Origin of the sequence: Citrobacter sp. RHB35-C17, from assembly GCF_013816795.1 — a bacterium.
Classification (GTDB): Bacteria; Pseudomonadota; Gammaproteobacteria; order Enterobacterales; family Enterobacteriaceae; genus Citrobacter_A; species Citrobacter_A amalonaticus.
This window is the reverse complement of sequence record NZ_CP057150.1, coordinates 4,145,455-4,203,125: the sequence shown is the minus strand read 5'-3', so window position 1 is coordinate 4,203,125 and position 57,671 is coordinate 4,145,455. Positions and strand designations below refer to the sequence as shown.

Genomic DNA, 57,671 nt, shown 5'->3' with positions numbered 1-57,671 from the left:
TGGCGATATCGCGAAAGTTATGCAAAGAGATGGAGTCGTTATGGATGCGGGGGATGTCCTGGATATAATCGTCGAACTCTGTGGATTTAATTTTTAACCAGAAGTGTTCGCAATTTGCTACTTTTCTGAAAGCATTGATAAATTCGGGGTTATATAAAATATGTTCGCCGCCAACAATGATATTAATAATTTCCTCTTTTGCCGATAATATATCGCTAGCACGGTAAAGGGCGATTAAAACATCCAGACGATCCGCCAGATAAACGACATGGCTCTCTCTGGGCACTTTTTCACCGTTAACGTAGTCGCCTTTTCCATTGTCCCAGTGGGTGTGGTGATAGCGAACAATCGAACTTAACGGATTCAGTAAAGGAACGCTCGCCAGTAATTCAGCACCAACGGCCGCATGGTTATTGAGTTCATTATCGTAATAGCTGAGGGGTTGAAGGCGCGATTCCTCGTTCAGTCCTCCAATATCATGAAGCAGGGCCGCCAGCAGCGTTTTCCTGCACTGTGCAGGTGTGAACCGCGATTCCCTGGCCAGGTGCCAGGCGATGAATGCCGTTCTGACATGATGCAGGTTAAGCCTGGGGTTAATCATGTCTATTATTTTTGAGATGCAAGCCAGTGATTCTATTAATTTTATATTCATATAATGAGACATTTAACTTTCGCTGTGCTTCGTTAAAGAAAACCACGCTAATTAATCTCGTTTGCAACCATATTGCGGGAATACGTGGTTACCAAATAGTATGACATTATTATTGACTTTTTTTAGGAAAATTATTTTGTCGTCAGGGCCTTTGCCAAACAACAAACTATTAGCAATCTCATCATCAACATTATCAGTATTATCATGTATGGTTTTGACACTCATTATCTTATACAGATGCGCATTGGCATTGTATGTTTCATATTTCATTTTGAGCGTGCGCGAGATTAAATACTTTTTTTCATTATGTGTGAGCAGTCCGTCAATATTGATAAGAAGTTGATCATCCGTCATGTGGACAAAAATTAGCCCTTCGGCGCGAATGTTGTCGCTGTTGATACTCTGGATAACAGAAAACTGTGACTCGCATGAGAAAACCGGGGGCCGGGTAAAACAGTAAACCGCGCCGATCAATAACAGGCCGACACTGATCAAAAGAAAGATGGCTTGTTTAGGCATTATTTTTTTCTCTGTAATAAAAACTCATGCAGCTGTCTTTATCACATTTAATGAGTAACAATTGCACAATATCACCCAGGTCTCCTTGTACCTGTTGCTTGTAAACGTACAACTCCTTTTGCTCTGAGCAATCGAATGGTTGTGGGACAAAATCAAAGCTCTTTGTCACCTCTCGTAATGAGAGTGAGGAGGGCATAAAAATGACGCACTGACCCTCAACCAGTTTTTGTATATCGGTGTCGGCTCTGAATGAACCTGGATTTATTATGAGCAGAAGGAAGGCAATTGCCAGAGCGATAATGCGGGTAAAGCGCTTAAGACAGCGTTTCTGTGGTTCAACTGGCGGAGCCTCCGGCTCCTTTTCTTCAAGGAATGGCGTTCGATACTCACGATCGTTATTGATAATGGCATCTTCCGCTATTTTGAAACCAATACGAGGAACCGTGACAATGATTTCTTTTGCGATACCCAGATCGCTCAGGTTTCTGCGCAATGTGGAGATATATTGATTTAGATTACTATTTGACGCTCTGGCGCCATATTTATCAAAAACAGTCTGAAAGATTTCATTTCTCGAAAGGATATCGCCTTGATGATTGAGCAATTCAGCCAACAAGCGTGTAGAGGTTTGGGATAATTCAACGCAATCCCCAGTCAACAGGTTAACGAGCGACGCATCCTCTGTGTCAAAAGTGATAAATCCCTCAATGTCGAACCTCATGTTCATCTCCACCCTAGACCCTGCTTTCCTCTAACATACAGTCTTCTCTCAATAAAACGACATGAATATTAGATAAAAATCCTGTATTTGCGTTCATTTCAAGCTAATGTTGCTGGCTGAATCAGGTGAACGCATACTGCTAACACCTTCAAAATCCAGGAGTCTGCAATGAAACTCTCGCTGCGTTCATATAACCCGGGTACAGCACATCCAGGCTACAACGTACCTCATGACAATCTGCAGATGTTAGCGGCGGAAATGGGAATAAGTGACCTGCCGATGATCAGGGGGCCGGAACAATTTTTTATTCTCAATCTATTAAAAGATCACAGTACTCAGGGCCTGTCGACCAGAGAACTTGCCGATCTGTGTGGCATTTCAATTTATAAAGTCAGACACTTACTTCTTCCGCTGGAGAAATATGGCCAGGTTATAAGAAATAAAATGCAAAAGCACCATCAGTGGTTTTTGTCAAAGGACTCTACAGATATTGATTGGCATTCTAACAAGGGGTATTTTCATTTGCAACAATGAGTGAAAAGTCAATTAGATAGCCCTGATAATATGAAAAATACTGGTTATAATCTCGCGAACCATTAGGAAAAATCCCAATAAAATATTAATGTTCGCATGCTGTCACTATTGCCTTTTGTCCATTTTGTTTATACTTGTGCAGAGTGGACGCTTGATCCGTATTTACCAGTAAGTACAAGCGTAGCACTAAGCACTTTTTAAGCCGCATTACATTTTTGAATGGTTTGCTTATCAGTTGCCCTTGAAATCTGGTTTCAATGGGCAACTATTTCTCGTTAATGATCTTTATATCCTGCCAGAGATTATTGCATCTGACTCTACTGGTATCCGGCCTGTGTCCTGATGAGTTTGTACACACTAGCGATCATGGTTAGCATGTTTTTTCACGAGGAACCGCGCATACCGTTGTAGATATATTCTCTTTTGTTTTTTTTGTTCTGGCCTGAAATAAAACAGAAGGTGACAATCACCTCTGTATTAACCATGAGATTGGTTGCTTAGGTGAGACCGTTCGGTAGCTGGCACGAAATTAAACGGTATCATCGCATCTCTATCTTAATGAGATCAGCATTACGCGTGCTTAATACTTTATGCCCATCGCTACAGAGGAGGACAACACCCTGTCGGGCGCGGACGGTCTGTCGGGGATACACGAAATCCTTAATCTGCGCATTAAAACTCGCTGAGCAGGTGTGCGGCAAAAACCAGACTGATTTTATCCCGGAAGCAATCCGCACTGCTGTCGGAGAAGCGCTGATCGAGAAGCGTATCATTACGGCTGATCCGCAGACCGATCAGGCATTTCGCACTCGCCTGGATCAGGCACCTGATCCGCCTCACGTCGGTAATATTTGTACTCCGTTCTGCTGCGGTGTGGATTTTATAGATAACCGGTTGAAATTGCTGTGAATGAAAAAATCAGGTTACCGGTGTCTCCCGTACTTTGATTTGTTGCGTCGGCGATTCGAAGGTAATGGTTTACCACTCGCTGGCCTCAAGCGTGGTGATGACGAACATCCATCTGGCCGCTTTCGCCGTAATGCGATCGATACGATCCCTGTTGTGGTATTGGCAAGGGTTAGGGGAGATCAATCTCTGCGTTCTCTGGGAATCGGGCCAACGTTGGTGGGTAATGCCGGATTGTAGGTGATTCATGTAGAAGAAACTATAAGGATCTGCGGGATACAAGTTTATGACGTATACTGGGAGAGTCCATTACACCCCATTGAAGTTATGACCCAGAAATTCAGTGAAAAGTTTATCGTTTTTCAAAAGTGTGACATCGTGCGCAGTGCGTTTATTAGAAGGTTTATTTGTAATGGTCAGATATTTGAATAGGTTATCGAAATAGTCATTGCACATGAGCATCCCGTTTAATACGAAAAATATCTAGAATTTCTTCGGTAGAGAGTTAACTTCGAGTAACACTCCCTTTATTATTTTTATATATCCACCGGCTTTCAACTGCTTGAGGATATACATTACTCGACTGCGAGACAGCCCAGTGCGGTCGATGATAAATGTCGACGTTACAATTCCAACCCGCTGTTCTAACGTGTACTTGATTAATTCCTGTAGTTGTTTGCTGATGAGTTCATAAGCATCTTTTCCTAGTATGGATTTGTCCCTATAAGAGTAATAGCCAATACGTCTTGAAAGCAGTTCAGCAACAGACTCCCACAAATTAAGCTCACTAATTAGTGCTCGAACTTTGTCATTAGGTAGCACATAGGCTACTGTTTTCCCACTCCCTTTAATAACGATATCAATGGGGTTAAACATCAGAGCAAAACCAAACATGAAAGGGGCATTTATCACTCCGACAACAATGTTATCTCCTTTTCGAAACACATTGATGGTTCCTTCGGTGACGTAATAGATATTCTTATCATTCGTTGCATCAACAACAAACTGTGCCCGATTATACAACCGCTTTTCACCATGACGTATCATCAACTCAAAAAGTGGGTTTGAATAGTTATTATTAGCGGGCGAAGTATTCATGTTTACTCCAGTCAAAAACATAGCCTCATAAACATGGTTCCCATGTTTTCATATCAAGTTTAGTGTAATAAAAAAAAAGATTCCATCGTTATCGCTTGGCTGATATGACAAGAGGCGTTCGGGTTTGCATATTTTAATCAAGGATATAAAATGGTAAACTCAACGACTGCTGACAGAGTGCCTGATTTGAGCGTCCCGTCTAAAGGTACAATCTTTGCTTTCATCGGAAACGATGCTCTGCCTGTATCGGGATCAACGACCTGGCTTAAAACACGCCCGTTACTGATCAAAGTATCATCAGTTTTGCTTCTTATTTCTACCGCGACATTTGCAGCTGTCCCATTGTTTTTTATATATTGGTTATTCGTGCCTGCGGCTTCGCCAGCGAATTGTAGGGAAACACTCGGCATCCCTACATTACAATTCAGATCGATACTAAATTCCTGGGCAGGTGTTGAGTTTACCTGCTTCACATCGACTTCGCTAAAGTCAACATAGATATCTTTATCACCAATAACAGTGCAACCGTTCTGATATAACCTGACATGGAAATTAAGGTTGAATGAGCCTACTGCATATACGTATGCAGAACACAGCAGCAGCAAAGCAACCAAATATTTATAAATAAACATATAGCTCCCGCTAGTTATAAAAAACTGATACCGTCACCGTTGGGCTATATTCCCCTGGCGTAAGTACACTGCCATCAAAATAAAGCTCTACTGAAAAGGGTAACGTAACACTGAGCACATTAGTCAGATTTGCAAAGTCAACCAATTGAAACATATCAGAGAAATTGACATAACCGTTGCGAGTTTTATCAAAAATTTTCAGATACATCCCATTAAATCTCACTTTGTCACCATCAGTTTCCGCAGTGGTGGTATAAAGGGCCGTCAGATTGAATGGGTCGTTACAACTACGCGAAACGGTGATTGAAAAATCTTTTTTATCTTTAAATTGATCCGGCGAGGTCGTATCGGGCAAAAGGATATTACCGAAATCGATAATTGTTGGCGTGACATTTATATTTGCACTGCAGCCTATAAAGCGAATTTTTTTCAATCCTGTGATTTGAAAACGATAGTTACCACTGACGTTCAAGCCACCGACGCCATCAAGCTGAAAAACATTGAATGTATCACTCCCCTGATAGGTTCCTGATGCAGATCCCTTTTTCCTGACCTTGACATAATAATCGATTGTATAAAAGCTACTGTGGTTGGCTTTACATTCAGATGACGTGCCACCGCCCGGGCAGCTCACCATCCAGCCCGGTATATGCCACTTGCTTCCCTGGCTTATATCGTCAAAATCCTGGCCATTTACCACGACCCCCAGCTGTATACCTGTGCCGACAGCCGATTTTAGTGGGTTAGTGTATAAATAGACATCTTCATTTTTATCGCCGTTATCTGACCAGCATTGAATTTGTAAATGAAAGAGTGGTGAACGCCATGCCATACTACCATCAGGGTCAGTTTTAGGTATCGCCACAGACCCTACCGCCTGGGTTGCAGTCTGACTCTGTGTTTCCGCATCGACACATTTAATGGCCAAAGCCTCTCTGGACATTATCAGCAATAAGAACGAGAAAACGATAAGTAGTAGTCGATAATATTTGAAATTATTCATGTAGTTATTACTCACACGTTGCAGTTGTCTTGTACATATTTCCGGCGGAAGGTTGACCGACCAGATTGTAATGAGACTTGCAGTTATTGTTTGCATCATTGCCCCATCTCACTAACAAACTTCCTTTTTCGCTTTTCAAACCACTGATATAAACCTGCCCAAGATCCCCAACAATAAAACTCTGTTCATCGGAATTATCGCCCCCGACTAAATTTACCATTGCGCCAAATGGCACATACCCTGAGCCATTTTTCAAAGTTACTAATGCCTTATAGCCATAATGAGAATTAAACCTGGCTTTGACAACAGCACCTTTGGTTGGCGTGACGGTAACACCATTATCTTCAACTTCAACATTATCCGAAAAAGTGCCTGGATCGAGAGAAATATCATTTTTACGATATGGACTAAGGCTATTCATTACCGCATAACCAAACCGATCAATTCCAGAACCGGCCTGATTATAAATACCAGCACCCTTAGCTCCTTTCGCTTCAACAATAGCAATGGTTTCACCCAGCGGTTGAGATAAAGTCACACCACCACTGTGAATTACCACACCACCCGATATACCGTAATTTATTTGCTGTGAGTCCGGGCTATAGTTATAACCCAGATTTGTTTCCGCCAACGCGCCTCTGTAATCGGCCATGAAGCTTCCAGAATAACTTTCCCGGTCTTTTGTTTGTTGCATATTCCAGGTAAGGTTATTTTCTTCCAGTGCAGAACCGCTAAGACCTATAGTCTGTGTCGCGCCACCATGCTCGCTGTTATTTAAGTTATAACTTGCCCATGTATCAGGCAAAAATCTTGACAACGGGATATTAACATTGAGCATCAATGAGTTTTCGTTATATGTCGTTCCGTCGCCGTTATTGGCTGTAGTATTTTTGTTTAAACTATAGACTATAGAATAAGTAACGCCTGAGAATGAATTATTATAACTGAATGAATATGATTTAAGTTTTTCATCATTATTCCAGTATTTTTCTTGTACCGCGTTGCCTGTTATACTGCCGAGATTCTCTCCCAAGGATTGTGTTAAGCTGATTTCAGCTCGGTCACGGCGGCGATTCGGCATTGCATCTTCATTGCCATATGATTCAAGCACTTCTTGCAAATTATAAAAACCTTCCGTCGAGTATCGGTAACCGGCAATGGCAAAGTTGGTGCCTGTATCGACAAAATCCTTACTGTAACGCACACGGAATGACCGTCCGGATTCACTACGTGAGTCATTTAGTTCTGATTTTGCAGCAATAACATCTACTGAAATAGCACCAATGATTCCTAAATTACGCCCAAGGCCGATTGCAAGAGAATTATAATATTTCGCATTCTGCACACCACCGTATATAGTTATTCCCCACGGCAAACCATAAATTGCAGTCCCTTGCACGAACGGTGTTTTTTCTACATCAGAATTAGATGGACGGTATTGTCCAGCGGTAACACTGTATTTCAAGCTTTTTTCACGTTGCAACAGGGGCAAAGATGCATAAGGAACAACAAATTCCTGTGTGCTCCCGTCCTGCTCTTTCACTGTCACAGTCAGATCGCCCCCCTGTCCTGTCGGATAGAGATCGTTAATTTCAAATGATCCCGCAGGAACATAACTTTGATAAATAATGTATCCATTTTGCTTGATCATAACCTGAGCATTACTTTTGGCGATGCCACGCACAACGGGGGCATATCCACGCAAGGAATCAGGTTTCATATCTTCATCTGTTGCCAATTGCGTCCCGCGAAATGCGACACTATCAAATATATCGGATGGGGTGTTGCTATCACCCATCGTCAATTGGCTACTAAGAAACTTTATATCACGCTGAACATAGGTATAAACGCTATCAACCTGAGTCCCATTGACATCATCATGATTTATAGAACTGTAATTTCTGAAACGCCATGGGCCGATATTTATTCCAGGCAGAATGCGTGCATACTGACTGTTCGTTGTGCCACCGGCATCATTTTTCGTCTCATCGCCAGAAATACTGTAATTCAATAAAAAGGCAGGAATACCTTCATCCCATAATGAGGGGTCTACAAATCCGCGAACCTTTTGAGACAATGCAGCCTGAGGAATACTCAACTGTAATTCCTGGCTTGATAAATCATAGTTAGCTGAAGCTTGAGATATGACCTTAAAATTTACACAACCATCAGTTTCTTTTAGTTCTGGAAAATTTGCGACAAGGACACCTAAATTTTTTAGAAAGTCCATGCTCAGGCAAGGTGTTAGCTCCCCGTCTTCGCCATTGGAAAAATTAATATCTTTTGAGGCAAAGAAATCATTATTCAAAATGATATCAACGCGATACTTCCCTGCGCGTTGCATTCCATTTTCAAATGATGACAAATCAACCCCTTTGATCTCTGGTCTATTATTTTCTAATAGCGCAGAATTGAAGTGGTCGCGAGGCAAAACATTAAATGGATAACCTAATGATACTAAGGCAACCAACAATGCCAACCTCTTCATTCGAGGGCTAGATCCTTGCAAGCAGTTCATTAGATAGTCCATTATTATATTTTGGAATTAAATTCTTTACTCAGGCCGCCATAATCATTTATTAATTTAAACGATATAGCGCCATTTTTCATCGGACCAGGAAGCGTAAAGTTTGCGCTAGAGTTTGGTGCAACGTATGATGCTGATTTGATCGCGCTACCATTGAGCTTAATCTCTCCAAAGTTCATATAAAATGGAGATGGATTTTTTACATTTAATTGATTCCCACTGATATTCCATTGCAGATTTTCAGCAAAACTTTCAGGCTCTATACCTTTTAATTTTTTGGGTCGGTAAATCAATTTCATTTTACTTTTAACAACAACCTGTAACACATTACTGGACGTTTCCGATGATGAAGGTATTGCTTTTACATTGAAATAAAACATTGATTCCTGATTTTCAGGCAAGGAACTTTCTGTATAGACAATCCGCATCATGCTTTTCTTGCCAGCATTCAGTCGATACAGGGGCGGTGTGACAATAAAAGGTACTTCCTTTGTGACATTCTCTACATTATCCACCCAGGTCTGAATCAAATAAGGATGATTGTCAGGATTGGATACAGTAATGGACGCATCTTTTTTTGTCGCATCATAAATGATACGAGTACCGCCTATAACAACCCCAGCATGAGCAGAGGAAGCCAGGAAATAGCCACCTAAAATAGCTATGATAGAGATAATTGAACGATTCATAATGATATCTTATATAATATTATAAATAGCACGTGAAAATTACTCCACGTGCTAATTAGTCAATACTCCACCAATTAGTTGTAGTTAAGAGTAAATTGAACACTGGAGTTTGCCGGACCGGCAGTAACAGCTGCGGCCACCTGCTTATAACGAGCATACATCGGCATGGTAAGCTCAGTTTTACCCGCCTCTAAAGCGTATGAATCGCTATCGGTAAACAGTGGAACGGCTTTTTTACTCTTATCTAACAGCTCAATCGCAATGCCTGTTGCAACGCCGTCTTCCTCGGTAAGAGCAAGAACACTATTATCGCCAGCGTACGCAGTACCATCAAACTTAACGGTAATGCCATTTATACCAGTTGCAGGACAGTCCTTCACTTTTAAGTCAAACTCAGTCGCTGAAGCGTATGTACCCGTTCCGGTAAAAACAGTTTTACTCACTTTACCGAGATCAACATTCATTGTGTTATTTGCGCCGATATCAACCGTACAGGCTGTACCTATAATTTCGCCGGTAAAATTAACAGTACCATCGTTGTTAGCCTGAGCTGTAGACATCCCCATAACAACGGACATACTCATAACCGCAACAGCAAAAAATTTATTACTCATTTTTAAATCCTTCTATCCTTAGACGCATGTCTTTTATTAACCTTTAAAACCACCTTACTGAGCCCAGAAGGTTAGCTGGAGTAATATTAATTCGATGTGGCTATAATCCGAACAGTAAATGTGTCCTAATTAGTCTCTTTACTCCTATATAGGACTTTATTTATTGGTTTTTCGTATACTAAAAAGGACTAATCGCAATAAAATCATATCATTGAACAATGCATCAATGGTCATTGCACCGAACTGCAATCCGCACCAACAGGGGCAATCCCCCCTCGTTAGCGAGGTTTTTTGTCTCTAAGCAACCAATACTTAAGTCATACTAACGCATAAATGTGATGTATTAATTTATATTTGCGAAGTCTTTGGTTACTTACAGAAAACTGTACGTTCGTCACTGCAAATCGGTTATTTAGTAAACTTTTGTTTTATTGTGTGCTACAATGGCTGCTGCAAGTCGCTATAGACAGTAGACTGAAACTGTCCGAAAAATGGTGTGGAAAAAATGAAGCGCCCAGTTATTACTGTCAGGTCTGCTTTTTCTCATTTCAGAGAAACTATCTCTACAATACATATATACTGGGCGTTATAGGACATATTGTCGCCAGCGAACACACTTTCAGGAAATTAGTCTGACTTTTATTATCAATGAGTTGGAGAGTTGGAACATGAAGTTCAGCCAGAAAAGCATCTTATTGGTATGATATTCAAACAGAATCTTGAATGTCATAATCTGAATTTACGTATAGTTATTACATTAATCCTGTTTGATTTTGAGTTAGTGCAGAACAAAATATAACTTTATATGCGTCCAGATAATCTGGATGGGTCATTATTCTTTTTATTGCGTTTTCCCCATGATTGATCTTTTGATTACGATTTTCACCCGACATTACTCTATAGCTCAAGATGGTATAAAAAAGCCACAAAGAAAAGTAATATTAATATCGTCATCACTCAGCGATTTATTATAACCCCCGACCTGCAAAACCAGTCGTTATTGCGCTGTCAGCGTATAGCGCTCGCGCAGGATTTGGCCGGGAATTCAAAAAATGCATGGAACTAAAGCGGGTTTGTTTACAGGCTTATCAGAGAGTATGGATGTCTTTGACAGCAAAGAACATTTGCAGAAATGGCGTGAAATCCAGCAAACAAATAACGTGTTGCAACGACCAGAAATCTACCGTAGCCAGAAAAGAAAAAAGCCCCGCTTTTCAGCGAGGCCTTATGAATAGTGGTGCCCGGACTCGGAATCGAACCAAGGACACGGGGATTTTCAATCCCCTGCTCTACCGACTGAGCTATCCGGGCAACGGGGCGCATTAAACCGTAATCATGCACGACAGTCAACCTAATTTAGGGAAAAGCTGTTCAACTGCTTAAGTTTGCGGCAATCTGTGCGTTTCTGCGTTCAGTTTGCACAAATCTTCCAGACAGATGCGTTCTGAACAGGCAATGCTGGCAGCGAGAGGAGGGCAGTATGGCAAACGACTGGCTTGAGCTGCGACAACATGCCGATACCGGTATTGAGACAATCAAAGCCCATTTTGAAGGGCATGCATTTGACCCGCACTGGCACGATAGCTTTCTGGTCGGTATTACCCTTTCCGGTACGCAGCAATTTCACTGTCGGCGTGAGTGTCACCACAGCCAACCGGGTGATGCTTTTTTGCTGGAGCCGGGTGAGATTCATGATGGCGATGCGCCGGTGGCCGGTGGCCGGTGGGTTTACCTATCTCACCTTTTATCTGGATGAGCAGTGGCTGACAAAAACGTTGCAGGGCCTTTATGACACCACGCCGGACAGCTATTCCCTGCATTTCAGCCGGACGCTGTCGCGTGAGCCGCAGCTGGTGCGCGCCATTGGCGAAACGTTTAACGCCTTGCATACCGAAGAGATGCGTATTGTGCAACAAAGTACGATGGATCATCTTCTTTCACAGCTCACCACCCATTGCCACTGGCGAAAGCGCCTCCCTTCGCAGATACAGAGCGCGGCGATCGCCCATCGCGCCCGGGATTATCTGCATGCGCATATGGGTGACAACATTGGCCTTTCCGATCTGGCGCGTGAGACCGGAACGGATCGTTTTACGCTGACGCGCAGCTTTAAACGCGAGTTTCACCTCGCTCCACACGCATGGTTGATTCAGCTACGGCTGGCAAAGGCACGTCAGATGCTGGCGAAGGGCGCGCTGCCGGTTAATGTCGCAGCAGCGTTGGGATTTGCCGATCAAAGCCATCTGGGGCGCTGGTTCCAGCGTGCGTATCGTATTTCGCCTGCGCATTACCGTCGCTTGTGCACAAACCTTCCAGACGTTTACAGGAAATAGCGTCACAGTCAGAAGCTCAACTAAAAAGGAGTCTGCCTGTGAGTATCGCGCCGTTTTTGCTGTTTGCGTTTGTCGCCTCTATCACCCCCGGTCCCACCAATATCCTCATCCTGGCGAACAGTCAGCATCATGGCGTGAAAGCGACACTACCTGCGTTGGTCAGCGGTTGTGTGGCGGCGAGCATAATTGTGTTGATTTCTGGGGCCGGGGCTGGGGAGATATTGCATCAACATCCGCTGGTGCGGCAGGTGATGAGCTGGGCAGGCGTAGCGTGGCTAAGCTGGATGAGCTGGCAGTTATTCAGCGCTCCGGCTACGAATCTGTCCGGAAAACCATCTCATCGCTTTACCGCGCGCGCCGCGGCGCTGCTGCAGATAGTAAACCCGAAAACGTGGATGATGGCGTTGGCGGTGGTGAGTCTGTTTGCGCCGACCGGGAGTCACGCACTGCGCGATATTGCATTGATGGCGCTGTGGTTTTTGCTCATCTCTATCGGATGTTTGCTGTGTTGGGCGTGGCTGGGAAAGGCGGTAAACCGAGTGTTTCGCACCACCGTGGCGATGGTGCGTTTTCAGCGTGTGATGGCGTTGTGTTTGTTGATCTCTGCGTGGGCGGGAGTGTTTGCTTAGGTCAGCGCCCCGCCCTGGCGGCACTGGGCAAAGCGCAGAATGTCTTCTGCCAGACGATGCGCCGTCTCCACATCCGCATGGCTGCGATTGACCAGCATGCGGCTCAGACAGCCTTCCAGCACCAGTTCCATCTGTTTAGCCACCATTGCCGGATCGTCAATCTCCAGCGTGGTCAGCAGTTCGTGAGTGAAATCGTGCGCCGCGCTTTTTTGCTGATCTGCCAGTTGATGAATGGGGTGCGACGGATCGGGATAAAACGTACAGGCGGCGATAAACAGGCAGCCCGGGTAACGATTGTTACTCACGCACTCTGCCAGCGCCGTGTAGCGGGCCAGCAGCTTTTGCTCGGCACTCAGGGTGTCATCCAGCAATAGCTGGCGACGCCAGATATCCACCTGTTGGCTGAGATAGCGCAGCGCGTCATACAGAATGGCCTCTTTGTCCGGCCAGAAACGCTGCATTTCATCGAGCGGATAATCTACGCGCTCGGCCACCATCTCCAGTGTGGTGTTCGCAATCCCATGGATCTCGAGTAATTTTAGGGCTTCTCCCAGGACATCTTCACGTTGCACGGTCATTCCTCCGTCTTTACCTCTGAAAGTGTCGCTCACGGTTGGCGATCGCGCAAATGCGCACTAAATGTCGCCGCATCCATAAAGCCCGTCACCCGTGCCTGCGGGTGTTCCTGACCTTGCGTATCAAAGAACAGGATGGTTGGCAGTCCTAATACCTGCAAATGCTTCAACAGCGCCACATCCTGTGCGTTATTGGCGGTGACGTTAGCCTGTAACAGTACCGTATCGCCCAGCGCCTGTTTTACCTGTGGATGGCTGAAGGTGTACTTTTCAAACTCTTTACAGGCGACGCACCAGTCGGCGTACAGGTCCAGCATCACCGGTTTGCCTTTCGCCTCGGCCAACGCCTGATTAAGCTCCTCAACGCTTGCCACCGGTTTGAAGTCCAGATGCGCCTGTGTCTGGGTCACCGTCGTGCCAAACGCCCAGTCCTGGAGCGGACGCACGCTGACCAGCGCCGCCGCCAGCAGGATTATCTGCACGATGCGCATCCAGCTACGCGTTGCTTGCAGGCTGGTAATAAACGCCCAGCCAAAGAAGGCCACGCCCAGCAGCGACCACAGGCGTAAGCCCCACGTATCGCCGATGATGCGCTCCAGCAAAAAGACCGGCAGCGCGAGAATAACAAAGCCAAACGCCGTTTTGACCTGCGCCATCCACGGCCCGCTTTTCGGCAGCAGACGGTTACCAAAGACGGTGACCAGCATCAGCGGCAGCCCCATCCCTAGTGCATAGAGATACAGCGTACCGCCGCCGAGCCACAGATTCCCGCTCTGAGCGATATACAACAAAATGGCGCTCAGCGGTGCGGTGGTACACGGCGAACAAATCAGCCCGGCAATCGCGCCCATCACAAACACGCCACCCGCAGAACCGCCTTGCTGACGGTTACTCATCAGTGTGAGGCGCGTTTGCAGCGACGATGGCAGTTGCAGGGTGAACAGGCCGAACATCGACAGGGCGAGCAGGGTAAAGACCACTGCCAGGCCGATTAAGACATACGGATGCTGAAGAGCCGCCTGGAACTGCAATCCGGCGGCGGCCACCACCAGCCCCAGCGCGGTATAGGTCAGCGCCATCCCCTGTACGTAGATGAATGTCAGCAGCAGTGCGCGTCCGGTGGAAAGACGCTGTTTACCGCCCAGTACGATGCCGGAAATCAGTGGATACATCGGCAGTACGCAGGGGGTAAAAGCGATGCCAATACCGATCAGCAGCGCCCACAGGGCGGAGAAGGGGAGCTGGGCTGGCGCTTGCTCCGGCTGCGGCGGTTGCTGTATTGCTGCTGGTGCCACTGGTTTCGGCTTCGCGCTGGCGGTCACTTCACTTAGCGGCACGGTTTTGCTTTCCGGCGGATAACAGAAACCCGCATCGGCACAGCCCTGATACGTGACCGTTAGCGTGGCGCCAGACTGCGCCTGGTTGACGGTAACCGGAATGGTGAGCGTATTGCGATAGATTTCGCTTTTCCCGTAGAACTCATCTTCATGCCAGACGCCCGCTGGCAGCGTCACTTCCGCGATTTCCGCCCGTGCAGGGGTAATACTGATCTGCTTGCGATACAGGTAATACCCGTCTTTCACCTGCCAGGTGAGATTAAGATCGTGTTGGTTTTGCTGAAAGTCAAAGGCAAAGGCCTGGTCAGCAGGGACAAAATTCGAGCGACCCGGCGCGTCGAAAAGTCCGGCAAAAGTCGATGTGCTGCAAAAAAGCAGGATCAGCGTAAGGATGCGTTGAGCCATGAGAGGTAATCACTGTCTCCGTGGGTAACGGGTAAAACCAGAAGCTCGGGCGTTTGATACGGGTGATGAGACTTCAGGCAATCGAGTAAGGCGTCCTGGTGTGCCACCGAGGTTTTTAAGATCATCTGGACTTCGTATTCCTGCTCCAGTTTTCCTTCCCAGTAATACAGCGAGGTGGCACCGGGAATAATCGTGGCGCAGGCCGCCAGTTTTTCTGCCAGCACTTTGGCCGCCAGATCCTGGGCGGTGGCTTCATCCGGCGCGGTACAGAGTACAACAACGGCATCGGAGAGGGCGATATCCTGACGACTCACATCATGCATAAACACCTCGAATGAACAGAATGACCGGCAAAAGAGTGGTCACTATACAACGGACGAGGGAAGGATGTTAGACAAAGGGGAGGGAAATGCGGGGCGTGAACACGCCCCGCAGGTAACACTTACAGCATGAAACTGCCCAGCAGGAAGCCGAAGCAAACCGCCAGTAACACACCCAGCGTACCAGGGATGAAGAACGGGTGGTTAAAGACAAATTTACCGATACGCGTTGTCCCGGTGTCATCCATCTGTACCGCCGCAACCAGCGTTGGGTAAGTAGGCAGAATGAACAGACCAGAAACCGCAGCGAAAGACGCAACGGCAGTCAGCGGAGAAACGTTCAGCGCCAGCGCCATCGGCATCAGTGCTTTAGCGGTTGCTGCCTGAGAGTACAGCAGTGCAGAAGCAAAGAAGAAGATGACAGCCAACAGCCACGGATGGCCCTGAATCACTTCACCTGCAGTGTCTTTGATCCAGTCAATATTGTGAGACACGAACGTGTCACCCAGCCATGCAACGCCCAGAATACAAATACAGGCGCTCATACCGGCTTTGAAGGTGCTGGAGTTGAGGATGGCGTCGGTTTCCACTTTGCACATGATCGTGGTCAGCGTCGCGACGCTCAGCATGATGATCAGGATAGCGTTGGTGGTGTTCATCAGCGGTTTCTCAACCAGACCGAGGCTCGGGCTGTTGATGATCGCATAAACCACTACGCACACTACGCCCAGCAGGAACAGCCAGACGGAGTTCTTCGCCATAGGTTTGATTTCGATCTGCTTCTCACCGCGCAGCTCAATCAAACCCTCTTCCAGACGTTTACGGTATACCGGATCGTCAGAGAGCCTGGAGTTGAACAGCATGGTCACGAGGAAGGACATTACCAGCACCGCCAGCAGCGTGGACGGAATGACCACAGACAGCAGGTGGATGTAGCTAATGCCATGGCCTTCCATGACCGAAGACATGTAGACGACCGCAGCAGAGATAGGCGATGCAGTGATCGCTATCTGAGCGGAAACCACCGCGGTGGAGAGCGGACGGCAAGGCTTGATGCCCTGTTCCTTCGCCACTTCAGCGATAACCGGCAGCGTTGCCAGGGAGATATTCCCGGTGCCTGCAAAAATAGTCAGGAAATAGGTCACGATCGGTGCAAGGATCGTGATGTATTTCGGATTCCGACGCAGCAGTTTTTCTGTCTGGTTAACCAGATAGTCCAGACCGCCCGCAACCTGCATCGCGGAGATAGCAGCGATAACCGCCATGATGATGGAAATCACATCGAACGGAATGTTACCCGGTTTCACGCCGATAGCGGCAAGAACCAGAACACCCAGTCCACCTGCAAATCCAATCCCGATGCCCCCAAGTCTGGCGCCCAAAAAGATTGCCAGCAAAACAATGATAAGTTCGACAACTATCATATTAGCCTTCCTTGTTGTTTAACAAGTTGATATTAAATTGTTGTTATTTAGTAACTTCTTATAAGAAAAAAGGCACGTCATCTGACGTGCCCTCCATGGTACTACCCTGTACGATTACTGTTCGTTTTCATCAGTATAGCGTTTTGCTTTATAAGCCGGGTGCATCAGGTTCTGTGCGGAGAAAATATCGTCCAGCTCAGCTTCAGTCAACAGACCGCGCTCCAGCACCACTTCACGTACGCTCTTACCGGTTTCGGCACAAATCTTACCGACGATGTCGCCGTTGTGGTGGCCGATGAACGGGTTGAGGTAGGTGACGATGCCGATAGAGTTGTAGACATACCCTTCGCACACTTCTTTGTTAGCGGTAATACCGTTAACACATTTCTCCAGCAGGTTGTAGCAGGCGTTGCTCAGGATGTGAATCGATTCAAACATCGCCTGACCAATCACTGGCTCCATCACGTTCAGCTGCAGCTGACCGGCTTCAGACGCCATGGTGACGGTGATGTCGTTACCGATGACCTTGAAGCACACCTGGTTGACGACTTCCGGTACAACCGGGTTCACTTTCGCTGGCATGATAGAAGAGCCCGCCTGCAGTTCCGGCAGGTTGATCTCATTCAGGCCGGCACGTGGGCCAGAGGAGAGCAAGCGCAGGTCGTTACAGATTTTGGACATCTTCACCGCCAGGCGTTTCAGCGCGCCGTGTACCATCACGTAAGCGCCGCAGTCAGAGGTCGCTTCGATCAGGTCTTCAGCAGGAACGCAGGCAAAGCCAGTGACTTCCGCCAGTTTCTGTACTGCCAGCGGAGAGTACTCTTTCGGGGTATTCAGACCGGTACCGATAGCCGTTGCGCCGAGGTTAACCTCCAGCAGCAGTTCAGCGGTACGCTCGATGTTTTTCACTTCTTCTTTCAGCAGTACGCTGAAAGCACGGAATTCCTGACCCAGGGTCATCGGAACTGCATCCTGCAACTGGGTACGACCCATTTTCAGGATGTCCTGGAATTCGACAGCTTTACGCTCAAAGCCTTCACGCAGTTGGTTGATAGCATCGACCAGTTTTACGATAGAAGCGTAAACGGCGATGCGGAAACCGGTTGGGTAGGCGTCGTTAGTAGACTGACATTTGTTCACGTGGTCGTTCGGGTTCAGGTACTGATATTCACCTTTCTGGTGACCCATCAGCTCCAGCCCGATATTGGCCAGCACTTCGTTGGTATTCATGTTGACGGAGGTGCCTGCACCGCCCTGGTAAACGTCTACCGGGAACTGGTCCATGCATTTGCCGTTATTCAGGACTTCATCACATGCAGCAATGATGGCGTTCGCTACACTCTTAGGGATGGTCTGCAACTCTTTGTTTGCCAGAGCAGCGGCCTTCTTAACCATTACCATGCCGCGCACAAATTCAGGGATATCACTGATTTTGTTGTTGCTGATGTAGAAGTTTTCAATCGCTCTCAGAGTGTGAACACCATAGTAGGCTTCGGCTGGAACTTCCCTGGTACCCAACAGATCTTCTTCGATACGAATGTTGTTTAACATGTGAACCTTCTTTATTTAAAGCTGCCAATGAATGCACTAAACACACAGAATATATGTGGTTTCGATTGTTTCTTGACCGACGATTATCCCCTACATCGGTCTGGTCAACGAGATCATATTCTGCTTCAGAAATTGTGCCGTAATCTGGATCACTTTAAGTGTGGTAAATTACTCCTTAATTATTATTTTGTGAAATAGGTCACCGCTTTAGGATTATCTCTAAAAATAAGTGTACAAATAGCTTGAAATTTTGCGAACTACCCCTACATCCGACTAATGCGAATCGCAACTATTTTCGGGCCGACGTGGGCATCACGGCGGTCGTTTGAGGAGAATCCTTTTGCGCTGGATACCGTTACTTGCAGTCTTTCTCTATGTTTATATTGAGATTTCTATCTTTATTCAGGTTGCCCATGTGATGGGTGTACTGATGACGCTCATACTGGTGATTTTCACCTCGGTCATCGGGATGTCGCTGGTACGCAACCAGGGGTTTAAGAACTTTTTGCTGATGCAGCAGAAAATGGCGGCAGGAGAGAGCCCGGCTGAAGAGATGATCAAGAGTGTTTCGCTGATCATCGCGGGTCTGTTGCTGTTGTTGCCAGGCTTTTTCACCGACTTCCTCGGTCTTCTTCTTTTATTACCACCGGTGCAGAAGCATCTGACGATGAAGCTGCTGCCGCATTTGCGTTTTTCCCGGATGCCGGGTGGCGGCTTTAGCGCCGGAACCGGCGGTGGCGACACCTTTGACGGTGAGTTCCAGCGCAAAGATGAAGAACGTGACCGTATCGAACACAAAGACGATCGTCGCGACTGATTCCCGTAGGCCCGGTAAGCGTAAGCGCCACCGGGCATTTTCGTGGAACCGGCCTATAAGTGATGTTCAACCTTTTTTCGTTGTGGCAAAAACAGCCACAGTATCGCCAACATAATCAGCGCATACAGACTCTTCCAGCCGACCATTGCCAGTAACAGAAGGCATAGTAATCCGCCCACCATTGCCAGCGCGCGATACCGCCCTTTCAACAGGCGACACCCTGCCAGCATGCACAACAGATAGATCATGATAAAGATGCCGTTGGCATAGACGATGAGCGCATCGAGATTGATCTCTAACGCATAAATGCACAGCGTACTGACTACGCAGCAGCCCAGCACGGCATTGAGCGCGTTGCGTGGAATATGACGGGAGGAGAGGCGGGCCAGATAATGGTCCGGTTTATATTGCGCCTGTGACCACACCAGACGGGCAAAACTCTGAATATAAATATTGAGGCTGGCAAAGCAGGCCAGATAACCGATCACACAGGCTACCCACAGCGCCTGAACGCCAAACAATTGCACGACAATTTCCGGTAATGAGGCCGCCGCTGCCATCGTTTCGCCATAGGCATCAAAGTGCAGAACCACAACGGTGCAGGCCCAATAGACCGAACCGGCCAGCAGCAGACCCATCATCAGTGCGCGAGGGAAATCCCGTTCGGGGTCTTTGAATTCTGAGGCCAGATGGGCGAACGCTTCCAGACCGACGAAGCACCAGAACATCACCGACAGCGCGGAGAATAACCCCGACATTTCAATATCGGCTGGCGCAGGGAAAGGGATTTCTGCTGGTGTGAGATCGCCAGCCCACCAGATAGCGACAATCAGCGCCACGATCAGACCGGCAATCACCGTTTGCAGGTTTGCGCTGGAGCTCGCGCCGCGTGAACCGATAAACCACACCAGCGCCAGTGTACCCAGTTCGGCCAGCAATAGTTGCCAGCCGTGCCAGCCAAACATCGCCTGACCAAACCCGGCGGCAATGTGCAGCGCAGCAGGAAGACCCACGGGAATGACGGACAAAAACAGCCAGCCGGTGACCCGTTCAAGATGTGGGCCAAACGCCATGCCGACGAAATGTGCGACGCCGCCTGCGCTGGGGTAATGTCGGCCTAGCAGGGCAAACACAATCGCAACGGGAAACACCAGCACAATCAAAACTGGCCAGGCCCACAGGCTGTTGTTGCCTGCTACCAGTGCCGCCAGGGCCGGGACGGCAAACACGCCTGTTCCCAATAATGATGTCGACAACAGGCCAATACCCTGAGCCAATCCAAGCTCTTGTTTCAGTCCACTCATGAGTTGTTATCCGTTTGCGCCTGAATGCCAGGCCACTGCGCAGGTTTTCGATGTTATCACAATCAGATTTGCTTATGACGCCAGCGATTAAATAGGCGAGAAATGTGAGGTAAGTAGGGTTTTTACAGGATTTTTTGCTGATCAGAATTTTTTTTCACATTGCCCCTTGAAGGGGCAAAAACCCATCCCCATCTCTCTGGTCACTAGCCGGGAACCTTAGCGGGCCGGCGTCACCCATAACTGATAATGACTTTCTCAAAGGAGAGCTATCAATGAGTATTCGTCCGTTACATGATCGCGTGATCGTTAAACGTAAAGAAGTTGAGTCCAAATCTGCTGGCGGCATCGTTCTGACCGGTTCTGCAGCGGGTAAATCAACTCGTGGCGAAATCATCGCTGTCGGTAAGGGTCGCATCCTGGATAACGGTACCGTGCAACCGCTGGACGTGAAAGTCGGCGACATCGTGATTTTCAACGATGGTTACGGTGTGAAATCTGAGAAGATCGACAATGAAGAAGTGTTGATCATGTCTGAAAGCGACATCCTGGCAATTGTTGAAGCGTAATCCGCGAACGACACTGAACATACGAATTTAAGGGAAAGAGAAAATGGCAGCTAAAGACGTAAAATTCGGTAACGACGCTCGTGTGAAAATGCTGCGCGGCGTAAACGTACTGGCAGACGCAGTGAAAGTCACCCTCGGTCCGAAAGGCCGTAACGTCGTTCTGGACAAATCCTTCGGCGCACCGACCATCACTAAAGATGGTGTTTCCGTAGCACGTGAAATCGAACTGGAAGACAAGTTCGAAAACATGGGCGCGCAGATGGTGAAAGAAGTCGCCTCTAAAGCGAATGACGCAGCAGGCGACGGTACCACCACTGCGACCGTACTGGCTCAGTCCATCATCACCGAAGGTCTGAAAGCCGTTGCTGCGGGTATGAACCCGATGGACCTGAAACGTGGTATCGACAAAGCGGTTGCGGCTGCGGTTGAAGAACTGAAAGCGCTGTCCGTACCGTGCTCCGACTCTAAAGCCATTGCTCAGGTGGGTACCATCTCTGCTAACTCCGACGAAACCGTAGGTAAACTGATCGCAGAAGCGATGGACAAAGTCGGTAAAGAAGGCGTGATTACCGTGGAAGACGGTACCGGTCTGCAGGACGAACTGGACGTCGTTGAAGGTATGCAGTTCGACCGTGGCTACCTGTCACCGTACTTCATCAACAAGCCGGAAACTGGCGCAGTAGAACTGGAAAGCCCGTTCATCCTGCTGGCTGACAAGAAAATCTCCAACATCCGCGAAATGCTGCCGGTTCTGGAAGCCGTTGCGAAAGCAGGCAAACCGCTGCTGATCATCGCTGAAGATGTGGAAGGCGAAGCGCTGGCAACGCTGGTGGTTAACACCATGCGCGGCATCGTGAAAGTGGCTGCGGTTAAAGCTCCTGGTTTCGGCGATCGTCGTAAAGCGATGCTGCAGGATATCGCGACTCTGACTGGCGGTACCGTGATCTCTGAAGAGATCGGTATGGAGCTGGAAAAAGCAACGCTGGAAGACCTGGGTCAGGCAAAACGCGTTGTGATCAACAAAGACACCACCACCATCATCGATGGCGTGGGTGACGAAGCGGCAATCCAGGGTCGTGTGACTCAGATTCGTCAGCAGATCGAAGAAGCCACCTCCGACTACGACCGCGAAAAACTGCAGGAGCGCGTAGCGAAACTGGCAGGCGGCGTGGCAGTCATCAAAGTTGGTGCTGCGACTGAAGTTGAAATGAAAGAGAAAAAAGCCCGCGTTGAAGATGCCCTGCACGCGACCCGTGCTGCGGTAGAAGAAGGCGTGGTTGCCGGTGGTGGCGTGGCGCTGATTCGCGTAGCCTCCAAAATCGCTGGCCTGAAAGGTCAGAACGAAGATCAGAACGTCGGTATCAAAGTTGCGCTGCGCGCAATGGAATCTCCGCTGCGTCAGATCGTTCTGAACTGCGGCGAAGAACCGTCTGTTGTCGCTAACACCGTGAAAGCGGGCGATGGCAACTACGGTTACAACGCAGCGACCGAAGAATACGGCAACATGATCGATATGGGTATCCTGGATCCAACCAAAGTCACCCGTTCTGCTCTGCAGTACGCGGCTTCTGTGGCTGGCCTGATGATTACCACCGAGTGCATGGTAACCGACCTGCCGAAAGGCGACGCGCCTGACTTAGGTGCTGCTGGTGGTATGGGCGGCATGGGTGGTATGGGCGGCATGATGTAATCGCCTACACCCTGCATCCTTCAGGCTGCAGGGTGTTAATCTCCCAGAAATGAGAAACCCCCGGGCAGAAATGTTCGGGGGTTTTTCTTTTGGTCATCTTTTTAGTATAAGATTCAGTGACGGACAAAACGTCCAGCTCATTGATTATGGGGAATAACATGCACGTGAAATATTTAGCAGGGATCGTCGGTGCCGCGCTACTGATGGCGGGTTGTAGCTCCAGCAACGAACTGAGTTCCGCAGGGCAAAGTGTTCGCTTTGTGGAAGAGAAGCCAGGCGCTGAATGTCAGTTGATTGGCACGGCCACCGGGAAGCAAAGCAACTGGCTTTCAGGTCAGCACGGTGAAGAAGGCGGTTCTATGCGTGGTGCGGCAAATGACCTGCGCAACCAGGCAGCAGCGATGGGCGGCAACGTGATTTATGGCGTCAGCAGCCCGAGCCAGGGCATGTTATCCAGCTTTGTCCCGACGGCCAGTGAGATGATTGGCCAGGTTTATAAGTGCCCTAATTGATTACACTTCATCCTTCAACCAGCCTCTTTGTTGGCTGCGCTGTGAAACCCCAGTCACATAGTTATCTATGCTCCTGGGGATTTCTTCGCTTGCCGCCGCGATTCTGATTGAATGATTTTGTGTAATGACTCGAAGTTATGTCGTAGGCCTGATAAGCGCAGCGCCATCAGGCGTGCTGTGTTGCGGCGTTAACGGACTGAATCCGTAAATGATGTAGCGCGCGCAGGCATTGCTCCTGGGTCAGCGTCTGCGCTTTATCCGCCGTCAGCGTTCTGACAAAAGCCTGACACGATTTACCTGCCAGCTTTTTCAGCCTCGGGCTAAAGTCGAGTACACGACGGGAAATGGCTTCCGCCTCTTTACTACCCGATGGAACGCGGGTTTTCACGACAGCGCCGCAGAACCGTTCCTTTCCTGTTTCATCCGTAAAACGATAAAGTACCGCAAGATAATGCGTGAAAAGCGCGTGTTTCCACTCTGACTGCGTGTAGGCGTCGTATTCCAGTCGCTCATGGTCCAGACAGTCCGCATCGTACAGCGGCAAAAAATCCAGCAACGAGGAGATCCTCAGTGCCAGTTCCCGCATACCCGCGTTCTCTATCGCCCGAATAATGGCATACACCAAAGTATCAATCTGCAATTCGTTCACCCGCAGGTCGCAAGTTGTGCCATCGTGAAGCGTGAAGGTCAGTGTGATGTTGTCACCACTCGCGTCAGTTAAGGCGACGGCGGTGACACGGCGATGAATATCCGCATGTCGAAGTTCGTTTTCCACCATCGCGGGAATGTTTTCCTGCATTTTCTTGCTGATAGCATCGCGCGTTTTTTCGTAGTGCTGACGTTCGGCAGTGTTCAGTTGCTGTTTCTGGTACAGACGACTTTCCACGGCAATCAGCAGATCGCGTAATTCCAGCGCAGGTAGAAAAAACAGCGATTCCTTGTTCCTTAGCTCTTTAATTTTCAACGCCAGCGCGATGAATTCGTTCGCTTTACGAATAACACCCGTATTCACTCCTTTGATACTGATAGCCATAACGGTTCTCCCTCACCAATAATAAATTCAGCGATTAGTTGCGACTTATACATATGATTTTTAAATATATAGTTCGCAAGGTGTCGCTAAAATAGCATACAGAATGGGGGAATCCGGGGTTTTGGTGACAGGTGTCCGGATACGGACACCTGATTGCGAGGTTATTGTTGACGCAGTTGTAAATCCAGTGGCGTTTTACTCGGTTCGCCGCCAATTTCCCGCGCCAGTTTGGGCACCATATAACCCGAGACCAGGGTGAGCAGTTCACGCACAATCTGGCGCGCGTCATCATCCGTCACCATGAAATGCGCCGCCCCTTGCACTTTATCCAGCACGTGCAGGTAATAGGGCATGACGCCCGCATCAAACAGCGCATTACTGAGGGTCGCCAGCGTCTGCGCGTTATCATTGACGCCACGCAACAGGACGCTCTGATTGAGCAGCGTAACGCCTGCGATGCGTAGTTTCGCCATTGCTTTTCGAAACGCGTCATCCACCTCGTTAGCGTGGTTAATGTGATTCACCAGCAGGATCTGCAGCGAAGAACGGGTGAAGCGGGCAACCAGCCCCTCCGTAATCCTCGCAGGGATGACGATGGGCAGGCGACTGTGAATACGCAGACGTTTGATATGGGGAATGGCTTCCAGTTGTGTGAGCAGCCAGTCCAGCTCATGATCTTTGGCCATCAGCGGATCGCCGCCGGAGAAAATGATCTCATCCAGCTCGGTGTGCGCGCTAATGTAGTCCAGCGCCGTCTGCCAGTTTCGCTTATTTCCCTGATTTTCGGCGTACGGAAAGTGGCGACGGAAGCAATAGCGACAATTTACCGCACAGCCGCCTTTCACCAGCAGCAGCGCCCGGTTACGGTATTTATGCAGCAGTCCCGGTACGACGCTATGCTGTTCTTCCAGCGGATCGGTGGAGAAACCCGGCGCGGTAATAAACTCATCTTCGGAGGTAAGTACCTGACGTAAAAGCGGATCGTCAGGATTGCCTTTTTCCATACGTGCGATAAATGCACGCGGCACGCGCAGGGCGAACAGCCGTTTGGCGTCGCGTCCAGCCAACAGTTTTTCATCTGCGTCTATATTCAAAAGACGCAGGAGTTCATCGGGATTGGTCACAACATCGGCAAGTTGCGATAACCAATCTTCTCTGGATGGGGTATTTAGGGTTACAATATGCGCCATTTTGTGGCTTAGCTACCAGTTAACAATTTTCAGAGGGCCTTATGGCAACGTACTATAGCAACGATTTTCGTGCTGGTCTTAAAATCATGTTGGACGGCGAACCTTATGCGGTTGAAGCCAGCGAATTCGTTAAACCAGGTAAAGGTCAGGCTTTTGCGCGCGTGAAACTGCGTCGCCTGCTGACCGGTACTCGCGTTGAGAAAACCTTCAAGTCGACTGACTCTGCTGAAGGCGCTGACGTTGTAGATATGAACCTGACTTACCTGTACAACGACGGCGAGTTCTGGCACTTCATGAACAACGAAACCTTCGAGCAGCTTTCCGCAGATGCTAAAGCGATTGGCGATAGCGGAAAATGGTTGCTGGATCAGGCTGAGTGCATCGTGACCCTGTGGAACGGTCAGCCTATCTCCGTGACGCCGCCGAACTTTGTTGAACTGGAAATCGTTGATACCGATCCGGGTCTGAAAGGCGATACCGCTGGTACAGGTGGTAAGCCAGCAACGCTGTCTACTGGCGCCGTAGTTAAAGTGCCTCTGTTCGTTCAGATTGGCGAAGTGATTAAAGTGGATACGCGTTCAGGCGAATACGTTTCCCGCGTTAAATAATCTGCGCGTTTAGCTCATTATGGTGCAGCAACTTTGCTGCGCCATTGTTTATCCAGGGCAGGAATGATGAAACGTCTTCTCGGTCTTGTAACACTGATTCTTCTCACCACCTCGTTGCTGGCGGGCTGCAATACCGCGCGCGGCTTTGGTGAGGATATTAAGCACCTCGGCAATTCCATTTCCCACGCGGCCAGTTAATTTTCTTCTCATCGTCCTAAAAAGCGTCTATCTCCCGGCATTGTTCGGGATCTTGTCTATGATTAAGTGGCACTACACAAATAACATTGGCTAGAAAAGGAAGACGTTATGGTTAAAAAGACAATTGCAGCGATCTTTTCTGTGTTAGTACTTTCCTCCGTGTTGACTGCGTGTAACACCACACGTGGTGTGGGCGAAGACATCTCCGACGGCGGCAACGCTATTTCAGGCGCAGCAACCAAAGCTCAGCAGTAACGGTGAAAACGGTACGGCAGTGTTGTCGTGCCGTTAATTTTTCAGTTCGGCTGGCGCAAGAAACGGCGAAAAGCGATTATCCATGTGTAACTTCATGCGGATATTGCGTTTGTAGGTGTACACCGTTTTGCCATGAATACTGAGCGCACAGGCAATCGCGTTGTTACTCGCCCCCTCCATCCACATCGTCAGTACTTTCTCTTCCTGTGGTGTAAGCAGCGTCGAGGCATTGCCGGGCGCTTCCGATACCGAGCCGCTCAGCAGGGCGTTGTGGATATTTTCAGCCAGTATCGCCAGAGAGACCTGCTTGGTTAATGACGCACAGACAGGATAGCGCTGCGTCTCTACCATCACGCCTCCTGACTCCAGTAATATCAACGGACTGCTGCCGCAGGCGAGGAAAAATGGGGCAATGGACTCGGCCGACAGGGTGTCGTTGAGAAACCCGTATAAGTCCGCAATAACCAGGTGAGGTTTCCACTGTTGGATGTGCTCTTTAACCAGTAAGAGATTATTGAGCCCAGAGACCAGAAACGACGTATTAAAGAGTTCGGAATGATTAAGCCATGCCTCGATCCCTGTGCGGGTGAAGTGGCAACGGTCAATCACTAATATTTTCAACATAGCGTTTTCGCATTCAGAAGTAAGGCAAATGGCTTCCTGACTTCAGAAAGCGTCCCATCATAGAGAAGTCGGATGAGTGCTGAATGCGCAAAATACGCAGCGAAATGCGCCTAATTCAAGCTTTTAGGTGCGGAAAGATAAAAATGTTGAAATTCACCGCCGCTCGGGCAAGAATGTTTTTTCCACCTTCAGCTTTGCAGGACGACCTGCGAACGCTTCTTTCATCGGGGACGGCCCCATTTCTCTGGAGCCTGATATGTCCTGGATAATCTTATTAATCGCCGGTCTGCTTGAAGTCGTTTGGGCGGTGGGGCTGAAATATACCCACGGTTTTAGTCGCCTGACACCGAGTATCATCACCATTGCCGCGATGATCGTCAGTATGGCGCTCCTTGCGTGGGCGATGAAAACGCTACCCGTGGGTACCGCGTATGCCGTGTGGACAGGGATTGGCGCCGTCGGTGCCGCCATCACCGGTATTCTGCTGCTGGGCGAATCGGCCAATCCCATGCGTCTGGCAAGTCTGGCGTTAATCGTTGTCGGTATTATTGGTCTGAAATTAAGCACCCACTAACCGCCGGGCTGCTTCACCCAGATAAGTTTATTGACATCAAACCCTTCCCGGGTCGCGACGGCCAGCATCTGCTGCTTCATTTCGTCAGAAATGGTTGGCGTGCGGGCGAGTATCCACAAGTAGTCGCGATCCGGGCCGCAGACCAGCGCGTGTCGGTACTCTCTGTCGAGCGCGATAACGTTATACCCGCCGTAGAAAGGCCCAAAGAACGAAACCTTCAGCGCTGCGCGGCTTGGGTCACCGGTAAAATAGGCTTTTCCTTCACTTTGCTGCCATCTGTTCCTGTCCGGATTCCAGCCTTTATTGATGACAGTAAGGCCACCGTCATCGCGCTGGCTATAAGTCGCCGTGACCTTCTCCAGTCCGCGTTCAAAGCGATGATCAAAGCGGGCAATTTCGTACCAGGTTCCGAGGTAGCGTTTGGCATCGAAGTTATTCACCACGGTAACGCCCTGTGGCGGGGTTGGGGTACTACAGGAGACCACCAGAAACGCAGCGGTTACAGCGGCAACGATGGGGAGCAGGCGCATAGTTTTATCCTTAGGGTGTTTTTTCCTAAGTGTAGAACCTGGTGGGGGAAATAATGGCGGGAATGATAAAAACGCCCTCTTATCAGCAGACAAGAGGGCGGATGACGTTAGACGGACAGAATGCCAATCGCCGTGACGACGGTCAGGATGGCTGCCAGACCGTAGAACACCCATTTGCCAGCCGGCACATGGATTTTCAGGTCATGCATCGCGTGGTGCATACGGTGTAAGCCACACCACAGCGGCAGGACAATCATCAGGAACAGGAAAGCACGGCCGATAAAGCTCTGAGCAAACGCCAGAACACGCTCATAGCTCAGGGCATCGCCCGGGAACAGACCCAGCGGCAGCAGAATCCCCACCAGCAGAACCATCACTGGCGCGATAATCGCACCCCACATACCGCCTGCGCCAAACAGACCCCAGAATACGGGTTCGTCAGAACGTTTTGGATTTGGATTAATCATCCCGGACTCCTTACCAGAACAGGGCAACAAACAGTATGACTACGGTCGCCACCACAGTAACTGCCCAGAGACCTTTGATGATCGGCTCTGGCCCCATTTTTTCGTCTTTTACGATGATGTTGGCGGCTTTCGGCGCCAGCTCAAACCAGGTTTTGGTGTGCAGCAGTGCTGCCGCCAGGGCGATCACGTTGAGGATCACCACCACCGGGTTTTGCAGAAAACCGACGAAGCCCGCCCAGGATTCGACACCATGCTTCAGTGCGAACAGGCCGAAAATCAGCTCAATGCTGAACCAGACTGTCGGAACGGCTGTGCCTTCGCGCAGCATGTAAAAGCGATAAAACGGCAATTTTTTCCACCAGGTGGACGTCATCGGCCGCACATAGGGTTTGCGTTTAGTCGTCATGTTGCACTCCTTAGCGTGGTTTCAGGGTAGCGATAAGAACGTCTTTCGAGCTTTCTACTTTACCCTGCTGAATGGCAGCCGCCGGATCGACGTGCTTCGGACAAACTTCGGAGCAGTAGCCCACGAAAGTACAGGTCCATACGCCGTTCGGGCTGTTCAACTGTGCCATACGCTCCTTCTTACCGTGGTCGCGGCTATCTTCGTTGTAACGATGCGCCAGGGTAATTGCAGCCGGTCCGATGAACTCAGGGTTCAGGCCGAACTGCGGACATGCGGCATAGCACAGACCACAGTTGATGCAACCAGAGAACTGGTGATACTTCGCCATCTGCGCCGGGCTCTGGATATTTGGTCCCTGATCCGGCGTACGCGGGTTACCGATGATGTACGGCTTAATTGCTTCCAGACTTTCGATAAAGTGCGTCATATCGACGACCAGATCGCGCTCAATCGGGAAGTTACCCAGCGCTTCCACCTTAATACCGTTGGTGTAATCACGCAGGAAGGTTTTGCATGCCAGTTTCGGCACATTGTTGACCATCATGCCGCAGGAGCCGCAGATCGCCATACGGCAGGACCAGCGATAGCTCAGGTCTGGTGCCAGGTTATCTTTGATGTAGCCCAGCGCGTCCAGCAGTGACGTGGTTTCATCATAAGGCACTTCATAGAAAGCACTGTGCGGCGCGGTGTCGGTCTCAGGGTTATAACGCACCACCTCAACTTTCAGGTTTTTCATCTCAGCCATTAGCCTTCTCCTTCTTATCGGCTGCTTCCGCTTCGCCACCGTAAACACGTTTTGCCGGCGGCAGCGTGGTGATTTTCACGTCGCTATAGTCGAGGCGAGTCGTGCCATCAGCATCGCGGAAGGCGAGAGTATGTTTGAGGAAGTTGACGTCGTCACGTTCGGTGCAACCTTCGTCCAGACGTTGGTGTGCGCCGCGTGATTCCTTACGCGCCAGCGCGGAATGCGCCATACACTCAGCGACGTTCAGGCCGTGACCCAGCTCGATGGTGTACAGCAGATCGGTATTGAATACGCTGGAGGTGTCGGTGATGCGAACGCGCTTGAAGCGCTCCTGCAGTTCGGCCAGCTTATCCACGGTTTTCTGCATGAGTTCCGGTGTACGGTAAATACCGCAACCTTCTTCCATCGAAAGCCCCATTTCGTCGCGGATCTTCGACCAGTTCTCGTTACCTTCCTGGTTGACCAGGTCTTTCAGACGTTGTTCAACGCCAGCAACCTGTGCGTCAAGGGCTGCGTCGTTAGCAGTGCCCGCCGTTGCTGCACGCTCCATCGCCTGCTCGCCTGCCAGACGACCAAAGACCACCAGCTCAGCCAGAGAGTTAGAGCCCAGACGGTTCGCGCCGTGCAGACCCACAGAAGAACATTCGCCGACGGCAAACAGACCTTTGATGCGGGTTTCGCAGTTCTGATCGGTTTCGATACCGCCCATGGTGTAGTGCGCGGTCGGACGCACCGGAATCGGTTCTTTCACTGGATCGACGCCCACATAAGCTTTCGCCAGTTCACAGATGAACGGCAGACGTTCCAGCAGTTTCTTCTCGCCCAGATGACGCAGGTCGAGATGTACAACATCGCCACGCGGCGTGGAGATGGTGTTGCCTTTACGCCATTCGTGCCAGAAAGCCTGAGAAACTTTGTCGCGCGGACCGAGTTCCATATATTTGTTTTTCGGCTCGCCCAGCGGAGTTTCCGGACCCATGCCGTAATCCTGCAGATAACGGTAGCCGTTTTTGTTGACCAGAATACCGCCTTCACCACGACAGCCTTCCGTCATCAGAATACCGGAGCCCGGCAGACCGGTCGGGTGATACTGAACAAATTCCATGTCACGCAGTGGAACGCCGTGGCTCAGCGCCATGCCCATGCCGTCACCGGTCACGATGCCGCCGTTGGTGTTATAGCGATACACACGGCCTGCGCCGCCTGTCGCCATTACTACCGCGTTAGCACGAATCTGTACCAACGTGCCTTCCATCATGTTCATCGCCACCAGGCCGCGAGCATGACCATCATCGACCAGGATATCCAGGACGAAGTGTTCGTCAAAGCGTTGGATCTGCGGGAACTGCAGAGAAGTCTGGAACAGGGTATGCAGCATATGGAAGCCGGTTTTATCCGCAGCAAACCAGGTACGCTCAATTTTCATCCCGCCAAAGCGACGAACGTTGACGCTGCCGTCTTCGCGACGACTCCACGGGCAGCCCCATTGTTCCAGTTGGGTCATTTCGGTAGGACAGTGATGGACAAAATAATCCACGACATCCTGTTCACACAGCCAGTCTCCGCCCGCTACCGTATCGTGAAAATGGTAGTCGAAGCTGTCATGATCCTGGGCGACAGCAGCTGAGCCCCCTTCAGCAGCCACGGTGTGACTGCGCATTGGGTACACTTTTGAAATCAGTGCGATTTTTGCATTAGGATTTGCCTGCGCTGCGGCAATTGCAGCGCGTAATCCCGCGCCACCGGCGCCTATAATGGCAAGATCGGCTTGAAAGGTTTGCACGACATTCCTCCAGATTATTGTAATTTCGCCACCACATATTTCGGGTAAAACCCCTGAAACAGGTGGGGTGCGAATGCGTTTCCACTGCTCCTTTATAGGTACAACAGTATAGTCTCTGCGATGAGTGGGAAATTTGACGTGTTCGATTTTTTTAGCGTGTCAGAGGCCGGAATTATCAGTGATCTTGATTAATTTAATTACTAAACCATCGCTTTACGGTTTTTTAACTCTTCAGCCGTGTCGGAGTATTCCTGAGCAAAATTTGTTTCATTGCCGCGTTACGAGTAGACTTCGTGCCCTTGTCTTAAACTGGAGAAAGAACCATGAGCGAAACGGCAACCTGGCAGCCGAGCGCGTCCATACCTAACCTGTTAAAACGCGCGGCAATTATGACGGAAATTCGTCGTTTCTTTGCCGATCGCGGCGTGCTGGAGGTTGAGACGCCCTGCATGAGCCAGGCGACGGTCACAGACATTCATCTGTTCCCGTTCGAAACGCGTTTCGTCGGCCCCGGTCACTCTCAAGGGATGAACCTCTATTTAATGACCAGCCCGGAATATCACATGAAGCGTCTGCTGGTTGCAGGGTGTGGTCCGGTCTTTCAGCTGTGCCGTAGCTTCCGTAATGAAGAGATGGGGCGTCATCACAACCCCGAATTTACTATGCTCGAGTGGTATCGTCCCCATTACGACATGTACCGGTTGATGAACGAAGTGGATGATTTGCTGCAGCAGGTGCTGGAATGCCCGGCGGCGGAGAGCCTCTCTTATCAGCAAGCGTTCCAGCGTCATCTGGAGATTGATCCGCTGTCTGCGGATAAAACGCAACTGCGTGAAGTTGCTGCAAAGCTGGATTTAAGCAACATTGCCGATACGGAAGAAGATCGCGATACCTTACTGCAACTGCTGTTTGCGATGGGCGTTGAGCCGCACATTGGTAAAGAGAAACCGACGTTTGTGTATCACTTCCCGGCAAGCCAGGCATCACTGGCGCAGATCAGTACGGAAGATCACCGTGTAGCGGAACGTTTCGAGGTCTACTTCAAAGGTATTGAGCTGGCGAATGGTTTCCATGAGTTGACGGATGCGCGTGAACAGCAGCAACGTTTTGAACAGGATAACCGTAAGCGTGCCGCGCGCGGACTGCCGCAGCAGCCGATCGATAATAATCTGATTGAGGCGTTGAAAGTTGGTATGCCGGACTGTTCTGGCGTCGCACTGGGTGTGGATCGTCTGGTGATGCTGGCGCTGGGCGCAGAAAGCCTCGCGGAAGTGATCGCGTTTACTGTTGATCGCGCATAACTTGTTCAATCAAAAAAGCAAAGCGGCGTGTTTTTTCTCGCCGCTTTAAAGAATGCTTTTCAGTTAATATTTAACGCCCACATTTTATTTTTGTAACTTCTACCTTAAGGTTTCAACGTTAAGTCGCTGTAGATGGTTAGTATGAACGACTTCATCATATATTTATTTTGCACAAGATATTTATTTAACCATTAGATGGATATTAATTGCAGAAGCTATATTTTTCTTTATATATAACGTGCTGTGTGAATATATAAACGGCATTATATATTTTATTGTTTTTATAGATGGCTTGAATTTTTTATTGGAATAATATTGTGTTAGGCTGACATGCGTTTTTATAATTGTGATGTCTATCTCATCCTGAGCAGTGACGAAAGAGCTATTGTCTTTTCAATAGTGAGGTCTATCATGGGATTGTTATCGTGATCAGTTCGCCTCCTTTTTGTGATATTGATGAATATGGTTTCCCTCATTGGAATGGTTGGGATTTTTTCCGTTGGTATGCGTTGCCCACTAATTGGTATTTTATGACAGGAAAAGCATATCTTTGGTATTACAAAACTGCCTGGTTAGTACATCATCGAATAAAAATTAAACAATATGCTTATGAAGCGTGCATACCCGAGTTACTCCTTGCGGGTGTTGCGGTGGCTGAAGTAAGGGGAACTCCGGAGAGATTCAATGGTGTTGGCGTTCTGCAATTCAGACAAGTAATAGAAGCGCTCCTGGGAAAGAACAACAATGAGTTGTCCAATGCAACATCTATTGGTTCTATCGCGATCCAGATAGGCGTCGCTGCCAGAACAATCGGTATTCACCCAAACACGCTTTCGCATTTTCAGCAATTTAGGTTATCACAATGCTTACTCGATGACAGTTTTAACATTCGTGTTGTAGCATTCCATTTACATGACCTTATTCTCTATGATAATCCAGATACTGATACTCTTCACCTGACTGATGAGCAAATTATATTAGCGGGGTCCAGGTATAATCGCGGACTTATACGGGCCAAAGAAGATATTATTCTCTCGATTAGAAAATTACCGGGCTCTGCAGAACGTGAATATAGTGAATATGGCCGACGAATTATAGAAAAGAAAGATATTCTACAAAAGATTTCGCAAGGAAATTAAATGAACTGGACAGCTTTTGTTTTGAATTTTATAGGAGGCGTGGTTTGTATTTTATTGATAACCATGTTGTCAACGCAAAGTAAGGAATGGTTTATCGATGGAAGGGGAATTAAAAACATCTGTGATGTCATGATGTATATTGAAAATGACGATATTCGCGCAGCTGGAATGATAATAACACTACCCATCTTTATCCCTTTCCTCTATGTGATTATATGGAAAAAACATCGCAGTATTTGGCAATATTTTGTTGTTTTAACTCTGCTGAGTTTTTGGTTATGGCGTTTTATTATTCGATATCATTTATGCCTCTAAAAAGTAGAGATTGGCTGATGGAATACAACCAACCTCTGCTGATACACGTACAAACGATTTACAAACTCCCCGCCGGACGACTTCTTCTGCCGGCAGAACTGAGCGTTTTTCCTGTTTGTCGGCCATTCAAACTTTCCAGACGCATCTGGAATGGTGGGAACGGCATATCGATACCGTGCTCGCGGAAGCCTGCCAGAATCAACTGGTGGATTTCATGGCGCAGTGGCATGCGATGACCCATCTCGGCGGCATAGATACGCAGTTCGAAGATCTGAATCCCCTGTTGTAAGTCCACAAGGAAGACTTCTGGCGCCGGGTTATCGATGACTAACGAGCAGCGGTGTGCGGCGGTCAGCAGGATTTGCGTCACCTCTTCGCTGTTCACATCGGATGGGGCCGGAATGGTCAGCACCACACGTGTCACGGAATCAGACAGCGACCAGTTGATGAACTGCTCGGTGATAAACGCTTTGTTCGGCACGATGATCTCTTTGCGGTCCCAGTCGCTGATGGTCGTCGCGCGGGTATTGATCTTCGTTACGCTGCCTGTCAGATCGCGAATGGTCACGGTGTCACCAATACGAATCGGCTTTTCAAACAGGATGATCAGGCCGGAGATAAAGTTGGCGAAAATTTCCTGCAAACCAAAGCCCAGACCGACGCCGAGTGCCGCCACCAGCCATTGCAGTTTCGCCCACTCAATCCCGATCATCGAGAAGCCCACCAGACCGCCAATTAACATCAGCAGGTACTTGGTGATGGTGGTAATGGCATAGCCGGTACCCGGCGTGAGATCGAGGTGTTGTAGCAACGCCAGCTCGAGAAGCGCAGGCAGATTACGCACCAGTTGGGTGGTGATGATAAACACCAGAATCGCGATCAGCACCGCGCCCAGCGTAATGGGTTCTAAACTTTCAACCCCTTGCACCGTCGAGGTGACGTCCCACAGCGAGATGTTTTCGAGGAAGCCGAATGCGGAGTGAATTTCCGACCACAGCACAATGACCGACAGCAGGGCGATCAGCATCAGGATGGAGCGCACCAGACGGAGCGACTGGGCGCTGATAGCATCAAGATCGACTTCGCTCTCATCAACGTCGATGGTCCCTTCCAGACTGGTTGAATGAGCCGGCTCTTCTTCGCCACGGGCGCGCTGGGCCAACATTTCCGCACGGCGGTGCTTGGCACGGTCAAAGGCCAGTCTGCGACGCTGAATCAGCATCCAGCGGCGAATGACGTGATAAATCACCAACAGCAGGAACCAGATGGCGACGGAGGTTTCCAGTCGCGCCAGCAGCGCCTGTGACGTCGCCAGATAGCCCACGGCGGCAGCCAGTATCGCCACCACCGGCGCGCCTATCATCAGGTTCCACAGCATGCTGTTCACGATATTGTCGCCGCTGCCTTCTTTATCGAGATAGAGCGGGATCCCGGCTTTCTTCAGGCTCAGGGTGACCAGCGCCAGCGCGCCGCAAATCAGCATAAAGCACAGACGACCGAGCGAGCCGGAGAACTCCCGATCGTTCAGGTTATCGAACATGATGAGCGCCATGATTAGCGGTACGATAAGCCCGATGCTCATCAGGTAATAACGCATCGCACGCGACACGCGTTCGCGCGGCCAGCCAAAGTGGGCGATAAACAGGCCATTGGGCCGGGCAAATGTCGCGCAAATCATCACGACCCACAGCAGCGGCACCGTCGCCGTGACGCCATCGCCTATCGCGACGGCAAGCGGATAAGGCCAGGCCTCGCGCAGTCCGTATCCCAGCGTCATCCACAGTACTGGCAGCGGCGAGGCCACCAGTATCGACCAGAATACGGTACGCAGCGTCAGCCAGAAGTGATCCTGCGTCACCTTGCCCACTCGGGCGGCAGAACGCTCCAGAAAACGGGTAAAGTGGCGACGCGAGTAAATGCTGAACCCGACCAGAATCAACGCGCCAAACAGCGGCAGCAGGGTATCTCTGCTGGTCAGCATCATCACGCTGGCCTGACCTAACTGGCTGAAGGTGTCGAGTGAGATCAGCCGACGCAGATCCTGCACGATATCTATCGGCCAGGAGAATGACATTGGACGAACGTCTGAGGTCCAGAACAGATAGCGGTGGGTCGCTTCGTTCACCTCTTTCAACGCATCTTCAAGCTGGCTATTGGAGACCTTCAGCTTGGTCAGTTCAAGGATCAGCGTGTCGCCGCCCTGTAACAGCGAATTCAGCAGCTCACGTTGGGTGCGCAGTTGCGCCTCAAGAATACGGTTTTGTTCGGCGGTGAGCGGCTGCCCGTCCGCCTGATGGAGCTGGCGCAGCTGAGGCTGCTTATTGAGCTGATCTTCATAGCGCAGACGCTGGACGCGCAGTTGCGCCATTTCAGTATCCAACTGCTGGGGTTTGGGCATTTCCGGCAGACGTGCCACCTGGGCGCGTAACGCTTCACCCAACAGGTTAGACGAGCCTAACCATTGCGACTGTTCACGCAGCGTCGTCAACGCCTGACGTACCTGCTGAGTCTGGCTGGCGGCCTGACGTTGCTGAGAGGCGACGAGATCCATGCGCTGCGCCTGCTGATTCAGCGCGGCTGACAGTTCCCGGTTCACTTTGAACTGGGCGACAATATCCGGCGGTAAATCAGCGCTGTTCTCCGCCAGTAACTCGGTACTTTCCAGCGCCCGTTCGGCTTCACGCTGGCGCTGGCTGTTGAGCTGATTGCGCAGTGCCTGTAAATACGCATCCAATTGCTGGCTCTGTTTTTCCGCCAGTTCCGAGCGCATACGAGCCAGTTCCTGACGGTTGTTGGCCGACAACTGCGCCAGCTCCAGCTCATCAACCAGCGCTTTCAGGCGAGCGGATTCAGCCTGCATGCTGAAATTTTGCGCCTGGTTGAGCGGGGTGTTGCCGGTGGCGCTGCCAATACGGCGTTCAATTTCGTTGAGCTGTCGGCGGGCATCGGTTTGCTGCTGAGGCAGTTGGCTTAATGAGTCGGCAATCTCACGGGCGCGTTCCTGCTCCTGCTGGGCCTGACGGCTTTTTTCCAGCAACTGGCTACTGACCTGGAGAATTTCCTGATTCAGCGCATCAGTCGTCATGCCCGGCGATACGCTGCGGGGTTCATCGCGCAGATTGGTTAACTGCGCGCGCAGGCTGGCGGACATTTTCGGGAAATTATCGATAACCTGCTGATATTGCTGTGCGCGTTCGAGAGAACCTTTACGTTCCTCGAGCGCGTTCAACGCAGACTGAAGGGCTTCAACAACATCAGGCTGAGCAGGCTTTGCGGATTTCGCCTGCTCCAGTTCCTGAGTGATTTGTTTGGCGTCGGGGGCGGTTGCAGCGTACGCCCCCTGGCTGAGGCACCAGGCCATCAGAAACGCGATAATCAGGCGCACAGCAACGTCCTTCTACTATTAGGTTTCGTCTTTCTTATCGTCGACCAGCGGACTGGCGTCGTGTTCAGCTTTGATCTCTTCATCTGGCAGTGGTGCAGGCTCGGCGTCGACTGGCGCAACGAATGTCTCTGTGGAGATCGCCAGCGGCTGACCAATTTTGGTCACAGAGAGGCTCTCAAGCTGCTCGACCAGATTCACTTTACCTGGCGCAAACAGGTTGATCACCGTGGAGCCCAGTTTAAAGCGACCCATTTCCTGACCCTTCAGCAGCGCCACGGAGCCTTCGCTTTCTCCGGCAGGCCAGGTCCAGCGTTTGATCACGCCCTCGCGCGGCGGCGTGATGGTTCCCGCCCAGACGGTTTCGATACTGCCAACAATCGTAGCACCGACCAGAATTTGCGCCATTGGGCCAAACTCCGTATCGAACAGGCAGATAACACGCTCATTACGGGCAAACAGGTTTGGAACGTTCTGGGCCGTCAGATGATTAACCGAGAACAGATCGCCCGGAACATAAATCATCTCACGCAGAATGCCGTTACATGGCATGTGCACGCGGTGGTAATCACGCGGTGACAGATAGGTGGTCACAAACGACCCGTTACGGAAAAGATCCGCCATCAGGTAGTTACCAGCCAGCAGGGCTTCCAGGCTGTAGTTGTGGCCTTTGGCCTGCAGGATCTTATCTTCTTCGATAGCGCCTAACTGGCTGATGACACCGTCAGCCGGCATGACCAGTACGTTCGGATCGGTATTCAACGGGCGAACGTCGTCACGCAGTGGGCGGACAAAGAAATCATTGAATGAGCGGTAGCTGGCGGTATCTGGCTTCTGCGCTTCTTTCATATCGACCTTGTAGTACTTCACGAACAGATCGATAACCAGCTTAGTCAGCCATCCCGCTCGTTTGCTCGCGCCCCAGCCCGCCAGGCGAGTGAGCCATAGTTTCGGCAGAATGTATTGTAGCGAAAGTTTAAATGAGTTTAACAAGGTAGCCTCCAGGCTATTGTTTTATCGTTCCTGACCCGGCGTTGATGCCGGATCCTGAAAAAGGGGGACGATTCTAGCGATGCTTAGCTTAGTTGTCAGTCATCGGTATCAGAAAAGTTTTTACGCGTTTTTACCTGCGACATGCTTTCGAGAATACGGTGATAATTTTCGAAACGGGTTTCCGCAATTTTCCCGTCCTCTACGGCGGCACGAATGGCGCAGCCTGGGTCAGTGTCGTGCTTACAGTCACGATATTTGCACAGCCCCAGATAGTCATGAAATTCGACAAAGCCATGGGTGATTTGTTCCGGCTCCAGGTGCCACAGGCCGAATTCACGCACGCCAGGGGAATCGATGACGTCGCCGCCATGTGGGAAGTGGTAGAGGCGGGCCGCGGTGGTAGTGTGCTGTCCCAGACCGGAGTTGTCAGAGACATCATTGGTCAAAATGGCTTCCTGCAGACCCAACAGCGCGTTGAGCAGGCTGGATTTCCCAACGCCGGACTGACCGGCAAAGATGCTGATGCGCCCGGTCAGCGCTTCTTCCAGCGGTTTCAGACCATCCTGAGTGTGGCTGGAGACCATCAGCACGCGATAACCGATATGACGATAGATATCCATCTGCTCATTCACAAACGCCATGCTTTCGTCATCCAGCAGATCGATTTTGTTGAGCACGATGATCGGCTCAACCTGCGATGTCTCACAGGCCACCAGATACCTGTCGATAATATTGAGTGACAGCTCCGGTAAAATTGCGGAGACAATGACAATCTGGTCGATATTGGCGGCAATGGGTTTTACGCCATCGTAGAAGTCCGGGCGCGTCAATACCGAGGTACGTTCATGCACCGCCTCGACGATGCCTTTGACGTTGACCCCTTCCGCAGCCGCTTTGCCGGGACGCCAGACCACACGGTCGCCGGTCACTAGCGAGCGGATCGTCCGGCGAATGTTGCAGCGGTGAATTTCACCGTCGGCAGATTCGACGTCGGCATGCATGCCAAAACGGCTAATGACGATCCCTTCAGCGGTCTCGCCAAACAGGTTGTCATCGTAGTCTGGCTTCTCCTTAGACGTTTTAAGACGACGCTGGTGATTAGCGTTCACGCGGCGCTGTTGGCCTTTGGAGAGTTTATTTTTACTCAATCGTACTGGCTCCTGGTCGCCCATGTTGGGCAAAACATCTATGATACACACAATTCTAGTTGAGAGTAGTCACACAGAATGTGACGTATGAGGGGTGGAAAATAGCATGAGTGCCAATGAAAACAACTTGATTTGGATTGATCTGGAGATGACCGGTCTGGATCCCGAGCGCGATCGCATAATTGAAATCGCCACACTGGTCACCGATGCCAACCTGAATATTCTGGCTGAAGGGCCAACGATTGCTGTTCATCAGTCTGATGAACAGCTGGCGCTGATGGATGACTGGAACGTGCGTACCCATACCGGGAGCGGGCTGGTGGAGCGAGTGAAGGCGAGCACAATGGGTGAACGTGAAGCGGAACTGGCGACGATTGAATTTTTGCAAGCGTGGGTGCCAGCGGGTAAGTCGCCAATCTGCGGGAACAGCATCGGACAGGATCGCCGTTTTTTGTTTAAGTACATGCCAGAACTGGAAGCGTATTTCCATTACCGCTACCTGGATGTCAGCACGCTGAAAGAGCTGGCTCGTCGCTGGAAACCCGAAATTCTGGACGGTTTGAGCAAGGAAGGAACGCACAAGGCGATGGATGATATCCGCGAGTCGGTGGCGGAACTGGCTTACTATCGTGAGAATTTTATTAAGCTTTAAAAGGTGGCTATGCCGGGTGGCGGCTTTACCTTACCCGGCCTACAGTTTACATCCGGGAAGCTTGCGTATACCGAAGATTGCCGCTAAATTACTCGCTTTGCTGATAAAATCGTCACTCAAACGAAATTCACAAAAAATTGCGTTTGAAGGGGTTGCAGGAGAAAGGATTTCTCGTATAATGCGCCTCCCGTAACGACAGAGAATTATGCGTTACGGCAGCAACAAATTTTAATCAAAGCATTTCATGTTGCAGCAAGGCAGCCAACACAGCAGCAACATGAAAGACGAAGATTAAGCGGGAATAGCTCAGTTGGTAGAGCACGACCTTGCCAAGGTCGGGGTCGCGAGTTCGAGTCTCGTTTCCCGCTCCAAAATTTGAAAGTGCTTCTTAGCACAGACCACCCAATCGCAGAATTTCGAAGTGCGACAGCAGTTTGAAAGACGAAGATTAAGCGGGAATAGCTCAGTTGGTAGAGCACGACCTTGCCAAGGTCGGGGTCGCGAGTTCGAGTCTCGTTTCCCGCTCCAAAATTTGAAAGTGCTTCTTAGCACAGACCACCCAATCGCAGGATTTCGAATTGCGACAGCAGTTTGAAAGACGAAGATTAAGCGGGAATAGCTCAGTTGGTAGAGCACGACCTTGCCAAGGTCGGGGTCGCGAGTTCGAGTCTCGTTTCCCGCTCCAAATTCTTATCTCCAGAAAATCAACCACAGTGCGTTTATGCGTTGGGGTCGTTTCGTTTTGTATCTGTCATACTCTTGTGAACAGAGTTATCCACAGCATCGGATTTTTCTACGGAATATTCAAATACTTCGCTAAGTGAATAGTTTCTTTATAACTATCTGAAATCAAAGTTTAAATTAAGATTACAAATTGTTAATGCGATCACTTGACGATTTTTTCGTTCTTGAATAGCAATGTGTTTTTATTTTTATGCACAGCCTGTGGACGATTCAGGCGTCCCGTGGAAGTCCCTTTTCGATAGCATTAACCAGTCGCCTTTGCTTTGGTGATTGCACCTCGATCACGTCGGCGTTTCGCTTCGCGATCTGCTGCGCGACGGCCCACTCAATGTGTTCATCAAGAAGTGGGTGCTCACCCCGGCGGCTTTCCAGTGCGGAAAGGGCGGCGTCACTCCAGGGCGCATTACCGAGTGCTACCGCAATATTACGCAGCCAGCGCAGATGACCAATACGACGAATGGCTGACCCTTCTGTGACTTTTAAAAACCAGGCTTCATTTCTGGCGAACAGCTCTATCAACTCGGGCGCATGAAGCGGCTTACGGGGACTGAAATCGTCTTCGTCAGTCAGCTGCGAGTAGCGATTCCATGGGCAAATCAACTGGCAGTCATCACAACCGTAGATCCGGTTGCCCATCAATGGTCGCAGTGCTTCAGGGATTACGCCTTCCAGTTCGATGGTGAGGTAGGAGATGCAACGACGCGCATCCACCGTGTAGGGGGCGATAATCGCCCCGGTCGGACAGGTGGTGATGCAGGCGACGCACTTTCCGCATCCTTCCTCCACGGGAGCATCAACCGGCAGGGGCAAATCAATCAGTAACTCACCAAGAAAGAAAAACGACCCGGCCTCACGGTTGAGGATTAGTGAGTGCTTACCTGTCCATCCCAGACCGGCTTTTTCTGCCAGCGGGCGCTCAAGTATGGGCGCAGAGTCGACAAAAGGTCTAAAATTCAGCGAGACACAGTGCTGCTGAATCCTCTCACCCAGCTTTTTGAGGCGGTTGCGTAAAAGCTTATGGTAGTCGCGGCCCAGGGCATAGCGACTGATGTAACCCTGCGAGGGATTTTTCAGCGTCCGGGCAAACGCGGCGTGGGCGGGAAGATAGTTCATGCGCACGCTGATGACGCGAAGTGTGCCAGGCAGTAGCTCATGAGGACGCGCGCGCATCATGCCGTGGCGCGCCATCCAGTCCATTTCGCCGTGGTATTGTTTGTCCAGCCACGCCTGCAGTTTGGGTTCGGACTCGCTCAGGTCAGTATCGGTAATACCGACCTGCTGAAAGCCCAGTTCCAGCCCCCACTGCTTAATATTTTGCGCTAACTGATTGAGATCGAGGGGCTCTGACATGACGGACCATACAATGAAGAAAAACCCCATCAGTATACCACACTCCATCTGGCCCGCCGATGACATCAAACGGCTGGAGCGAGAAGCTGCTGACACGCTGGGGCTCACGTTGTTCGAACTGATGTTGCGAGCGGGCGAGGCGGTGTTTGACGTGGCGCGCGAGTCCCGGCCTTATGCCCGGCGCTGGTTGGTGCTCTGCGGTCACGGTAACAATGGTGGCGATGGCTATGTGGTGGCGAGGCTGGCGAAAGCAGCAGGGATTCTGGTCACCCTGGTAGCGCTGGAAAGCGATAAGCCGCTGCCCGAGGAGGCCGCACAGGCGCGGGAAGCCTGGCTGAATGCAGGAGGCGTGATCCATTCCCCGGCGATTGCCTGGCCGGAAAATATCGACCTGATTATTGATGCGCTTCTGGGGATCGGGTTAACCCAGGCGCCGCGCGAGCCGTTGTCTGAATTAATCGAACGGGCAAACGCCCACCCTGCGCCTGTTGTCTCAATAGACATTCCTTCCGGGTTGCTGGCACAAACGGGCGCGACGCCCGGTGCGGTCATCCGGGCCGAACGCACGGTCACCTTTATCGTCCTGAAACCCGGTCTGCTGACGGGGAAAGCCCGGGATGTGACCGGGCGCCTTCATTTTAATTCGCTGGGATTGGACGACTGGCTGACAGGGCAGGACGCGCCGATTCAACGCTTTGACGCCTCACAACTTGCGCACTGGCTCTCTCCGCGTCGTGCAACGTCGCATAAAGGCGATCACGGTCGACTGGTGGTGATCGGCGGCGAACACGGCACGGCGGGAGCGATTCGACTGGCCGGTGAAGCGGCGCTGCGCGCCGGAGCGGGGCTGGTACGCGTGCTGACGCGCAGCGAAAATATCGCCCCACTGCTGACCGCTCGTCCCGAACTGATGGTGCATGAACTGACGCCGCAGTCTCTTGACGAAAGCCTCGCATGGGCGGATGTCATCATCATTGGCCCTGGGCTCGGGCAGGCGGAGTGGGGGAAGAAAGCGCTGCAAAAAGTCGAGAATTTCCGTAAACCGATGGTCTGGGACGCCGATGCGTTGAACCTGCTGGCAATCAATCCCGATAAACGTCACAATCGCGTCATCACACCGCATCCGGGAGAAGCCGCGCGGTTACTGGGGTGTTCTGTCGCAGAAATTGAAAGCGATCGCTTACATTCTGCACAGCGTCTGGTAAAACGTTACGGAGGCGTTGCGGTGTTGAAAGGGGCGGGAACGGTGGTTGCCGCACAACCGGAGGCGTTGGGAATTGCTGATGTCGGCAACGCAGGCATGGCCAGCGGCGGCATGGGCGATGTGCTTTCCGGTATTATTGGCGCATTGCTCGGACAGAAGTTTACCCCGTATGATGCAGCCTGTGCTGGCTGCGTGGCTCACGGTGCGGCGGCCGATGTTCTGGCGGCGCGTGCCGGTATGCGCGGCATGTTGGCAACCGATCTTTTTTCCACGCTACAGCGTATTGTTAACCCTGATGTGATTGACGTTTATCATGATGAATCGAGTAATTCCGCTACCTGACGAACAGGCAACATTAGACCTGGGACAACGGGTAGCCAAGGCCTGCAACGGCGCGACCGTGATCTATCTCTACGGTGATTTAGGCGCGGGTAAAACCACCTTTAGTCGGGGATTCCTGCAGGCGTTAGGCCATTCCGGTAATGTAAAAAGTCCAACCTATACGCTGGTCGAACCCTATTCTCTCGATAACTTGATGGTCTATCACTTCGATCTGTATCGTCTTGCCGATCCCGAGGAGCTCGAATTTATGGGGATCCGCGATTATTTTGCCAACGATGCCATTTGCCTGGTGGAATGGCCGCAACAGGGTAAAGGTGTACTCCCGGACCCGGATGTCGAAATACACATAGATTACCAGGCGCAAGGTCGTGAGGCGCGCATCCGTGCTGTCTCCTCATCAGGTGATTCGTTGCTGGCGCGTTTAGCCGGTTAACCTTAAAGGTGGCGGGATGATTTATCGTATCAGAAATGGGTTGGTGGCCATGCTGGTTCTGCTGTGCGCGCAGGCCGGAGCCGCCAGCCTCTCCGATATCCAGGTCTCCAACGGCGATCGACAGGCGCGTATTACGCTCAGTTTTATTGGCGATCCCGATTATGCCTTTTCCCATGAAGGCAAACGTACCGTTGCGCTGGATATTAAGCAAACGGGGGTCATTCAGGGGCTTCCGCTGATGTTTAGCGGTAATAACCTGGTGAAGACCATTCGTTCCGGCACGGCGAAAGATCCACAGTCACTACGACTGATGGTGGATTTAACCGAAAACGGGAAAACCGAGGCGGTAAAACGGCAGAGTGGCGGAAACTACACGGTGGTCTTTACCATTAACGCCGATACGCCTCCGCCACCCCCCCCCGCTCCAGTCGTCGCTAAACGCGTCGAAACGCCGGTGGTGGCGCCGCGTCCGACTGAATCTGCTCGAAATCCGTTTAAAACCAGCAACGATCGCACTACCGCCGTGATCAGCAGCAATACGGCGACGCGCCCGGCGGCCAGAGCGACATCCAGCAATGGTGACAAAGTGGTGATCGCCATTGATGCCGGGCACGGTGGGCAGGATCCCGGCGCGATCGGCCCCGGCGGTACGCGAGAGAAAAATGTCACTATCGCGGTGGCCCGTAAACTGCGCACGCTGCTTAATGATGATCCGATGTTTAAAGGCGTGTTAACCCGTGACGGGGATTATTTTATCTCTGTGATGGGGCGCTCTGACGTGGCGCGTAAGCAAAACGCCAACTTCCTGGTGTCGATTCACGCCGATGCCGCGCCCAACCGCAGCGCTACGGGTGCCTCCGTGTGGGTGCTGTCGAACCGGCGCGCCAACAGCGAAATGGCGAACTGGCTTGAAGAACATGAAAAACAGTCGGAGCTGTTGGGCGGCGCGGGGGATGTGCTGGCAAACAGCCAGGCCGATCCGTACCTAAGTCAGGCGGTGCTGGATTTGCAGTTCGGCCATTCCCAACGCGTAGGGTATGATGTGGCAACCAACATGTTAGGCCAGCTCGAACGGATTGGGTCACTGCATAAACGGCGGCCAGAACATGCCAGCCTGGGCGTTCTGCGCTCGCCAGATATTCCCTCGGTGCTGGTGGAAACCGGGTTTATCAGTAATTACAGTGAAGAACGTCTGTTGGCGAGCGATGCGTATCAGCAACAACTGGCCGATGCGATTTACAAAGGGCTGCGTAACTACTTCCAGGCGCATCCGATGCAGTCGGCCCCGCAGGGAAGTGCGGCGCAAACCGCGAGCGCTGCTACGCCGGGTGAGTCGTTGATCAACTAAGGAATTTGCATGCCGATTCAGGTGTTACCGCCACAACTGGCGAACCAGATTGCCGCAGGTGAGGTGGTTGAGCGACCTGCATCGGTGGTCAAAGAGCTGGTGGAAAACAGCCTTGATGCCGGGGCAACGCGCATCGATATTGATATCGAGCGCGGCGGCGCGAAGCTGATCCGTATCCGTGACAATGGTTGCGGGATCAGGAAAGACGAACTGGCGCTGGCGCTGGCGCGGCACGCCACCAGTAAAATTGCCTCTCTTGACGATCTGGAAGCGATCATTAGCCTGGGTTTTCGCGGCGAAGCGCTGGCGAGTATCAGCTCGGTATCTCGCCTGACTCTCACGTCACGCACCGCAGAGCAACAGGAAGCCTGGCAAGCCTACGCCGAAGGGCGCGACATGGAGGTAACAGTCAAACCGGCCGCGCATCCGGTAGGCACCACGCTGGAAGTCCTCGATCTGTTCTACAACACCCCCGCCCGGCGCAAGTTTATGCGCACCGAGAAAACCGAATTCAATCATATTGACGAGATCATCCGGCGCATTGCGCTGGCGCGTTTTGATGTGACGATCAATTTGTCGCACAACGGCAAAATGGTACGTCAGTACCGTGCGGTGGCGAAAGAGGGGCCGCAAGAGCGTCGTCTGGGCGCCATTTGTGGTACGCCGTTTCTTGAGCATGCGCTGGCGATTGAGTGGCAGCATGGCGATCTGACCTTACGCGGCTGGGTCGCCGATCCCAATCACACCACGACGGCGCTGGCGGAAATTCAGTACTGCTACGTCAACGGACGCATGATGCGCGACAGGTTGATCAACCACGCCATTCGTCAGGCCTGTGAAGATAAGCTGGGCGCCGATCAACAGCCCGCATTTGTGCTGTACCTTGAGATTGACCCGCATCAGGTGGATGTCAACGTGCACCCGGCCAAGCATGAAGTGCGTTTTCATCAGTCGCGTCTGGTCCATGACTTTATCTACCAGGGCGTGCTGAGCGTGCTGCAACAGCAGCTTGAATCGCCATTGCCGCTGGAAGCAGAAGGCGAACCCGCGCCCCGGCACGTTCCGGAAAACCGTGTGGCTGCAGGGCGTAACCATTTTGCGGAGCCGGCGCAGGCCCGCGAACCTACGGCACCGCGCTACGCCTCCACACCGACAGCGGGCAGCAGCGCGCCGCGCCCAACGGCGGCAAGCTGGCCGCATGCCCAGCCGGGCTACCAGAAACAGCAGGGCGAGGTGTATCGCCAGCTCCTGCAAACGCCGACACATGCGACAAAATCATCGCCTGCGCCGGAGCCAGCTGTGTCAGCACTGTCGGGACACAGTCAGAGCTTTGGCCGTGTGCTCACGATTGTGGGCAACGACTGCGCGCTGCTGGAGCGCGATGGGAGTATTCACCTGCTGGCGCTGCCCGTGGCAGAACGCTGGCTGCGTCAGGCGCAGCTTTCGCCGGGAGAGGGGCAGGTTTGCGCTCAGCCGTTGCTGATCCCGCTGCGGCTAAAAGTGTCTGCAGAGGAAAAGGCCGCGCTGGAAAATGCGCAGGGCGCACTGGTGGAATTGGGGATTGAATTTCAGGCAGATGCCCAGCATGTGACCATTCGGGCGGTGCCTTTACCCTTACGCCAACAAAATTTACAAATCTTGATTCCTGAACTGATAGGCTACCTGACGCAACAGTCAGCGCGTGAACCTGGTAATCTGGCGCAGTGGATTGCGCGTAATTTGATGAGTGAGCATACGCAGTGGACAATGGCTCAGGCCATTACCCTGCTGGCTGATGTGGAGCGGCTTTGCCCGCAGCTCGTGAAGGCGCCGCCGGGTGGTCTGTTACAACCTGTTGATTTACATACGGCGATGAATGCCCTGAAACATGAGTGATATCAGTAAGGCGAGCCTGCCAAAGGCAATTTTTTTGATGGGGCCTACGGCCTCGGGTAAAACGGCGCTAGCGATTGAATTGCGTAAAGTTTTGCCAGTAGAGTTGATAAGCGTCGATTCCGCCCTTATTTACAAAGGGATGGATATCGGGACGGCGAAGCCGGACGCTGAAGAGTTAAAGGCGGCTCCGCACCGATTGCTGGATATTCGCGATCCGTCGCAGGCGTATTCTGCTGCGGATTTCCGCCGCGATGCGTTGGCGGAGATGAGCGAGATCACTGCGGCGGGGCGTATTCCGCTGTTAGTGGGCGGTACGATGTTGTATTTCAAGGCATTGCTGGAAGGTCTTTCGCCGTTACCGTCGGCAGACCCGCAGGTCAGGGCCAGAATTGAGCAACAGGCGGCAGAGCAAGGGTGGGATGCGTTGCACCAACAGCTTCAGACAATCGATCCGGTTGCGGCTGCGCGTATTCATCCAAATGATCCGCAAAGACTTTCCCGGGCACTGGAAGTTTTTTTCATTTCGGGTAAAACTTTAACGGAACTGACGCAAACGTCAGGTGATGCTTTACCGTACCAGGTGCATCAGTTTGCCATCGCCCCAGCGAGCCGTGAGCTGTTGCATCAACGCATCGAGCAGCGTTTTCATCAGATGTTGGCTTCAGGATTTGAAGCAGAAGTTCGGGCGCTTTTTGCCCGTGGAGATTTGCATACGGACTTGCCTTCCATTCGTTGTGTGGGATACCGCCAGATGTGGTCATACCTTGAAGGCGAAATATCATACGATGAAATGGTTTATAGAGGTGTTTGCGCCACGAGGCAGTTGGCAAAGCGCCAGGTAACCTGGTTACGCGGTTGGGAAGGAGTGCACTGGCTTGACAGTGAGAAACCTGAGCAGGCGCGGAACGAAGTATTACAGGTTGTTGGTGCTATCGCGAACTGAATGTGTACAATTAAGGCGTATCGTGCGCAATTTTCAGAATCGAAAGATTCAAAGTACAAATAAGCATATAAGGAAAAGAGAGAATGGCTAAGGGGCAATCTTTACAAGATCCGTTCCTGAACGCACTGCGTCGGGAACGTGTTCCAGTTTCTATTTATTTGGTGAATGGTATTAAGCTGCAAGGTCAAATCGAGTCTTTTGATCAGTTTGTGATCCTGTTGAAAAACACGGTCAGTCAGATGGTTTATAAGCACGCGATTTCTACTGTTGTCCCGTCTCGCCCGGTTTCTCATCATAGTAACAATGCCGGTGGCGGTACCAGCAGTAACTATCATCACGGTAGCGGCGCGCAGGGTTCTGCGGCGCAACAGGACAGCGAAGAGACCGAATAAGGTTTTTGGCTGTTTTACACACGGGGAGCCAGAATTTCTGCGTTCCCCGCTGATCTATATCGAGGGGTTGACGCTTGTTTGACCGTTATGACGCCGGTGAGCAGGCGGTACTGGTACACATCTATTTTTCGCAAGACAAAGATATGGAAGACCTCCAGGAGTTTGAATCTCTGGTCTCTTCCGCCGGTGTCGAAGCAATGCAGGTGATTACCGGTAGCCGTAAAGCACCGCACCCGAAGTACTTTGTTGGTGAAGGTAAAGCCGTTGAAATTGCGGAAGCCGTAAAAGCGACAGGCGCTGCCGTCGTATTATTCGATCATGCATTGAGCCCGGCCCAGGAACGTAACCTGGAGCGCCTGTGTGAGTGTCGTGTTATCGACCGCACTGGCCTTATCTTAGATATTTTTGCGCAGCGTGCACGTACCCATGAGGGGAAATTGCAGGTTGAACTGGCGCAGTTGCGCCATCTGGCTACGCGTCTTGTCCGTGGCTGGACCCACCTTGAAAGACAGAAAGGCGGGATTGGTTTGCGCGGTCCGGGTGAAACCCAACTCGAAACCGACCGCCGTTTATTGCGAAACCGTATATTGCAGATCCAGTCGCGCCTGGAAAAAGTTGAAAAGCAACGTGAGCAGGGGCGACAGTCGCGCATTAAGGCGGATGTCCCGACCGTCTCGCTGGTGGGATATACCAACGCCGGAAAATCCACCCTTTTCAATCAGATAACCGAAGCCAGGGTCTATGCGGCAGATCAACTGTTTGCGACCCTGGATCCGACGCTGCGTCGCATTGACGTGGCGGATGTCGGGGAGACCGTGCTGGCGGATACCGTTGGGTTTATCCGTCATCTTCCGCACGATCTGGTTGCGGCGTTTAAAGCGACCCTCCAGGAAACGCGTCAGGCGACACTGTTGCTGCATGTGGTTGATGCAGCGGATGTGCGCGTGCAGGAAAACATCGACGCAGTGGATACGGTTCTCGAAGAGATCGATGCTCACGAGATCCCGTCCCTGATGGTGATGAACAAGATCGATATGCTGGATGACTTTGAACCGCGTATCGACCGGGATGAAGAGAACAAACCGATTCGTGTCTGGCTTTCCGCGCAGACAGGGGTTGGGATACCACAGCTTTTTCAGGCTTTGACGGAGCGACTTTCCGGCGAGGTGGCGCAGCATACGTTGCGTTTGCCGCCGCAGGAAGGGCGTCTGAGAAGCCGTTTTTATCAGCTTCAGGCAATAGAAAAAGAGTGGATGGAGGATGACGGTAGCGTAAGTCTGCAAGTTCGCCTGCCGATCGTTGACTGGCGTCGCCTCTGTAAACAAGAACCGGCTTTGGAAGACTATGTTGTCTGATCTGACGGATATGGCCTGAAGATTTTTTCGCCTCTGTACCTTGTGGAGGTTGAGCTGCAGGAAGGCGGCAAGTCCTGAAATTCTCTGGAGCATAGTCAACTATGTGACGGGAGCTGAGGGATGTAGCCAACGCATCTGCCGCGCAAAAAACACAGGTATAGCATCGCATAACAAATATGGAGCACAAACATGGCGTGGAATCAGCCCGGTAATAACGGACAAGACCGCGACCCGTGGGGAAGCAGCAAACCAGGCGGCAACTCTGAGGGAAATGGAAACAAAGGTGGTCGCGAGCAGGGGCCACCTGATCTCGATGACATCTTTCGCAAGCTGAGTAAAAAACTCGGTGGACTGGGAGGCGGTAAAGGTACTGGCTCTGGCGGCGGAAGCTCATCACAAGGCCCGCGCCCGCATCTGGGCGGACGTGTCGTCTCCATCGCGGCGGCAGCTATCGTCATTATCTGGGCGGCGAGCGGTTTCTACACCATCAAAGAAGCAGAGCGCGGCGTGGTGACACGCTTTGGTAAGTTCAGCCATCTGGTTGAACCGGGCCTGAACTGGAAGCCGACGTTTATCGACGAGGTGACGCCGGTGAACGTGGAAGCCGTCCGCGAACTGGCCGCTTCCGGTGTGATGCTGACGTCAGATGAGAACGTGGTGCGCGTTGAGATGAACGTGCAGTACCGCATCACCGATCCGCAAAAATATCTGTTTAGCGTAACCAGCGCGGATGACAGTCTGCGTCAGGCGACCGACAGTGCCCTGCGCGGCGTGATCGGTAAATACACCATGGACCGTATCCTGACCGAAGGGCGTACCGTTATTCGTAGCGATACCCAGCGTGAACTGGAAGAGACCATTCGTCCCTATAACATGGGTATTACCCTGCTGGACGTCAACTTCCAGGCTGCACGTCCGCCGGAAGAGGTGAAAGCGGCGTTTGACGATGCCATTGCTGCCCGTGAGAACGAACAGCAGTACATCCGTGAAGCGGAAGCGTATACCAACGAAGTTCAGCCGCGTGCGAACGGTCAGGCACAGCGTATCCTTGAAGAGGCGCGTGCTTACAGAACGCAAACCATCCTGGAAGCGCAGGGTGAAGTGGCGCGCTTTGCGAAAATCCTTCCGGAATATAAAGCGGCGCCAGAGATTACCCGCGAGCGTCTGTATATCGAGACGATGGAAAAAGTGTTGAGCCATACCCGTAAAGTGTTGGTTAACGACAAAGGTGGCAATCTGATGGTTCTGCCATTGGATCAGATGCTGAAAGGCGCGAGCGCGCCGGCGGCAAAGAGCGATAGCGGTTCGAACCTGCTGCGTCTGCCCTCCACGTCTTCTTCCAGCAGCAGCGGAGCAAGCAACACCTCGTCCACCAGTCAGGGCGATATTATGGACCAACGCCGCGCTAACGCGCAGCGTAACGACTACCAGCGTCAGGGGGAATAACGATGCGTAAGTCAGTTATTGCGATTATCATCATCGTGCTGGTAGTGCTGTACACCTCAATTTTCGTGGTGAAAGAAGGCGAGCGCGGAATTAAGTTCCAGTTCAGCAGCGTCGTGCGTGATGCCGACAAAAAACCATTGATTTATGAGCCGGGTCTGCACTTTAAGGTACCGTTTATTCAGTCGGTGAAAATGCTCGACGCGCGTATCCAGACGATGGATAACCAGGCCGATCGCTTTGTCACCAAAGAGAAGAAAGACCTGATTGTTGACTCTTACATCAAATGGCGCATCAGCGATTTCAGCCGTTACTTCCTGGCGACGGGCGGCGGCGATATTTCTCAGGCTGAAGTTCTGTTGAAACGTAAGTTCTCTGACCGTTTGCGTTCTGAGATTGGTCGTCTGGATGTGAAAGACATTGTGACCGACTCCCGTGGTCGCCTGACCCTGGAAGTGCGTGACGCCCTGAACTCTGGCTCTGCCGGAACCGAAGACGAAGTGGCGACCCCGGCAGCGGATAACGCGATTGCCGAAGCCGCTGAACGTGTTCAGGCTGAAACCAACGGCAATGTGCCGGTGATCAACCCGAACAGTATGGCCGCATTGGGTATCGAAGTGGTCGACGTGCGGATCAAGCAGATCAACCTGCCGACCGAAGTGTCTGAAGCGATCTATAACCGTATGCGCGCTGAGCGTGAAGCGGTAGCGCGTCGTCACCGTTCACAAGGTCAGGAAGAAGCGGAAAAACTGCGCGCGACAGCCGACTATGAAGTGACCAAAACGCTGGCGGAAGCTGAGCGTCAGGGGCGTATCATGCGCGGTGAAGGGGATGCAGAAGCGGCGAAGCTGTTTGCCGATGCGTTCAGCCAGGATCCTGACTTCTACGCCTTTATTCGTAGCCTGCGTGCTTACGAGAAGAGCTTCGAAGGCAATCAGGATGTCATGGTCATGAGCCCGGACAGCGATTTCTTCCGCTACATGAAGACACCGAATACCGCAACGCGATAATATCGTCGCAACGGTTTTAGGTTAGACGCATAAAACCACCGCATCCCTGAGGATGCCGGTGGTTTTCTTTTTATAAAGGACGTCCGATGAACTCAACAATCTGGCTCGCGCTTGCGCTGGTTTTAGTGCTTGAAGGTTTAGGTCCGATGCTTTACCCGCGAGCATGGAAGAAGATGATTTCTGCCATGACGCAGTTGCCTGAAAATACTTTACGTCGTTTTGGTGGTGGACTTGTGGTTGCGGGCATTGTGGTCTACTACATGTTGAGGAAAACGATTGGCTGATCAAAAAACGTGCGAATTTAGCTAATTTTTGCATGCAAAAAGTGCTGTATATCTGAAAAAGCGATGGTAGAATCCATTTTTAAGCAAACGGTGATTTTGAAAAATGGGTAACAACGTCGTCGTACTGGGCACCCAATGGGGTGACGAAGGTAAAGGAAAGATCGTCGATCTTCTGACTGAACGGGCTAAATATGTTGTACGCTACCAGGGCGGTCACAACGCAGGCCATACTCTCGTAATCAACGGTGAAAAAACCGTCCTCCATCTTATTCCATCAGGTATTCTCCGCGAGAACGTCATCAGCATCATCGGTAACGGTGTTGTGCTGTCTCCGGCTGCGCTGATGAAAGAGATGAAAGGACTGGAAGATCGTGGTGTTCCTGTTCGCGAGCGTCTGCTGTTGTCTGAAGCATGCCCGCTGATTCTGGACTACCACGTTGCGCTGGATAACGCGCGTGAGAAAGCACGTGGCGCGAAAGCGATCGGGACTACCGGTCGTGGTATCGGGCCGGCTTACGAAGACAAAGTCGCCCGTCGCGGTCTGCGCGTTGGCGATCTGTTCGACAAAGCCACCTTCGCTGAAAAACTGAAAGAAGTGATGGAATATCACAACTTCCAGCTGGTTAACTTCTACAAAGTTGACGCGGTTGACTACCAGAAAGTGCTGGATGATGTGATGGCGATTGCCGACATCCTGACCTCTATGGTTGTTGATGTGTCCGATCTGCTGGACCAGGCGCGCAAGCGTGGCGATTTCGTCATGTTCGAAGGCGCGCAGGGTACGCTGCTGGATATTGACCACGGTACCTATCCGTACGTAACGTCCTCTAACACCACTGCGGGTGGCGTGGCAACAGGTTCTGGCCTGGGTCCGCGTTATGTGGATTACGTGCTGGGTATCATCAAAGCTTACTCCACGCGTGTGGGTGCGGGTCCGTTCCCGACTGAGCTGTTTGATGACATCGGTGAGTTCCTGTGCAAACAGGGTAACGAATACGGTGCTACCACGGGGCGTCGTCGTCGTACTGGCTGGCTGGACTCCGTTGCTGTGCGTCGTGCAGTACAGATCAACTCCCTGTCGGGCTTCTGCCTGACCAAACTGGACGTACTGGACGGTTTGAAAGAGGTGAAAATCTGTGTCGCTTATCGTATGCCGGATGGCCGTGAAGTGACCACAACACCGCTGGCGGCTGACGATTGGGAAGGTATCGAGCCGATTTACGAAACCATGCCGGGCTGGTCTGAGTCCACCTTCGGCGTGAAAGAGCGTAGCGGTTTGCCACAGGCAGCGCTGAACTACATTAAGCGTATCGAAGAACTGACCGGTGTGCCGATTGATATTATTTCGACTGGCCCGGATCGTACTGAGACCATGATTCTGCGTGACCCGTTCGACGCATAATTTGGGTTCGTGGCGCAGTGCCTGATGGTGCTGCGCTTATCAGGCCTACAAAGTGTAGTTAGCCGGACAAGATGCCAGGCGTCGTCATCCGGCTTAATCGTGCGTTAAATCCTCGCTTTTTTCCTTCCGAACTGAAATAAATTAGCGGCCTGGCTAGTGGCTGGTTTATCATCAATATAAATAAGATGTATCCCGATTCCCCCTTTTCCCTGAGGTTGATGTGCAGTTAACGAGTTTCACCGATTACGGACTACGAGCGCTAATCTATATGGCATCACTCCCGGAAGGTCGCATGACCAGTATTTCGGAGGTGACAGACGTCTACGGCGTTTCCCGTAATCATATGGTCAAAATAATCAATCAACTTAGTCGGGCGGGCTTTGTAACTGCTATTCGGGGAAAAAATGGCGGGATCCGTTTAGGCAAAGCCGCGAATACTATTCGAATTGGCGATGTCGTGCGCGAACTCGAACCGCTGTCGCTGGTGAATTGTAGCAGTGAGTTTTGCCATATCACCCCTGCCTGTCGACTCAAACAGGCGCTTTCTAAGGCCGTGCAAAGTTTTCTAACGGAGCTGGATAACTACACGCTGGCCGATTTGGTTGAAGAGAATCAACCGCTTTATAAATTATTGCTGGTGGAATAGTGAAGCCCAAAGCATTTCGCGTCGTATCGCGGCGGCAACTGAGTGACAAATTCGTCAGGAACGAATTTGAACAGCCGCAGGCTGGCCTTCGGTGAGAGACAGGGATGTCTCTCATAAATCCCCAGGAGCTTACAAAAGTAAGCGACTGGGGAGAGCAAAGGCAGCCAACAAAGAGACGGCGTGAAAGACGACGGAATTCCACCGGAGCTGACAATGGAGGAACCTCAATGTCACAAGATCCTTTCCAGGAACGCGAAGCTGAAAAGTACGAAAATCCTATCCCAAGCCGGGAATTTATCCTCGAACATTTAACTAAACGCGAAAAACCGGCCAGCCGCGATGAGCTGGCTGTGGAACTGAACATAAAAGGCGAAGAGCAGCAGGAAGCCCTGCGTCGCCGCCTGCGCGCGATGGAGCGTGACGGACAACTGGTCTTCACCCGTCGGCAGTGTTATGCGCTGCCGGAACGCCTCGATCTGCTGAAAGGTACCGTTATTGGCCACCGTGATGGCTACGGCTTTCTGCGCGTCGAAGGGCGTAAAGACGATTTGTATCTCTCCAGCGAGCAGATGAAAACCTGCATTCATGGCGATCAGGTATTGGCGCAACCGCTGGGCGCGGATCGTAAAGGCCGCCGTGAAGCGCGTATTGTGCGCGTTCTGGTGCCAAAAACCAGCCAGATTGTCGGTCGTTACTTTACTGAAGCGGGCGTGGGTTTTGTGGTTCCTGACGACAGCCGTCTGAGCTTCGATATTCTGATCCCGCCTGAAGATATCATGGGCGCGCGCATGGGCTTTGTGGTGGTGGTTGAACTCACCCAGCGCCCGACCCGCCGCACCAAAGCGGTAGGGAAAATCGTCGAAGTGCTGGGCGACAACATGGGAACCGGTATGGCCGTCGATATGGCGCTGCGAACCCATGAAATCCCGTATATCTGGCCAGCCGCCGTTGAGAAACAAGTTGCCGGTCTGAAAGAAGAGGTGCCTGAAGAGGCAAAAGTCGGGCGTGTGGATTTACGCGATTTGCCACTGGTCACCATCGACGGCGAAGATGCCCGCGACTTTGACGATGCGGTCTATTGCGAGAAGAAACGCGGTGGCGGCTGGCGTTTATGGGTGGCGATTGCTGACGTGAGCTATTACGTGCGTCCGCCGACGCCGCTGGATCAGGAAGCGCGTAATCGCGGGACGTCCGTGTACTTCCCGTCGCAGGTGGTACCGATGCTACCGGAGGTGCTCTCCAACGGCCTGTGCTCACTGAACCCGCAGGTTGACCGCCTGTGCATGGTCTGCGAAATGACCATCTCTACCAAAGGCCGTCTGACGGGATATAAATTCTACGAAGCGGTGATGAGCTCACATGCGCGTCTGACCTACACCAAGGTCTGGCACATGTTGCAGGGCGATCAGGAGTTGCGCGAGCAGTATGCGCCGCTGGTTAAGCATATCGAAGAGTTACACAACCTCTACAAAGTGTTGGATAAAGCTCGTGAAGAGCGCGGCGGCATCTCGTTTGAGAGTGAAGAAGCGAAGTTCATTTTCAACGCGGAACGCCGTATTGAGCGAATTGAGCAGACCCAGCGTAACGATGCGCACAAGCTGATCGAAGAGTGCATGATTCTGGCGAATATCTCGGCGGCGCGTTTCGTTGAGAAAGCTCAGGAGCCTGCGCTGTTCCGTATACACGACAAACCGACGACTGAGGCGATCACTTCCTTCCGTTCTGTTCTGGCGGAGCTGGGGCTGGAACTGCCTGGCGGTAATAAGCCGGAGCCGCGCGATTACGCGGAACTGCTGGAATCGGTTGCCGATCGCCCTGACGCCGAAATGCTGCAAACGATGCTGCTGCGTTCGATGAAGCAGGCGATTTACGATCCGGAAAACCGCGGTCACTTTGGTCTGGCGCTGCAGTCGTATGCGCACTTTACCTCGCCGATCCGTCGTTACCCGGATCTCTCCCTGCACCGCGCCATTAAGTATCTGTTGGCGAAAGAGCAGGGCCATAAAGGTAACACCACCGAAACGGGTGGCTACCATTATTCGATGGAAGAGATGCTGCAACTGGGTCAGCACTGTTCGATGGCTGAGCGCCGTGCGGATGAAGCAACCCGTGACGTCGCTGACTGGCTGAAGTGCGACTTCATGCTGGATCAGGTCGGCAACGTCTTTAAAGGCGTGATTGCCAGCGTCACCGGCTTTG

54 protein-coding genes, 4 tRNA genes and 2 pseudogenes (2 of these 60 only partly in view) are annotated in these 57,671 nt (G+C 51.3%); 32 read left to right on the top strand and 28 right to left on the bottom strand.

Going from position 1 to position 57,671, the window contains the following annotated elements; genetic code table 11:
• The 3 genes in view from HVZ37_RS20050 to HVZ37_RS20040 are tightly spaced (at most 39 nt apart) and all read right to left on the bottom strand, a layout consistent with a single transcriptional unit that may run on beyond the window.
• Window positions 1–664: the 5' portion of an HD domain-containing protein gene (locus tag HVZ37_RS20050; RefSeq protein WP_224788351.1), read on the bottom strand. It extends 521 nt beyond the left edge of the window; only the first 664 of its 1,185 coding nucleotides appear in the window; its start codon is at window positions 662–664; its stop codon lies beyond the left edge, outside the window.
• A 39-nt stretch (window positions 665–703) separates the two neighbouring features.
• Entirely contained in the window at window positions 704–1,171 is a 468-nt protein-coding gene (locus HVZ37_RS20045) for a FidL-like protein (protein WP_156595831.1), read from the bottom strand.
• On the bottom strand, window positions 1,164–1,892 hold the full coding sequence (locus HVZ37_RS20040; RefSeq protein WP_044257270.1) for a winged helix-turn-helix domain-containing protein: 729 nt from the start codon (window positions 1,890–1,892) through the stop codon (window positions 1,164–1,166). Before HVZ37_RS20040 ends, HVZ37_RS20045 begins: the two co-directional genes overlap by 8 nt.
• Window positions 1,893–2,060: 168 nt before the next feature.
• Here HVZ37_RS20040 and HVZ37_RS20035 point away from each other — a divergent pair, with 168 nt between their 5' ends.
• Together HVZ37_RS20035 and HVZ37_RS20030 are read left to right on the top strand one after the other, a co-directional pair.
• On the top strand, window positions 2,061–2,426 hold the full coding sequence (locus tag HVZ37_RS20035; RefSeq protein ID WP_044257268.1) for a FaeA/PapI family transcriptional regulator: 366 nt from the start codon (window positions 2,061–2,063) through the stop codon (window positions 2,424–2,426).
• Window positions 2,427–3,046: 620 nt separating this feature from the next.
• Window positions 3,047–3,335, top strand: a pseudogene (locus HVZ37_RS20030) (DUF1778 domain-containing protein).
• A gap of 480 nt (window positions 3,336–3,815) precedes the next feature.
• Here the strand turns inward: HVZ37_RS20030 and HVZ37_RS20025 are convergent.
• From HVZ37_RS20025 to HVZ37_RS19995, 7 genes are all read right to left on the bottom strand, one after another.
• Entirely contained in the window at window positions 3,816–4,430 is a 615-nt protein-coding gene (locus HVZ37_RS20025) for a helix-turn-helix domain-containing protein (RefSeq protein WP_044268435.1), read from the bottom strand.
• Between the two features lie 137 nt (window positions 4,431–4,567).
• Complete coding sequence (locus HVZ37_RS20020) at window positions 4,568–5,062, bottom strand: fimbrial protein (RefSeq protein ID WP_044268433.1); 495 nt, start codon at window positions 5,060–5,062, stop codon at window positions 4,568–4,570.
• A 10-nt stretch (window positions 5,063–5,072) separates the two neighbouring features.
• The gene (locus HVZ37_RS20015) at window positions 5,073–6,065 is read right to left on the bottom strand and encodes a hypothetical protein (RefSeq protein ID WP_181627917.1); all 993 of its coding nucleotides are present in this window, start codon (window positions 6,063–6,065) and stop codon (window positions 5,073–5,075) included.
• Window positions 6,066–6,072: 7 nt separating this feature from the next.
• On the bottom strand, window positions 6,073–8,553 hold the full coding sequence (locus HVZ37_RS20010) for a fimbria/pilus outer membrane usher protein (protein WP_090050311.1): 2,481 nt from the start codon (window positions 8,551–8,553) through the stop codon (window positions 6,073–6,075).
• A gap of 44 nt (window positions 8,554–8,597) precedes the next feature.
• A complete protein-coding gene (locus HVZ37_RS20005; protein WP_104445965.1) occupies window positions 8,598–9,281 on the bottom strand; it encodes a molecular chaperone in 684 nt (227 codons plus the stop codon).
• Window positions 9,282–9,355: 74 nt separating this feature from the next.
• Window positions 9,356–9,895, bottom strand: a complete 540-nt coding sequence (locus HVZ37_RS20000) for a fimbrial protein (RefSeq protein ID WP_044268420.1) — start codon at window positions 9,893–9,895, stop codon at window positions 9,356–9,358.
• A gap of 1,235 nt (window positions 9,896–11,130) precedes the next feature.
• Window positions 11,131–11,206, bottom strand: a tRNA-Phe gene (locus HVZ37_RS19995).
• Between the two features lie 169 nt (window positions 11,207–11,375).
• Here HVZ37_RS19995 and HVZ37_RS19990 point away from each other — a divergent pair.
• Together HVZ37_RS19990 and HVZ37_RS19985 are read left to right on the top strand one after the other, a co-directional pair.
• Window positions 11,376–12,228: pseudogene (locus HVZ37_RS19990) on the top strand (AraC family transcriptional regulator).
• A 38-nt stretch (window positions 12,229–12,266) separates the two neighbouring features.
• Window positions 12,267–12,857 carry a LysE family translocator gene (locus HVZ37_RS19985; protein ID WP_181627916.1) on the top strand — a complete coding sequence of 197 codons (591 nt, stop codon included), beginning with the start codon at window positions 12,267–12,269 and terminating at the stop codon, window positions 12,855–12,857.
• Here the strand turns inward: HVZ37_RS19985 and HVZ37_RS19980 are convergent.
• The 5 genes from HVZ37_RS19980 to aspA form a co-directional block, all read right to left on the bottom strand.
• On the bottom strand, window positions 12,854–13,429 hold the full coding sequence (locus tag HVZ37_RS19980) for a transcriptional regulator (protein WP_043001810.1): 576 nt from the start codon (window positions 13,427–13,429) through the stop codon (window positions 12,854–12,856). The genes HVZ37_RS19985 and HVZ37_RS19980 overlap by 4 nt on opposite strands.
• Window positions 13,430–13,464: 35 nt before the next feature.
• A complete protein-coding gene (locus HVZ37_RS19975; RefSeq protein WP_099433550.1) occupies window positions 13,465–15,174 on the bottom strand; it encodes a protein-disulfide reductase DsbD in 1,710 nt (569 codons plus the stop codon).
• Window positions 15,150–15,497 carry a divalent cation tolerance protein CutA gene (gene cutA, locus HVZ37_RS19970; RefSeq protein ID WP_044257253.1) on the bottom strand — a complete coding sequence of 116 codons (348 nt, stop codon included), beginning with the start codon at window positions 15,495–15,497 and terminating at the stop codon, window positions 15,150–15,152. The genes HVZ37_RS19975 and cutA overlap by 25 nt, the downstream gene beginning before the upstream one ends.
• Before the next feature lie 119 nt (window positions 15,498–15,616).
• Window positions 15,617–16,918: an anaerobic C4-dicarboxylate transporter DcuA gene (gene dcuA / locus HVZ37_RS19965; RefSeq protein WP_042999157.1), complete on the bottom strand. Its 1,302-nt coding sequence runs from the start codon at window positions 16,916–16,918 to the stop codon at window positions 15,617–15,619.
• 114 nt (window positions 16,919–17,032) lie between these two features.
• Entirely contained in the window at window positions 17,033–18,469 is a 1,437-nt protein-coding gene (gene aspA / locus HVZ37_RS19960; protein WP_042999158.1) for an aspartate ammonia-lyase, read from the bottom strand.
• Window positions 18,470–18,809: 340 nt separating this feature from the next.
• On the opposite strand from aspA, the gene HVZ37_RS19955 reads away from it, so the two are divergent.
• Window positions 18,810–19,286: an FxsA family protein gene (locus HVZ37_RS19955; protein ID WP_042999159.1), complete on the top strand. Its 477-nt coding sequence runs from the start codon at window positions 18,810–18,812 to the stop codon at window positions 19,284–19,286.
• Window positions 19,287–19,339: 53 nt separating this feature from the next.
• On the opposite strand, the gene yjeH is transcribed toward HVZ37_RS19955, so the two are convergent.
• Entirely contained in the window at window positions 19,340–20,590 is a 1,251-nt protein-coding gene (gene yjeH / locus HVZ37_RS19950) for an L-methionine/branched-chain amino acid transporter (RefSeq protein ID WP_042999160.1), read from the bottom strand.
• A 272-nt stretch (window positions 20,591–20,862) separates the two neighbouring features.
• On the opposite strand from yjeH, the gene HVZ37_RS19945 reads away from it, so the two are divergent.
• The 3 genes from HVZ37_RS19945 (at window position 20,863) to HVZ37_RS19935 (ending at window position 23,358) form a co-directional block, all read left to right on the top strand.
• The gene (locus HVZ37_RS19945; protein WP_000027827.1) at window positions 20,863–21,156 is read left to right on the top strand and encodes a co-chaperone GroES; all 294 of its coding nucleotides are present in this window, start codon (window positions 20,863–20,865) and stop codon (window positions 21,154–21,156) included.
• Window positions 21,157–21,199: 43 nt separating this feature from the next.
• Window positions 21,200–22,846, top strand: a complete 1,647-nt coding sequence (gene groL / locus HVZ37_RS19940; protein WP_003025464.1) for a chaperonin GroEL — start codon at window positions 21,200–21,202, stop codon at window positions 22,844–22,846.
• Window positions 22,847–23,004: 158 nt separating this feature from the next.
• Window positions 23,005–23,358: a DUF4156 domain-containing protein gene (locus HVZ37_RS19935; protein WP_042999161.1), complete on the top strand. Its 354-nt coding sequence runs from the start codon at window positions 23,005–23,007 to the stop codon at window positions 23,356–23,358.
• 166 nt (window positions 23,359–23,524) lie between these two features.
• On the opposite strand, the gene yjeJ is transcribed toward HVZ37_RS19935, so the two are convergent.
• Window positions 23,525–24,391 (bottom strand): YjeJ family protein, encoded by an 867-nt coding sequence (gene yjeJ, locus HVZ37_RS19930; RefSeq protein WP_181627915.1) that lies wholly within the window; start codon window positions 24,389–24,391, stop codon window positions 23,525–23,527.
• A 161-nt stretch (window positions 24,392–24,552) separates the two neighbouring features.
• Complete coding sequence (epmB, locus tag HVZ37_RS19925; protein ID WP_054177265.1) at window positions 24,553–25,581, bottom strand: EF-P beta-lysylation protein EpmB; 1,029 nt, start codon at window positions 25,579–25,581, stop codon at window positions 24,553–24,555.
• A 41-nt stretch (window positions 25,582–25,622) separates the two neighbouring features.
• On the opposite strand from epmB, the gene efp reads away from it, so the two are divergent.
• The 3 genes from efp to ecnB all read left to right on the top strand — a co-directional run bounded on the left by efp (window position 25,623) and on the right by ecnB (window position 26,642).
• Window positions 25,623–26,189, top strand: a complete 567-nt coding sequence (gene efp, locus HVZ37_RS19920; RefSeq protein WP_042999164.1) for an elongation factor P — start codon at window positions 25,623–25,625, stop codon at window positions 26,187–26,189.
• Between the two features lie 63 nt (window positions 26,190–26,252).
• The gene (locus HVZ37_RS19915) at window positions 26,253–26,387 is read left to right on the top strand and encodes an entericidin A/B family lipoprotein (protein WP_042999165.1); all 135 of its coding nucleotides are present in this window, start codon (window positions 26,253–26,255) and stop codon (window positions 26,385–26,387) included.
• Window positions 26,388–26,495: 108 nt separating this feature from the next.
• On the top strand, window positions 26,496–26,642 hold the full coding sequence (gene ecnB / locus HVZ37_RS19910; protein ID WP_042999166.1) for a lipoprotein toxin entericidin B: 147 nt from the start codon (window positions 26,496–26,498) through the stop codon (window positions 26,640–26,642).
• Window positions 26,643–26,675: 33 nt separating this feature from the next.
• On the opposite strand, the gene HVZ37_RS19905 is transcribed toward ecnB, so the two are convergent.
• On the bottom strand, window positions 26,676–27,266 hold the full coding sequence (locus HVZ37_RS19905; protein ID WP_042999167.1) for a LuxR C-terminal-related transcriptional regulator: 591 nt from the start codon (window positions 27,264–27,266) through the stop codon (window positions 26,676–26,678).
• 256 nt (window positions 27,267–27,522) lie between these two features.
• On the opposite strand from HVZ37_RS19905, the gene sugE reads away from it, so the two are divergent.
• Window positions 27,523–27,840: a quaternary ammonium compound efflux SMR transporter SugE gene (gene sugE / locus HVZ37_RS19900; RefSeq protein WP_042321373.1), complete on the top strand. Its 318-nt coding sequence runs from the start codon at window positions 27,523–27,525 to the stop codon at window positions 27,838–27,840.
• On the opposite strand, the gene HVZ37_RS19895 is transcribed toward sugE, so the two are convergent.
• From HVZ37_RS19895 to frdA, 5 genes are all read right to left on the bottom strand, one after another.
• Window positions 27,837–28,370, bottom strand: coding sequence for a lipocalin family protein (locus HVZ37_RS19895; protein ID WP_044257244.1), 534 nt, complete (start codon window positions 28,368–28,370; stop codon window positions 27,837–27,839). The genes sugE and HVZ37_RS19895 overlap by 4 nt on opposite strands.
• A gap of 107 nt (window positions 28,371–28,477) precedes the next feature.
• Window positions 28,478–28,837, bottom strand: coding sequence for a fumarate reductase subunit FrdD (gene frdD / locus HVZ37_RS19890; protein WP_042999169.1), 360 nt, complete (start codon window positions 28,835–28,837; stop codon window positions 28,478–28,480).
• A 10-nt stretch (window positions 28,838–28,847) separates the two neighbouring features.
• A complete protein-coding gene (frdC, locus tag HVZ37_RS19885; RefSeq protein WP_181627914.1) occupies window positions 28,848–29,243 on the bottom strand; it encodes a fumarate reductase subunit FrdC in 396 nt (131 codons plus the stop codon).
• 10 nt (window positions 29,244–29,253) lie between these two features.
• Window positions 29,254–29,988, bottom strand: a complete 735-nt coding sequence (gene frdB / locus HVZ37_RS19880) for a fumarate reductase iron-sulfur protein (RefSeq protein ID WP_181627913.1) — start codon at window positions 29,986–29,988, stop codon at window positions 29,254–29,256.
• The gene (gene frdA / locus HVZ37_RS19875; protein WP_042999171.1) at window positions 29,981–31,771 is read right to left on the bottom strand and encodes a fumarate reductase (quinol) flavoprotein subunit; all 1,791 of its coding nucleotides are present in this window, start codon (window positions 31,769–31,771) and stop codon (window positions 29,981–29,983) included. Before frdA ends, frdB begins: the two co-directional genes overlap by 8 nt.
• Before the next feature lie 323 nt (window positions 31,772–32,094).
• On the opposite strand from frdA, the gene epmA reads away from it, so the two are divergent.
• The 3 genes from epmA (at window position 32,095) to HVZ37_RS19860 (ending at window position 34,526) form a co-directional block, all read left to right on the top strand.
• On the top strand, window positions 32,095–33,072 hold the full coding sequence (gene epmA / locus HVZ37_RS19870) for an elongation factor P--(R)-beta-lysine ligase (RefSeq protein ID WP_042999172.1): 978 nt from the start codon (window positions 32,095–32,097) through the stop codon (window positions 33,070–33,072).
• 428 nt (window positions 33,073–33,500) lie between these two features.
• On the top strand, window positions 33,501–34,211 hold the full coding sequence (locus tag HVZ37_RS19865; RefSeq protein WP_142765509.1) for a hypothetical protein: 711 nt from the start codon (window positions 33,501–33,503) through the stop codon (window positions 34,209–34,211).
• Complete coding sequence (locus tag HVZ37_RS19860) at window positions 34,212–34,526, top strand: YjeO family protein (protein WP_181627912.1); 315 nt, start codon at window positions 34,212–34,214, stop codon at window positions 34,524–34,526. It begins immediately after the preceding gene.
• 58 nt (window positions 34,527–34,584) lie between these two features.
• On the opposite strand, the gene mscM is transcribed toward HVZ37_RS19860, so the two are convergent.
• From mscM to rsgA, 3 genes are all read right to left on the bottom strand, one after another.
• The gene (mscM, locus tag HVZ37_RS19855; protein WP_042999174.1) at window positions 34,585–37,911 is read right to left on the bottom strand and encodes a miniconductance mechanosensitive channel MscM; all 3,327 of its coding nucleotides are present in this window, start codon (window positions 37,909–37,911) and stop codon (window positions 34,585–34,587) included.
• A gap of 18 nt (window positions 37,912–37,929) precedes the next feature.
• Window positions 37,930–38,901 (bottom strand): archaetidylserine decarboxylase, encoded by a 972-nt coding sequence (asd, locus tag HVZ37_RS19850; RefSeq protein WP_042999175.1) that lies wholly within the window; start codon window positions 38,899–38,901, stop codon window positions 37,930–37,932.
• Window positions 38,902–38,996: 95 nt separating this feature from the next.
• Window positions 38,997–40,049 carry a small ribosomal subunit biogenesis GTPase RsgA gene (gene rsgA / locus HVZ37_RS19845; protein WP_181627911.1) on the bottom strand — a complete coding sequence of 351 codons (1,053 nt, stop codon included), beginning with the start codon at window positions 40,047–40,049 and terminating at the stop codon, window positions 38,997–38,999.
• 106 nt (window positions 40,050–40,155) lie between these two features.
• Here rsgA and orn point away from each other — a divergent pair, with 106 nt between their 5' ends.
• The 4 genes from orn (at window position 40,156) to HVZ37_RS19825 (ending at window position 41,386) form a co-directional block, all read left to right on the top strand.
• Complete coding sequence (gene orn / locus HVZ37_RS19840; protein ID WP_042999177.1) at window positions 40,156–40,701, top strand: oligoribonuclease; 546 nt, start codon at window positions 40,156–40,158, stop codon at window positions 40,699–40,701.
• 295 nt (window positions 40,702–40,996) lie between these two features.
• Window positions 40,997–41,072, top strand: a tRNA-Gly gene (locus tag HVZ37_RS19835).
• An 81-nt stretch (window positions 41,073–41,153) separates the two neighbouring features.
• A tRNA-Gly gene (locus HVZ37_RS19830) sits at window positions 41,154–41,229 on the top strand.
• Between the two features lie 81 nt (window positions 41,230–41,310).
• Window positions 41,311–41,386 (top strand) — tRNA-Gly (locus HVZ37_RS19825).
• A 269-nt stretch (window positions 41,387–41,655) separates the two neighbouring features.
• On the opposite strand, the gene queG is transcribed toward HVZ37_RS19825, so the two are convergent.
• Window positions 41,656–42,795: a tRNA epoxyqueuosine(34) reductase QueG gene (queG, locus tag HVZ37_RS19820; RefSeq protein WP_125339190.1), complete on the bottom strand. Its 1,140-nt coding sequence runs from the start codon at window positions 42,793–42,795 to the stop codon at window positions 41,656–41,658.
• Between queG and nnr the strand changes: the two genes are divergently transcribed.
• From nnr to rnr, 13 genes are all read left to right on the top strand, one after another.
• Window positions 42,794–44,341 (top strand): bifunctional ADP-dependent NAD(P)H-hydrate dehydratase/NAD(P)H-hydrate epimerase, encoded by a 1,548-nt coding sequence (nnr, locus tag HVZ37_RS19815; RefSeq protein WP_058587209.1) that lies wholly within the window; start codon window positions 42,794–42,796, stop codon window positions 44,339–44,341. The genes queG and nnr overlap by 2 nt on opposite strands.
• Window positions 44,313–44,774 carry a tRNA (adenosine(37)-N6)-threonylcarbamoyltransferase complex ATPase subunit type 1 TsaE gene (tsaE, locus tag HVZ37_RS19810; protein WP_042999180.1) on the top strand — a complete coding sequence of 154 codons (462 nt, stop codon included), beginning with the start codon at window positions 44,313–44,315 and terminating at the stop codon, window positions 44,772–44,774. Before nnr ends, tsaE begins: the two co-directional genes overlap by 29 nt.
• A 16-nt stretch (window positions 44,775–44,790) precedes the next feature.
• Window positions 44,791–46,122: an N-acetylmuramoyl-L-alanine amidase AmiB gene (amiB, locus tag HVZ37_RS19805; RefSeq protein ID WP_181627910.1), complete on the top strand. Its 1,332-nt coding sequence runs from the start codon at window positions 44,791–44,793 to the stop codon at window positions 46,120–46,122.
• A gap of 9 nt (window positions 46,123–46,131) precedes the next feature.
• Window positions 46,132–47,997: a DNA mismatch repair endonuclease MutL gene (gene mutL / locus HVZ37_RS19800; protein ID WP_042999182.1), complete on the top strand. Its 1,866-nt coding sequence runs from the start codon at window positions 46,132–46,134 to the stop codon at window positions 47,995–47,997.
• A complete protein-coding gene (miaA, locus tag HVZ37_RS19795; RefSeq protein ID WP_044265686.1) occupies window positions 47,990–48,940 on the top strand; it encodes a tRNA (adenosine(37)-N6)-dimethylallyltransferase MiaA in 951 nt (316 codons plus the stop codon). The genes mutL and miaA overlap by 8 nt, the downstream gene beginning before the upstream one ends.
• 83 nt (window positions 48,941–49,023) lie before the next feature.
• Complete coding sequence (gene hfq, locus HVZ37_RS19790) at window positions 49,024–49,332, top strand: RNA chaperone Hfq (RefSeq protein ID WP_061069555.1); 309 nt, start codon at window positions 49,024–49,026, stop codon at window positions 49,330–49,332.
• Window positions 49,333–49,406: 74 nt separating this feature from the next.
• Window positions 49,407–50,687, top strand: coding sequence for a ribosome rescue GTPase HflX (gene hflX / locus HVZ37_RS19785; protein WP_042321426.1), 1,281 nt, complete (start codon window positions 49,407–49,409; stop codon window positions 50,685–50,687).
• A gap of 189 nt (window positions 50,688–50,876) precedes the next feature.
• Entirely contained in the window at window positions 50,877–52,133 is a 1,257-nt protein-coding gene (gene hflK, locus HVZ37_RS19780; RefSeq protein ID WP_042999185.1) for an FtsH protease activity modulator HflK, read from the top strand.
• Between the two features lie 2 nt (window positions 52,134–52,135).
• Window positions 52,136–53,140 (top strand): protease modulator HflC, encoded by a 1,005-nt coding sequence (gene hflC / locus HVZ37_RS19775; RefSeq protein ID WP_042321433.1) that lies wholly within the window; start codon window positions 52,136–52,138, stop codon window positions 53,138–53,140.
• Between the two features lie 86 nt (window positions 53,141–53,226).
• Entirely contained in the window at window positions 53,227–53,424 is a 198-nt protein-coding gene (locus HVZ37_RS19770) for a DUF2065 domain-containing protein (RefSeq protein WP_042321436.1), read from the top strand.
• A 103-nt stretch (window positions 53,425–53,527) separates the two neighbouring features.
• Window positions 53,528–54,826 (top strand): adenylosuccinate synthase, encoded by a 1,299-nt coding sequence (gene purA / locus HVZ37_RS19765; protein WP_042321439.1) that lies wholly within the window; start codon window positions 53,528–53,530, stop codon window positions 54,824–54,826.
• A 220-nt stretch (window positions 54,827–55,046) separates the two neighbouring features.
• Window positions 55,047–55,472: a nitric oxide-sensing transcriptional repressor NsrR gene (gene nsrR, locus HVZ37_RS19760; RefSeq protein ID WP_042321442.1), complete on the top strand. Its 426-nt coding sequence runs from the start codon at window positions 55,047–55,049 to the stop codon at window positions 55,470–55,472.
• A gap of 227 nt (window positions 55,473–55,699) precedes the next feature.
• A protein-coding gene (rnr, locus tag HVZ37_RS19755; protein ID WP_181627909.1) for a ribonuclease R crosses the window boundary here: on the top strand, window positions 55,700–57,671 show its 5' portion. Its footprint extends 470 nt past the window's final position; only the first 1,972 of its 2,442 coding nucleotides appear in the window; the start codon lies at window positions 55,700–55,702; the stop codon falls past the right edge of the window.

Coding starts and splice junctions, on each gene's coding strand:
- HVZ37_RS20045 (WP_156595831.1), bottom strand. CDS start 1,171: ATGCCTAAACAAGCCATCTTTCTTTTGATCAGTGTCGGCCTGTTATTG.
- HVZ37_RS20040 (WP_044257270.1), bottom strand. CDS start 1,892: ATGAGGTTCGACATTGAGGGATTTATCACTTTTGACACAGAGGATGCG.
- HVZ37_RS20035 (WP_044257268.1), top strand. CDS start 2,061: ATGAAACTCTCGCTGCGTTCATATAACCCGGGTACAGCACATCCAGGC.
- HVZ37_RS20025 (WP_044268435.1), bottom strand. CDS start 4,430: ATGAATACTTCGCCCGCTAATAATAACTATTCAAACCCACTTTTTGAG.
- HVZ37_RS20020 (WP_044268433.1), bottom strand. CDS start 5,062: ATGTTTATTTATAAATATTTGGTTGCTTTGCTGCTGCTGTGTTCTGCA.
- HVZ37_RS20015 (WP_181627917.1), bottom strand. CDS start 6,065: ATGAATAATTTCAAATATTATCGACTACTACTTATCGTTTTCTCGTTC.
- HVZ37_RS20010 (WP_090050311.1), bottom strand. CDS start 8,553: ATGAAGAGGTTGGCATTGTTGGTTGCCTTAGTATCATTAGGTTATCCA.
- HVZ37_RS20005 (WP_104445965.1), bottom strand. CDS start 9,281: ATGAATCGTTCAATTATCTCTATCATAGCTATTTTAGGTGGCTATTTC.
- HVZ37_RS20000 (WP_044268420.1), bottom strand. CDS start 9,895: ATGAGTAATAAATTTTTTGCTGTTGCGGTTATGAGTATGTCCGTTGTT.
- HVZ37_RS19975 (WP_099433550.1), bottom strand. CDS start 15,174: ATGGCTCAACGCATCCTTACGCTGATCCTGCTTTTTTGCAGCACATCG.
- cutA (WP_044257253.1), bottom strand. CDS start 15,497: ATGCATGATGTGAGTCGTCAGGATATCGCCCTCTCCGATGCCGTTGTT.
- dcuA (WP_042999157.1), bottom strand. CDS start 16,918: ATGATAGTTGTCGAACTTATCATTGTTTTGCTGGCAATCTTTTTGGGC.
- aspA (WP_042999158.1), bottom strand. CDS start 18,469: ATGTTAAACAACATTCGTATCGAAGAAGATCTGTTGGGTACCAGGGAA.
- yjeH (WP_042999160.1), bottom strand. CDS start 20,590: ATGAGTGGACTGAAACAAGAGCTTGGATTGGCTCAGGGTATTGGCCTG.
- HVZ37_RS19945 (WP_000027827.1), top strand. CDS start 20,863: ATGAGTATTCGTCCGTTACATGATCGCGTGATCGTTAAACGTAAAGAA.
- groL (WP_003025464.1), top strand. CDS start 21,200: ATGGCAGCTAAAGACGTAAAATTCGGTAACGACGCTCGTGTGAAAATG.
- HVZ37_RS19935 (WP_042999161.1), top strand. CDS start 23,005: ATGCACGTGAAATATTTAGCAGGGATCGTCGGTGCCGCGCTACTGATG.
- yjeJ (WP_181627915.1), bottom strand. CDS start 24,391: ATGGCTATCAGTATCAAAGGAGTGAATACGGGTGTTATTCGTAAAGCG.
- epmB (WP_054177265.1), bottom strand. CDS start 25,581: ATGGCGCATATTGTAACCCTAAATACCCCATCCAGAGAAGATTGGTTA.
- efp (WP_042999164.1), top strand. CDS start 25,623: ATGGCAACGTACTATAGCAACGATTTTCGTGCTGGTCTTAAAATCATG.
- HVZ37_RS19915 (WP_042999165.1), top strand. CDS start 26,253: ATGATGAAACGTCTTCTCGGTCTTGTAACACTGATTCTTCTCACCACC.
- ecnB (WP_042999166.1), top strand. CDS start 26,496: ATGGTTAAAAAGACAATTGCAGCGATCTTTTCTGTGTTAGTACTTTCC.
- HVZ37_RS19905 (WP_042999167.1), bottom strand. CDS start 27,266: ATGTTGAAAATATTAGTGATTGACCGTTGCCACTTCACCCGCACAGGG.
- sugE (WP_042321373.1), top strand. CDS start 27,523: ATGTCCTGGATAATCTTATTAATCGCCGGTCTGCTTGAAGTCGTTTGG.
- HVZ37_RS19895 (WP_044257244.1), bottom strand. CDS start 28,370: ATGCGCCTGCTCCCCATCGTTGCCGCTGTAACCGCTGCGTTTCTGGTG.
- frdD (WP_042999169.1), bottom strand. CDS start 28,837: ATGATTAATCCAAATCCAAAACGTTCTGACGAACCCGTATTCTGGGGT.
- frdC (WP_181627914.1), bottom strand. CDS start 29,243: ATGACGACTAAACGCAAACCCTATGTGCGGCCGATGACGTCCACCTGG.
- frdB (WP_181627913.1), bottom strand. CDS start 29,988: ATGGCTGAGATGAAAAACCTGAAAGTTGAGGTGGTGCGTTATAACCCT.
- epmA (WP_042999172.1), top strand. CDS start 32,095: ATGAGCGAAACGGCAACCTGGCAGCCGAGCGCGTCCATACCTAACCTG.
- HVZ37_RS19860 (WP_181627912.1), top strand. CDS start 34,212: ATGAACTGGACAGCTTTTGTTTTGAATTTTATAGGAGGCGTGGTTTGT.
- orn (WP_042999177.1), top strand. CDS start 40,156: ATGAGTGCCAATGAAAACAACTTGATTTGGATTGATCTGGAGATGACC.
- nnr (WP_058587209.1), top strand. CDS start 42,794: ATGACGGACCATACAATGAAGAAAAACCCCATCAGTATACCACACTCC.
- queG (WP_125339190.1), bottom strand. CDS start 42,795: ATGTCAGAGCCCCTCGATCTCAATCAGTTAGCGCAAAATATTAAGCAG.
- tsaE (WP_042999180.1), top strand. CDS start 44,313: ATGATGAATCGAGTAATTCCGCTACCTGACGAACAGGCAACATTAGAC.
- amiB (WP_181627910.1), top strand. CDS start 44,791: ATGATTTATCGTATCAGAAATGGGTTGGTGGCCATGCTGGTTCTGCTG.
- mutL (WP_042999182.1), top strand. CDS start 46,132: ATGCCGATTCAGGTGTTACCGCCACAACTGGCGAACCAGATTGCCGCA.
- miaA (WP_044265686.1), top strand. CDS start 47,990: ATGAGTGATATCAGTAAGGCGAGCCTGCCAAAGGCAATTTTTTTGATG.
- hfq (WP_061069555.1), top strand. CDS start 49,024: ATGGCTAAGGGGCAATCTTTACAAGATCCGTTCCTGAACGCACTGCGT.
- hflK (WP_042999185.1), top strand. CDS start 50,877: ATGGCGTGGAATCAGCCCGGTAATAACGGACAAGACCGCGACCCGTGG.
- hflC (WP_042321433.1), top strand. CDS start 52,136: ATGCGTAAGTCAGTTATTGCGATTATCATCATCGTGCTGGTAGTGCTG.
- HVZ37_RS19770 (WP_042321436.1), top strand. CDS start 53,227: ATGAACTCAACAATCTGGCTCGCGCTTGCGCTGGTTTTAGTGCTTGAA.
- purA (WP_042321439.1), top strand. CDS start 53,528: ATGGGTAACAACGTCGTCGTACTGGGCACCCAATGGGGTGACGAAGGT.